This window comes from Arthrobacter pasteuri, assembly GCF_054510955.1.
In genome coordinates, this window is record NZ_JBTNDO010000001.1 from 1,251,915 (window position 1) to 1,306,896 (window position 54,982).

Below are 54,982 nucleotides of genomic sequence, written 5' to 3' on the forward strand. Positions count from 1 at the left end.
CCGGCGATCCCGGGGAGGGCCTGCAGCGCGGCGTCGACCTCGCCGAGCTCGATGCGCCGTCCGCCGAGTTTGACCTGGTCGTCCGCCCGGCCCACGAACACGAGCCCGGCCGCCTCGAGTCTCACGAGGTCGCCCGAGCGGTAGGCCCGGTCCCAGCCGAGTGTCGGCATGGGCGCGTACTTCTCGGCATCCTTCGCGGGGTCGAGGTACCGCGCGAGGCCCACTCCCCCGATGATGAGTTCCCCGACGGCTCCCTCGGGGACGGGGACGCCGGACTCGTCCACGACGGCGAGGTCCCAACCGTCGAGCGGCAGGCCGATCCGTACGGGTCCGTCCCCGCCGAGGCGGGCGGCGCAGGCGACGACGGTCGCCTCCGTGGGACCGTAGGTGTTCCACACCTCGCGGTCGTGCACGGCGAGGCGCTGTGCGAGTTCCGGCGGGCACGCTTCGCCGCCGAAGATGAGGAGCCGCACGTTCTCGAGCGCGTCCGCGGGCCACAGGGCGGCGAGCGTCGGCACCGTGGAGACGACGGTGATGCCGCGCGCGATCAGCCAGGGACCGAGGTCGACGCCGGTCCGCACGAGCGCGCGGGGCGCCGGAACGAGGCACGCCCCGTAGCGCCAGGCCAGCCACATCTCCTCGCACGAGGCATCGAACGCGACGGACAGGCCGGCCAGCACGCGGTCCGCGGGCCCGATCGGCTCCCGCTGCAGGAACAGGCGGGCCTCGGCGTCGACGAACGCCGCCGCCGAGCGGTGCGTCACGGCCACGCCCTTCGGTGTCCCGGTGGACCCGGAGGTGAAGATGATCCAGGCGTCGTCGTCGGGCGTGGGTTCTCCTCCGACCCCCCGGGAGGGCCCGGCGGGGGTCAGCGCGAGGCCTTCCCCGACGACGACGGCGGCCCGCGACTCGGCGAAGACGACGTGCGCGCGCTCGTCGGGGTCGTCGGCGTCGACAGGCACGTAGGCCGCACCCGCCGCGAGCACGCCGAGGATCGCGATGTAGAGCTCGTTGGTGCCCGAGGGCAGGCGGACGCCGACGGTATCGCCGCGTCCCACCCCTGCTCCCCGCAGTGTTCCTGCGAACGTCTCCGCAGCGGTGACCAGCTCCGCGTAGCTGAGCGCGGAGGTGCCGTCATCGAGCGCGGAGGCGCTGGGGTGCGCCCTGGCCGTGGCGTGCAGGATGTCGAGCAGCGTCCGGGGGTCGGGCGCGAGTCCGGAGGCGGCGAACTGCGCCGGCCGGGCTGCAGGACGGCTGGCCGGATCGACGGAGGGCGCAGTGTGGGGTGGGGGGATGGTCACGGCTGGAGTCTTCCGGTGCAAGGTGAACGGCAGGTGACCGGCATCGTCGGCTGTCCCGGTCCGCGCAGTCTACCGGCAGTTCCCCTGCGCTCCGCGTTCTAGACTTGCTGGGTGAGCACCCCCATTCCCACCCCCTACGAGGATCTGCTGCGCGACGTGATGGCGAACGGCGCGGCGAAGAGCGACAGGACGGGCACCGGGACCCGGAGCGTCTTCGGCCGGCAGTTGCGGTTCGACCTGCGCGAGTCCTTCCCGCTCATCACCACCAAGCGCGTGCACTTCAAGTCCGTGGCCCTCGAGCTGCTCTGGTTCCTCCGCGGTGACTCGAACGTCCGCTGGCTCCAGGAGCGCGGCGTGTCCATCTGGGACGAGTGGGCGGACGACGACGGCGAGCTCGGCCCGGTCTACGGCGTCCAGTGGCGTTCGTGGCCGACGCCCGACGGCGGGCACATCGACCAGATCGCCCAGGTCGTCGAGGCGCTCAAGACGAACCCCGACTCGCGCCGGCACCTCGTCTCGGCCTGGAACGTCTCGGAGATCGCCGACATGGCGCTGCCGCCCTGCCACGTGTTCTTCCAGTTCTACGTGACGCCCGGTGTCGACGGCGGTCCGGGCAGGCTGTCCTGCCAGCTGTACCAGCGGTCGGCGGACACCTTCCTCGGCGTCCCGTTCAACATCGCCTCCTATGCACTGCTGACCCTGATGGTCGCCCAGCAGACCGGCCTGGAACCGGGCGAGTTCATCTGGACCGGCGGCGACGTCCACGTGTACGACAACCACGTGGAGCAGGTCGCCGAGCAACTGTCCCGCGAGCCGTACCCGTACCCGCGGATCGAGCTGAAGCGGAAGCCCGCCAGCATCTTCGACTACACCCTGGAGGATTTCGACGTGGTCGACTACCAGCACCACCCTGCCATCAAGGCTCCGGTGGCGGTATGAGCGAGCTCCGCGCTCCCGCCCTGAGCGTGCCCGATGCCGTCCGATCACTGCCCGTGATCGGCATGATCTGGGCGCAGACCGAGAACGGTGTGATCGGCAGGGACGGCGGGATCCCCTGGCACCTGCCGGAGGACCTGGCACACTTTCGGGCCACGACGACGGGGCACCCCGTGATCATGGGCCGCCGCACCTGGGAGTCCTTCCCCGAGAAGTTCCGGCCCCTGCCGGACCGCACCAACATCGTCCTCTCCGGATCCGGCACCGTCGACCTGCCGGGCGCGATCGTCGTCGACTCCCTGGACGCCGCCTTCGAGGCCGCGCAGGCCAGTCCGGGGGCCGAGGAGATCTGGGTCATCGGCGGCGGCCGGGTCTACGCGGCCGCACTGCCCCGTGCCAACGCCGCACTCGTCACCGTCGTCGAGTCCTCGGAGGAGGGCGATACCGTTGCTCCCGCCCTCGGTCAGGACTGGACGCTCGCCGCGCTGACCCCCGAGTCCGGCTGGCTGGAAGCCTCCAGCGGAACCCGCTACCGCATCAGCCTCTGGACCCGGCAGGACTGAGCGGGGCCCGCTATGGCTCGCCCAGCCCTGCCCGGCCCGCGCGAGGCCCGAGTCACAAAGGGGACCGGACGGGATCCTCGCGCCTAAACTGGAGGGCATGACTTCAGTACCCGAGAGTTCCGCCCTGCCGTCCGTCGGATTCGTGGGATGGCGCGGCATGGTGGGCTCGGTCCTCATGCAGCGGCTCCAGGACGAGGGCGACTTCGCCCGCATCAACCCCGTGTTCTTCTCGACGTCGGCCGCCGGGGGCGCAGCACCCTCGTTCGCCGACGGCGCCGGTACGCTCCAGGACGCCTACGACGTCGAGACCCTCGCCAAGCTGCCGATCATCGTGACCGCCCAGGGCGGCGACTACACCTCCGAGGTCTACCCGAAGCTGCGCGATGCCGGCTGGTCGGGCCTCTGGCTCGACGCCGCATCGACCCTGCGGATGGAGCAGGACAGCATCATCGTGCTCGACCCGGTCAACCGGTCCGCCATCGACGCCGGCCTCGCGAGCGGTGTCCGCGACTTCATCGGCGGCAACTGCACGGTCTCCTGCATGCTCATGGGCCTGGGTGGGCTCTTCCGCAACGGACTCGTGGAGTGGGGCACCTCCATGACCTACCAGGCTGCCTCTGGTGGAGGCGCCCGGCACATGCGCGAGCTCCTCAACCAGTTCGGAGCGCTGCACGGCACCGTCGCCATGAACCTGGACGACCCCGCGTCGGCGATCCTCGACATCGACCGCGCCATCCTCGCGAAGCAGCGGCACCCCAGCCTCGAGGCCGGCCAGTTCGGGGTCCCCCTCGCCGGGTCGGTCATCCCCTGGATCGACAGCGACCTCGGCAACGGGCAGTCGAAGGAGGAGTGGAAGGCCGGCGCGGAGACCAACAAGATCCTCGGCACCGACACCCGCATCCCCTTCGACGGCCTGTGCGTCCGCGTGGGCGCCATGCGCTCGCACTCCCAGGCACTGACCCTCAAGCTGACCCAGGACCTGCCGGTCAGCGAGATCGAGTCCCTTCTCGCCGCGGACAACGAGTGGGTGCGCGTCATCCCCAACACGAAGGCGGACACGCTCGCCGGTCTGACGCCGGTCGCAGCCACAGGCTCGCTGGAGATCCCCGTGGGACGCGTCCGCAAGCTCGAGATGGGCCCGGACTACATCAGTGCCTTCACCGTGGGCGACCAGCTGCTGTGGGGCGCGGCCGAGCCGCTCCGCCGGATGCTGATGATCGCCACCGGCAACCTCTAGTCCTGCTGGCGGCCCGCCGGCGCGGACGCCTGATAGTTCAGGGCGGTGGCGACGTCGCGGAGCCGCACATTGCTGTCGTTGGACATCTGCTTGAGGCGCCCGAACGCCTCCTCGCTGCTGCACCGGTACCGGCCCATGAGGATGCCCTTCGCCTGGTCGATGACACCCCGGGACACGAGCGCCTCCTGCAGCTGCTCCACCTCCCGGCGGGCGGAGTGGTAGAGGCTGGAGTGCGCCATGGCGGTCGCTGCGTACTCTACGAAACGGCGTGACGTCTCGGTCGAGGTGCCGGTCCCGGTTCCCGGCGAGGTCCCCGTCGACGACTCCTGCAGGTAGCCGAGCACCTTGACGAGGTCCTCTCGATAGTCGGTGATATCATCCACCTGCTGCAGGATCGCGACCAGCGCACCGTCGTCGTCGAGCACCGGGATGTTGACGGGGCTCCAGTACCGCTCCAGGAAAGCACCCGGCCGGGCGGGGTCGGGGATGTCGTAGCGGTGGATGTGCATGCTGTCGCGCTGCCTGGTCGAGATCACGCGTTCGAGCGACTGGCGCATGGTGCGTGCGGGAGCGTCGTCGGACTGCAGCGGGTTCTCGGGGAAGACCTCGAACGCCTGACGCCCGATGAGGTCCTCCCGGGCCATGCCCGTCGCCTCCGCGAAGGCCGTGTTGACGTCCAGGATGACGAAGTCCGGGTCCATGAGGGAGTAGGCCAGGGTCGTCGCCTCGAAAGTACTCGCGCGAAGGGCTTCAGCCGCACCGACGGGGCGACACTGCGCGACGTGCTGCTGCTCGGGCATTCCGCTCCCCTGTTCCGCCATTCCGGTCCTCCTCGCCCGCAGCGATCCTCCACCGGGCCAGTGGCGTGCGATCGCACGGACATCCGATGCTATCCAGTATTCCGGACATTCCGCCGGTGCATCGCGCGGTTGCCGCGGAGCGGGAAAAGGTCGGTGCGCACCGGCAGGATGTGCGCATGGACCCCGTGAACGCAGACACCATCCTCAAGCGCTTCTTCGCGGGCAGCAGCCACGTGCGGCACCCGGAGAGCCTCCTGCGGTACGAACGGGTGCAGGGCCACCTCCGGGACTACCTGGAGCACGTCGCCGTCGCCGGCCTGGCGCCCGCGGACTGGGAGCTGCTCGAGCTGGAGCGCCAGTTCGGCACGGCGGAGCCGTACGTCCAGGTGATGGGTGCCCGTGAACTGCTGCATGCCCTGCCGGGCTTCCTCGCGGTCCCCCAGCTCCTCCCGGACTTCCACGACCGCCTCGCCCAGATCAGCGTGGCCTCCCGCCTGGCACAGTGGCTGTGCTCGCGGCGGCTCGTCCGGCAGGAGGACAGCTGGGACGACGTCGTCCTCACGCGTGCCGCCGCCGAGCAGGCCCGCCGCTCCCCTGTGCTCTAGGGGTACTGGGCCCGGCCGGCCCGATCCGGGCTGCTCAGAGCTTGCAGTTGATGAGCAGGGGCTCCGGTTCCAGCCGGATGCCGAACGCGCGTTCCACGCCGTCCCGCACGAGCCCGGCAACAGCCAGGAGGTCCGACGCCGAGGCACCTCCCCTGTTGGTGACGGCCAACGTGTGCTTGGTAGACAGCGATGCCCGCCCTCCTGCCGCTGCATGCCCATCGTCGTCGGCGAGGCCGAAGCCCTTCGAGAACCCGGCATGCTCGATCAGCCAGGCCGCACTGAGCTTCACCTGGCCGTCGGCACCGGACGGATAGCGGGGAGCCTCGTCCGGCAGGCGGTCCGCGACCTCCTGCGCGACGATCGGGTTGGTGAAGAACGATCCCGTGCTCCAGGTGTCCGGATCGGGGGCGTCGAGCACCATGCCCTTGCCCGCCCGAAGCTTCAGCACCTCGCGGCGCACGTCGTTCGCGTAGGCGCGGGCGCCCACCTCGATCCCCAGGGCCCGTGCGAGCTCCGCGTACCGGACCGGCTTGCTCTTGCGGCCCAGTCCCAGCTGAAACTCGACCGACAGCACCACGTAGCGCGGCGACCCGTCGACGGTACTGCGCTTGAGGAGTGAGTCCCGGTAGCCGAACTCCAGCTCGAAATTGGTGAAGCTCCTGATGCTGTCCGTCTCGCGGTCGTACGTCCGTACGGTGGCGATGGTCTGGGACACGTCCGTTCCGTAGGCCCCGACGTTCTGGACGGGCGTGGCCCCGGTGGAGCCGGGGATGCCCGAGAGGGCTTCGAGCCCGGAGAACGCATGCAGCACCGTGTACCGGACGAGCTCGTCCCAGTCCTGCCCTGCCTGCGCCTTGACCATGACGCCGCCGCACGTGGCGTCGTCGTCGTTCACCGTGAAGCCCGTGGAGGTGATGTGGACGACCGTCCCGTCGAAACCGTCGTCACCGATGAGGAGGTTCGAGCCCCCGCTGATGATCAGGAGCGGCTCCCCCGCGGCGTCGGCGGCACGGACCGCCTCGACGATCCCGGCTTCCGTGGACGCTGCCACGAGAGTACGCGCAGGCCCTCCCACGCGGGCCGTCGTGAGGTCGGCGAGGCGTGTGCCCGTCGCGGGGACGGTCACGGGAGTTTCACCACGGCCTGGGCCTTGACCAGGACTTTCTGTCCGGCGAACGTCACGGTGAGGTCGATGCGCGCGGTCGACCGTTCGGTGTCGATCGCACCGACGACGCCGGTCACCTCGACGACCGCGCCGGGCTCGCCGGGCAGCGCCGTCGTGTCCTCGACGATCACCGGCTTGGTGAAGCGCGTCTGGTAGTCGACGACGGCGGCCGGGTCACCGATCCAGTCGGTCACGAGTTGCACTGCCGCACCCATCGTGAACATCCCGTGCGCGATGACGCCGGGGAGCCCGACGCCCTCCGCGAAGGACTGGTTCCAGTGGATCGGGTTGAGGTCTCCTGAGGCACCGGCGTACCGCACGAGGTCCTGCCGGGTGATACCGATCGTGGTAGAGCCGATCTGCTGGCCGACCTCGAGGGAATCTGTTGACACTGCCATGGTTACTGGTCCTCTCCGCGCACGAGAAGGGATGACGTCGACGTGGCCGTCGGCTCGCCGTCGACGGTCGAGATCTCGGCGCGCGTGGTGATCATCGCTCCGCCGCCCATGGCGCGCACCTGGTCGACGTGCAGTTCGGCGACGAGTTCGTCTCCGGCGAGGATGGGGCGGTGGTGGACGAAGCGCTGGTCGGCGTGGACCACGCGGGTGAAATCGATGCCTGCGTCCGGGTCATTGATGAGCTGGGCGTCGGCGCGCTGGGCCACGATGACGGCGAACGTGGGCGGGGCGAGGAGGTCCCGGTACCCGAGCGCTGCCGCAGCATCGACGTCGTAGTGCGCCGGGTGCGTGGCCTTGACGGCCCTGGCGAAGTCGCGGATGGCCTCGCGTCCCACGGAGTAGGTGTCTCCCGCGGGATAGCTGCGTCCCTGCAGGTCTGGGTCGATGGTCATGGATCCTCCGGTGGAAGCGTCGGGCGTTGCTGGTAGTCCTGCTGCGGAATCTGGGGCCGGTCGGCGCTCCGGTCAGTGCGTGTCCGTCCTGCGGCGCCGGACGTCGCGTGAGCGGACGACCATGCCTGCGAGATGGCACACCATGCCGACCACGATGACCGGGACGCCCGTGAAGACGAGACCGGACCGGTCCGTCGCGGCACCGACCACGGCGATGAGGATGCCGATCGCCGTGGTCACCAGTGCCGAGACCACCAGCCTTCGGTACAGGTCCGAGCCGGTCTCCCAGGGCGTATTCAGCATGATCCGATTCTACGGCCGTCAGGGCCGATGCTCAGAAAAGGGCCTCCTGGACGGCGGGGACCGGCGTGCTGAAGTGGCCGAAGCGCAGCCGCCTGCCCTTGAGCTGGGCGAGGTCTGCCACGAACACCAGGTCCGCTCCGTCGATCGAGACGAGGGCAGACGGGCCGATCAGCTCCCGGATGGTGAACCCGTGCCGCCCGCTCCCGAGGGGCTGCGGGTACGGCTGCAGTCCGCTGAGGCCGAGGACGGCGGACCATGACGGCGGCGGATCGAACTCCTCGTACACCACCTCGAAGCCGTCGATCCCGATGCCGCCCTCGAGCAGCCCCCGGGCTGCCAGTGCGAAGCCGTCATTGATGGATTCGAGTCGCGCGAAGGGCAGCGGCGCGCAGAGGGATGCCGCCTTGGCCCCGGACCTCACGGCCTGCTGCAGCCCGACGGTCCGGGTCACCTCGTCCTCGAGGATCCTGACGATCCTCCCGTCGGCGGCATGGGCGACGAACTGCGCGACGACGGCGCCCTGTTCCACGAGACGCGCCCGCTTCCGCGGATCCGACGCGGTGCCGACCTTGCTCGAACCATCCGCGAACGTCGCGACGTACAGCCAGTGGGGCTGGTCGAGGTAGCGTTTGAGCCCGGCCGGAGCGATGCCGGAGCGATGGATGTCGTGCATGAAACGGACGTCGTCCTGGGCGAAGCACCGGCCGCACTGGTAGCCGCGCTCGGCCGGCGCCTGGTCCGCGCAGTGCACCCGGGTCCGGTCGTCGCGCCCGTGGACGCGCTGGAACCCCAGGCAGAACCTACCCTCCAGGACCTCGAAGGCCAGCTTCCTCCCCGGGAGGTCGAGATCCCACGTCCCGTCGTCGTGCGCCCCGCCCTCGGGGACCGGTGCCCCGGACGCGCCTGCCGGGGGCACGGGATACAGCGACAGGACGGGCTCCGAGGCATGCCAGGCCACACCGCTGCAGAGGTAGGCCGGGTTCGTTCCTCCAGCCTGGATAGGCGGAGTCGCGGTGAGGTCCTGCGAGAACCCGGCCACCTCAGGCGAGCACCTTGCTGAGGTCGTAGGCCGCGGGGATGTCGAGCTGCTCGAAGGTGCAGGAGCGCGCCTCGCGGTCGGGCCTCCAGCGTTCGAACTGCACCGTGTGGCGGAAGCGGTCTCCCTCCATCTGGTCGTACCGCACCTCGACGACCCGCCGGGGCTGCAGCCGGATGTAGGACACGTCCTTCGCGGAGGCGAAGCGGTTGCGGTCGGTCGCGCCGAGTTCGACCTCGCCGCCGGCGTCACGCATCACGTCGGGCTCCAGGTCGTCCACGAGCTCGAGGCGCCGCTTGTCGGAGAAGGCCGAGATGCCGCCCACGTTCCGCAGCTCGCCGTCGTCGTCGTACAGACCGAGCAGCAGCGAGCCGACACCCTTGCCGGACTTGTGCACCCGGTACCCGAGCACCACGACGTCCGCGCTGCGGTGGTGCTTGACCTTGAGCATGAGCCGCTTGTTCGGTCCGTACGCCGCCGCGAGGGGCTTCGCCACGACGCCGTCCAGCCCGGCCCCCTCGAACTCGACGAGCCAGCGCCGCGCGAGCTCGACGTCGTGCGTGACCTGCGACAGGTGGACCGGCGCGGAGAAGGACTCCCCGATCCCCTGGAGTGCCGTCCGCCGCTCGCGGAAGGGGACGTCCGTCAGGTCGTCGTCGTCGATGCCGAGGAGGTCGAAGGCGATGAACGACGACGGCGTCTGCGCCGCCAAAAGGCGCACCCTGCTCTCCGCCGGGTGGATGCGCTGGGACAGGGCCTCCCAGTCCAGCCTCTCCGCACCGTGCTCGCCCTGCCGCACCACGATCTCGCCGTCGACGACGCAGCGCCCGGGGAGGTTCTCGAGCAGCGCGTCGACGAGTTCGGGGAAGTACCGGGTGAGCATCTTCGAGCCGCGGCTGCCGATCTCGCAGGTGCCGTCCTCGATCCTCACGATCGCCCGGAAGCCGTCCCATTTCGGCTCGTAGAGCAGTCCGCCCGGAACACTGTCCGGCTCGGGGACGGCGTCCACGGCCTTCGCCAGCATCGGCTGGACGGGGAACGGCTGGCCCGTCATGCCATGACCCCGCCTCGGTGCGGGTCTTGGACTTTCGTGCCTGGGGCGTCGTCTCCGGACATGCTGCTCTCCCGTGGGTAGGGCATGGGCTGTCCGCTGTGACAGCGGGCATTATTAACAAACGGTTAACGAACGGCATCATACTGCGCTAGAAATGTCTGATGAAGCTGAAAGCCCCGGCACCGGCGCGGGTCCTCCCCGGGTTCTTCCGCGTCCCCTTCGCCGTGGCGGCCTCCGTCACCGTCTTCACGGTGGGAACGGCCGTGGCTTTCGACCTGCCGCTGCGTGACCCGGACGGTTTCCTGGGTCCCAGCTACATCCGCCTGCCCTTTCTCCTGGCCGCGATGATCCTGGTCGACGTCGCCTCGCGGACGCTGCTCAAGCGGCCCTCCTCGCGGAACTTCCTCGGCCTGGCTGCTGCCGAGTTCCGCCGTCGATGGTCCGGACCACGACTGGTGGCCAGCTCGGTGGGAATCCTCACCTTCTACCTCGCATACGTCTCGTACCGCAACATGAAGAGCTTCCTGCCCTTCATCCGTGACCGGGTGATGGATCCCCTTCTCCAGCAGAGCGATCGATGGTTCACCGGTGGCAGCCATCCCGGGGATGTACTCCAGGATGCTCTCGGAACAGGACTGAGCGCCCACGTCCTGTCCGCCGTGTATGTGTCCTACCTCTATCTCGTCCCGCTGTCCGTTGCCGCTGCCCTCGCCTGCTCCAAGCAACTGTCCCGCGGGGCCTGGTACGTCAGCGCGCTGTCCTTCAACTGGATCCTCGGCGCGGCAAGCTATTACGCGCTGCCCTCCCTGGGACCGATCTTCGTCGAGCGGATCCACTACACGGACCTGCCCCACACCGCCGTGACGGACCTTCATGAATCCCTGTACCGGAGTCGGCTGCGGGTTCTCTCCGATCCCCATGCCACGGACTCCATGCACGGCATCGCGGCCTTCGCTTCCCTTCACGTGTCGGTGGTCTTCACTGCCGCCCTGATCGCGCACCTGGTCCGTCTGCCGCTGGTCCTCCGGGTCGTCCTCTGGATCTACGTCCTGCTCACCGCCCTCGCCACCGTCTACTTCGGGTGGCACTACCTCGTCGACGTCGTGGCCGGTGCCGCCATCGGCGCACTCGCGACCTGGCTGGCAGGACTCGCCACATCCGGGTCGGCACACGCTGAACAGCAGGTGGAGCGGCAGTCACTGACGATCGGCCTGCGTGCCTGAAGCACCTGCTGGATCGTCTTTGCCTGGCGAGCCATTCCCGGATCTTCGGCGTGCATGTCCGGAGCACATCCTTGGCACACGCCCTCGTGGGCCCGATGATGGGTTCGCAGGTGGCGCCACATCCGGGGGCGCCGCAGACCGGGAAGGGGTACGCCGTGCGGGTCGAGTACACGCAGGAATTCTGGGACGACCGCTACCGGCAGCGCCCGAGGATCTGGAGCGGCAGGCCCAACCGACAGCTCGTGGCCGTGGCGGAGCATCTGCCGCCGGGTAAGGCACTCGACGTCGGTTGCGGGGAAGGAGCGGACGCCGCCTGGCTCGCCTCCCGCGGCTGGCATGTCCTGGGTATCGACGTGTCCGACGTCGCACTCTCCCGCGCCCGCGCCCACGCGGAAGACCTCGATACCTCCGTCGCGGAACGCCTCGAGTTCCGGCAGGTGGACCTGCTGGCCTCGCCGGAGCTCCCCGATGGCCTGGACCTCGTCTCCACCCAGTTCCTGCACCTTCCCGAACCGGAGCGCTCACGCATCTTCGGCGCGCTGGCGTCCCTCGTCGGCGTCGGGGGGACGCTGCTGATCGTCGGTCACGATCCCTCGGACCTCCGCACCGGGATTCCGCGGCCGCCCCAGCCCGAACTCTTCTACACGCCGCAGGAAATCGCAGCCCTGCTCGACGACGCCTGGGACATCCGGACCTGCGAGTCCCGCCCGCGTACCGAGCGCACGGGGGACGGCTCTGACGTCACCGTCCACGATGCGGTGCTCCAGGCGGTACGGATCCGCTGAGGCATCCGCAAGGGCCCGGAGGGAGCAGGCGGGGCATGTTCTCCCTCCGGACTCATCGGTAGCCTCGACAGATGCAGTGGATCAGCGACAGGTACGTCAATTTCGCCAGCATCATCGATGATGCGACGCTGGCGCAGAACCGGATGACGAGCTCGATGCCGTTCGTGTACCCGCACTTCGCCTCCATGCCGGACGCCCACCTCGGCCTGGGATGCGCCGTCGGCTCGGTCCTGCCGACCCTCGGGGCGATCATCCCCGCAGCGGTCGGCGTCGACATCGGCTGCGGGATGGTCGCGGTGCGCACCGACTACTCCGCCCGCGACATCGCACGCCTTGATCGCCGTGTCCTGCGCGAGGCGATCGAACGGGCCGTCCCCCTCTCGGCCGGCAACAACAACAAGCGGGTGAGCGCCTCGGCCGAGCCCCGCATCGACTCCCTCGAACGCGACGCGCGCTCGGCCGGCTTCGACCCGTCCAGCTACGTGAAGGCATGGCGCCTGCAGCTCGGCACGCTCGGTTCGGGCAACCACTTCATCGAGGTGTCCCTCGATGAAGTGGACGACGTGTGGCTCTTCCTGCACTCCGGGTCACGGGGCATCGGGAACCGCATCGCGCAGCGGCATATCACGGCAGCCCAGGACTACTGCGCTGCCCGGTCGATCTCCCTGCCGCACCGGGACCTCGCGCACCTCGAGGAGGGCACGCCGGAATTCGATCGCTACATCGGCGAACTGATGTGGGCGCAGAAATTCGCGCTGCTCAACCGCGAGGAGATGATGGACCGCGTGGTCCGCCAGTTCACCTCCTGGGTCGGCAAACCGGTGGAGGAGCGCGAACGCATCAACTGCCACCACAACTACACCCAACGGGAGACGCACTACGGCAAGGATGTGTGGCTGTCCCGCAAGGGAGCCATCGCCGCCGACGCCGGGCGTCCCGGGCTGATCCCCGGTTCGATGGGCACGCGGTCCTACGTGGTCACGGGCAGGGGCAACCGGGAGGCGATGGATTCGGCCCCGCACGGGGCTGGACGCGAGTACTCCCGCAACGCTGCCCGCCGGACGTTCACACAGGACCAGCTCCGTGCCGCCATGCGGGGCATCGAATTCCGGGACACCCCGGCGTTCCTCGACGAGATCCCCGCAGCCTATAAGGACATCGATGCCGTCATGCAGGATGCGAAGGACCTGGTGGAGATCCGCCACACGCTGCGCCAGATCATCAATGTGAAGGGCGACTGAGGCTGGCTGCATCCCGGCCCTACGCACCGGTAACGGGAGTGGCGGCGGTTAGGCTGGCGCCATGTCCATCCCGACCGTTCCGCCGACGTCGGACCCGATCCTCGTGGAGCTCGCGTCCGACGCTCCGCAGTGGTGGGAGATCGTCGGCGCCCTCGCTCCGGTCGCGGTGCTCATCGCGGCGGTCCTGGCGGCCGGAACGGCCTTCGCGACCCTCCAGCAGCGCGCGACGGCGGACCGGGCCGCCCTGGAGCAGAAGAGGCGCGCCGACGACCGCGCCGAATGGTGGCGCAGGACGCAGTGGGCGATCGACGCCGCGACCTCCCTCGACCCGATCCGCCAGGAAGCAGGAGTGGAGGCACTCCTCCAGCTCTCGTACAGCGACCTGGCCACCGAGGAGGACCGCCTGATCCTCGATGCGATCTGGGTGAACAACCCGGTGGCCAATCCGGAGGACCCCGATGCTGGACTGGCCGACGGCGGTGCCGGACAATGAGACGAGGATGAGGACAAGGAGAGCAGCGATGACCGATACAGCACGCGTGCGACAAGCCCCGTCCGGGCAGGCGGGCTACCGGCGGCCCGCCGATACCCCGAGGGTGACAGCGGCGAAGGCACGTCTTCGGGTCGCACTCGACCAGCAACTGGGCCGCAAGACCCCGCAATCCGTCAAGGATGCAGCAGAAGGCAAGCGGTAGCCCTCCTCCAGCCCTTGGGATCGAGGCATCAGATCGAAGCATCAGGATGAAGCCCGGCAGGCACGACTGCCGGGCTTCGTCGTTTCCGGCATCCGGAAAACGAAAAAGGCCCCGGAACCGTAGTTCCGGGGCCTTGTCCGTAGCGGTGGTGGGACTCGATCCCACGACCTCACGATTATGAGTCGTGCGCTCTAACCAGCTGAGCTACACCGCCCTAAATGAGGCTGCCCGCACCGATCGGATGATCGTCACGGGCCCCTCATTTACGAGCCCCCCACCGGAATCGATCCGGTGACCTCGTTCTTACCAAGAACGCGCTCTACCACTGAGCTAGGGGGGCAACAGCAAGAAACTTTACCAGTTCCGAGCCGCTGGTGCGAAATCGACAACCGCCCCATGAGGGACGGACCCCGGATTCCGCATCGGACCCGTGCAGTGCACGGGTCCGACGGGGTTTCGCCTAGCTAGTTCCTACCACTGCTCGGACTGCGCGGTGGAGCGTCCTGTTCCGGCTCCGGCGCCCTTCGCGTGGCGGGGCTTGCGGTTGGCGTCGCCCGAAAATCGGGTGTCGCCGTCACGCTTCGGGAAGTCCTTCTTGAAGGGCTTCTTGAACTCGCCCGCACCGCGGTTGCCCGCGGGCTTGCGTCCCTTGTCGAGCTCGAGGTGGATGAGCTCGCCGCCGATGCGCGTCCTGGAGAGCGCGCGCAGCTGGTCGGTCGTCAGGTCCGCGGGCAGCTCCACCAGGCTGTGGTCCGCACGGATGTCGATGCCGCCGATCTGCGAGGAGGACAGGCCACCCTCGTTGGCGATGGCGCCGACGATCGAGCCCGGCATCACGCGCTGGCGACGTCCCACCGCGATGCGGTAGGTGGCGTTGCCCTCGGTGAGCGTGCGCGTCGGGCCGCGGGAGCCGAAGGCATCCTTGCGTCCCTCGGCACGCTCGCGCTGTCCGGCGGGAGCGACGGGGATGTCCTGCACGAGGATCGGCTGGCCGCCCTGCGCCATGACGGCAAGGGCTGCAGCGATCTCGTTAGCGGGCACGTCGTGCTCACGCTCGTAGGTGGCGATCAGGTCGCGGAACAGCGCGACCTCCTTGCCGGCCAGCGTCTGCGTGATCTTGTCCGCGAACTTGCTGAGGCGCAGCTCGTTGATCTTCTCGGTGGAGGGCAGCTGCATCTGCTCGACGGGCTGGCGCGTGGCCTTCTCGATCGAACGGAGCAGGTACTTCTCACGCGGGGTGATGAAGAGGATCGCGTCACCGGAACGGCCTGCACGGCCGGTACGGCCGATGCGGTGCACGTAGGACTCGGTGTCGTTCGGGATGTCGTAGTTCACGACGAGCGAGATGCGCTCCACGTCGAGACCGCGGGCTGCAACGTCCGTGGCGACGAGGATGTCGATCTTGCCTTCGCGCAGCGCCTCGACCGTGCGCTCGCGCTGCTGCTGGGGAATGTCTCCGTTGATGGCTGCGGCTGTGAAGCCCCGTGAACGCAACTTGTCCGCCAGGTCTTCGGTGGCCGCCTTGGTACGGACGAAGGCGATGATGCCGTCGTAGTCCTCGACCTCAAGGATGCGGGTCATCGCGTCGAGCTTGTGCGGGCCCATGACCTGCAGGTAGCGCTGACGCGTGTTGGTGCCGGTCGTCGTCTTGCCCTTGACCGAGATCTCGGCCGGATCGTTCAGGTACTTCTTGGCGATACGGCGGATGGCCGGGGGCATGGTCGCGGAGAACAGTGCAACCTGCTTCTCCGCCGGCGTGGAGGCGAGGATCTTCTCGACATCCTCGGCGAAGCCCATGCGCAGCATCTCGTCAGCCTCGTCGAGCACGACGTACTCGAGGTTCGAGAGGTCCAGTGAACCCTTCTCGATGTGGTCGATGACGCGGCCGGGGGTACCGACGACGACCTGCGCTCCGCGGCGGAGCCCGTTGAGCTGGGGGCCGTAGGGCGATCCGCCGTAGACGGGGAGGACGGTGAAGCCCTCCATGTGCTTGGCGTAGGACGTGAACGCGTCGGCTACCTGCAGCGCGAGCTCGCGGGTCGGTGCTAGCACCAGGACCTGCGTGTTCTTGCTGGGTCCGCCGTTGACGTCGGCCAGTTCCGCCATCTTGGACAGCGCGGGCACGGCGAACGCAGCGGTCTTGCCGGTGCCGGTCTGCGCCAGCCCGACGACGTCGCGGCCTTCGAGCAGCGCGGGGATGGTCGCTGCCTGGATGGGTGAGGGCTTCTCGTAGCCGAGGTCGGTCAGCGCCGCGAGGATGCGGCCGTCGAGGTTCAGCTCGGTGAAGCGGATATCCACGCCGTCGTCGTCGGACTCTGCTGCGGGAACCGCTGCGGTGGTCTCGGTGACGAGGGTGGTATCGGTGATCTGCTCGGACAGGTTTTCAGGCACGGAAGAATTCCTTCAGGTAGGTGCCGGACGGCCTGACAGGAAGGAGCCTGCAGTGCCGAATGAACATGGAAATCCGGCACTGTTTCAATCCCGAGGCCGAACTTCCTCGTCACACCGTGGTCTCTGCTCTCTCAGCAGTGATGTGTGACTTTTCTTCTAGCCGGCGCTCCCTGATGAATCTGCTCGCGAGTCTGTGCTCCGAGCCCCAACACAACCTATCCGGCCCTAAGGGGCGGAAATAAAGGGAATACCGGTGTGGGGGATATATCCAGTCTACTGCACGACGGGGTCGATCGGTTCCATCCCGGGTCCTCCGGGAGGTGACCTTCGGCACGTCAGGCCGGCAAGGCGGCTCTCAGTGCCCTCAGCGCGGCCTTGCGGACCTGCGGGGTGAGCGTGAGGTGCCCTGCGGCCGCGGCGTCGAGCAGCCTCTGCGCCCGCGGCTCGTCGAGGCCCGCGTGGACCTGCGCCGCGGTGACGCCGTGGTCGGGGACGCTGGCCACCCGGATGGTGTCGCCGGCGACGATACTGCCCTTCGTCACGACGCTCAGGTAGGTGCCCACGCGGTTCGCCTCCGCGAAGCGCTTCACCCAGGACTTCTCGCCGAGGTACCGGGCGAAGTTCACGCAGGGCGTCCGGGGCATGGTCACTTCGAGCACCACCTGCTCCCCCACGCGCCAGCGCTCGCCGATGACGGCGGAGGAGGCGTCGATGCCCGCCACGCGGAGGTTCTCACCGAACAGGCCCGGCGTCACCTCGCGACCCAGCTGCTGCGACCAGAAGTCGGCGTCGTCCTGCGCGTAGGCGTAGAGGGCCTTCGTGGGTCCGCCATGGTGCTTGCGGCTCGCCTGGACGTCGCCGGTCAGGCCCAGCGGATGCACGTTCACCGGCCCGTCGACCGCCCGTTTGTCGATCGCGGTGACACCGGTCGAGTCCCGCGTGGGAAGGAGCTCGTGCACGCGACAGATGGCGAGGAGGGTGCCGGTGGTCATGGCGACCATCCTAGGGGCACCTCGCCGGCCTCCCCGTCACGGCTCGAACCGGTAGCCCATGCCACTCTCGGTCACGAAGTAGCGGGGAGCACCCGGATCGGGTTCGAGCTTCTTCCGCAGTTGCGCCAGGTACACCCGGAGGTACTGGACGTCCTTCGCATACGCCGGGCCCCAGACGTCGAGGAGGAGCTGCTGCTGCGAGACGAGCCGGCCCGGATGCGCGATCAGGCGGTCCACGATCTTCCACTCCGTGGGCGTGAGCCGGATGTCCCTGCCGTCCTTCAGCACACGGCGGGCTCCGGCGTCGAGCGTGAAGTCGGGTGTCTCGATGACCGGCGCGTCGGCGTCCGCCGCCGCACGCCGGCTGGCCGCGCGGAGACGTGCGAGCAGTTCGTCGAGGCCGAACGGCTTCGTCACGTAGTCGTCGGCGCCTGCGTCGAGGGCCTCGACCTTGTCCCGCGAGCCGTGCCGGGCAGACAGCACGATGATGTGCACCTGCGACCAGCCGCGGATCCGACGGATGACATCCACTCCGTCGATGTCCGGCAGCCCGAGGTCCAGCACGATGATGTCCGGGTGGTGTTCGGACGCGGCCGCGAGTGCCGTCTCGCCGTCGACCGCCGTCACGCACTGGTACCCGTGGGCGCGGAGGTTGATCTCCAGGGCGCGGAGGAGCTGCGGTTCGTCGTCGACGACGAGCACCCGCGTCACAGCTCCACGATCCCCGTCGAGATGGGCAGGCGGACGACGAGCGTCAGGCCGCCGCCGGGGGTCTGCTCGGCGTCGAGCACGCCGCCCATGACCTCCGTGAATCCCTTGGCCACCGCCAGCCCGAGCCCGACGCCGGCCCCCGACGGAGCGTCGTCGAGCCGCTGGAACGGGCGGAACATGGCGTCGACGTCGTCCCGGGACACACCGTGTCCGTGGTCGATGACGCGCAGCTCGCTGGCCGGGAAACCGTGGATCAGGGCCTTCCCGGTACCACCCACGGATGCGGTGACCTCGACCGGAGAATTGGGCGCGTACTTCACCGCGTTCTCCACGATGTTCGCGACCACGCGCTCCAGCAGCCCGGAGTCCCCCTCGATGGCGGGCAGGTTCGGCGGGATGTGCACGCGGACACGGTCCTCGGGCACGTTGGCGAGGGCAGGCCCGACGACGTCGATCCACCTCAGTGGCCGGACGTGCGCGTCCACCGCGTCTCCGGTGATACGCGACATGTCCAGCAGGTTGTTGACGAGCGCGTCCAGCCTGTCCGAGTAGTCCTCGATGGTCTCCAGCAGTTCGTCCTCGTCCTCCTGGGAGAACGTCACGTCGGATTGCCGGAGGCTGCTGACGGCGAGCTTGATCCCGGCGAGGGGCGTCCGCAGGTCGTGCGACACCGAGCGCAGGATCGCCGTGCGCATGACGTTGCCCTCGACGAGCCTCTGGTTGGTGCGTGTGCTCGCGAGGAGTTCCTGCCGCTGCAGCATCGAGCGGAGCTGACCGGCGAATGCCGTCAGCAGTCCGCGCTCGCGCGCCGAGAGGTGGTGCCCGTAGAGCGCGAGGATGAAATCGCCGTCGACCGCCTCGACCGTGGTCGCGGCGTCAATCGTCCAGCGGTCCGCGTCGCTTGTCTGCGGGGCGGCAGCCGTTCCGGCCCCTGTCCTGGCGCCCGCAGTGGTTGCCGCAGCGGTTGCCGCAGTGGTTGCCACCGCCCCTCCGGGGACGACTCCCGAGAGGGCAGGGCCGGGCACCGGTGGGCGCACGGCCAGGGCCTTGCGCTCCATCCTTCCAGCGCCCGGCGCCCCGTCCTGCGTGGCCTTGCCCTGCACATCGCCGCCCCGCGTGCCGCCCGCGTGGTCGTCGGACCCGTCGCCGGCCTTCTGCCCCGAGGAGCTGACGAGCCCGAACAGTGCCACGGCATCGACGTCGAACTGGGTCTGGACGTGGCGCAGGAAGCCCTGGAGCGTGTCCTCCTCGGCCAGTGCGCCACGCGCGAGTTCTCCGAGCAGGGCGGCCTCCTGCTGCGCCAGGGCCGCTTCCCGGGACCGGCGCGCCGACAGCCCGACGACGAGCGACACCGTTACCGCGACGGCGATGAAGATCAGCACTGTGATGACGTTCTCGGCATCCGAGATCTCGAGGGAACCGAAGGGCTCCGTCGAGGTGTAGTTCAGGATGATGCTGCTCCACAGGGCGCCGAGCAGCGCGGGCCAGAGGCCGCCGATCAGGGCGACGGCGATGACCCCGGCGAGCTGGAAGAGGACGTCGACCGCGAGGAGCGAAGTGCCGACCGTGAAGACGGCCGTCTCGAGCAGCGGTGGCAGGACCAGCGCGACGGCGCAGCCCGCGGCGAACCGCGGGCGGCTGACCGGAGCCGCGAGGGTGCGCCGCGCCGCGGTGACCATCAGCGGTTGCCGCGGAAGGCGCCGTCGTCGAGCCGGCCGTGCAGGGCGCCGGACGGGCGGCCCCTGCCCGTGCTGCCGCCTGCCGTGGCCTGCTCCCCGACCTGTGGACGCACTGCGCGGTGCGAGTGCATCGCTGGCTCCGGGCGTACCGCCCGCAGCGTCCGCGACAGGAGGACCCAGAACACGGTGACGGCGAGCGCGCAGAACACGCCGGCGCTGGAGGCCATGAGCCAGCCGTTCACCAGCTGGGAATCGAGGTCGTCCGCACCCAACGCCACACCGATCGTCTTGGGCGAGTAGATGAAGACCAGGAGGGTGAGCACGAAGAGTACGGCCGCCGTCGTGCGGTGTGCGCGCAGTTCCCTGGGGAGCCCGGCGGCCTGGCCTGCGAGGACCGCCAGGACCACGACGATCCAGACCCAGTGGTGCGACCACGAGATCGGTGAGATGAGCAGCATGAGCAGCGACGTCATGGCGATCGGCAGGAACCGGTCCGCGCGCCGTCGGGCCTCGCGGATGATGTAGGCGGTCGCGGCCACGAGCAGCAGTGAGATGAGCAGCCACGGAATGGTGGAGGGGAAGTCGGGGCCCAGGAAGTGGAGGATGGCACCGCGGATGGAAAGGTTGTCCACATAGCCCTCGCCGCCGATCCGGCCGGTGTCCCGCAGCATCTGCAGCCAGTATGTCGCAGACTCGGCCGGCAGCAGGAGGAAACCGAGCGCGATGGTCCCGAAGAAGCCGGCTGCCATGGTGAACAGCTGCTTCCACTCGCCGCGCACGAGGAAGTACAGGCCGAAGACCAGCGGCGTCAGCTTGATGCCGGCCGCGATGCCCGTGAGCAGTCCGGTGGGCATCCGGCGGTGCGGTCCCGAGAGGAGGTCGGCGGCGATCATCGCGAAGAGCAGGATGTTGACCTGCGAGAAGGCCATGGTCTCGCGCCACGGGCCGAGGAGGCAGACGAGCCCGGTTCCGGCGATCGCCAGCGGTAGTGCCGTGGGGTGCATCACCACGTCCCGTACGGTGCGGAAACCGCCGAGGTACCGCGTGACCAGCAGGGACGTCGCGGCTGCGATGAGGATCGACAGCCACACGAAGAGCATGGCGCCGGTCTCTGCGCTGACGAGCGTGAGCACCGTGAAGGCCAGCGCCGCGAACGGCGGATACGTGAAGAGGAGCGACCCCTCGCCCTCGCCGAAGGAGCGCGTGTACAGCGAGCCGTCACCGTCGACCACGGACTGCCCGCCCATGCGGTACACCCGGAAATCGAGGCCGATGACGTCGGCCCAGGCGAACGCCCAGGCCACCAGGGCCCAGGCCACTGCCACTGCGGCGACAAGGCCCAGCGCGCGGACTCCTGCCGCGGTACTGCGCTGGCTCATGCTTTCCTTCCGATGGACAGGGTGCGGTCACCGGTCCCGGCGACCCGGAGAACGGCTCATCCAGTGTAGGCACGGCTCCAGGGGAGGCACCCGCGTGCGGATATGGTGGAAATCACCCCGACCCCTGCGAAAGGCCGACCCATGTCCTCCCCCAGCGGCACCACCCCGCCCGCTCCCGCCACAGCCATCACCAACGCCCACGTCGTCCCGATCGACGGTGAGCCCTTCGACGGCACGGTCGTCGTCGAGGACGGGCGCATCACGGCGCTCGGTCCCGCCGTTCCCGTGCCCGAGGGCGCCACCGTCATCGACGCGGCAGGAAAGTGGCTGCTCCCCGGGTTCGTGGACGCCCATGTGCACCTGGGCACGCACGAAGAGGGCGAGGGTACAGCCGGGGACGACACCAATGAGATGACCGAGCCGAACACGGCCGGCGTCCGGGCGATCGACGCCATCAACCCCTACGACCCCGGGTTCGACGACGCGCTCGCGGGCGGGGTCACCACCGTGAACGTCAACCCCGGCTCCGGCAATCCGATCGGCGGGCTCGCCGTCGCCCTCCACACGCACGGGCGCTACCTCGAGGAGATGGTGCTGCGCTCCCCCAGCGGACTGAAGTCGGCACTGGGCGAGAACCCGAAGCGCGTCTACGGCGGCAAGGGCAAGATGCCGTCGACCCGCCTCGGCACCGCACTCGTCATCCGCGAGGCGTTCATGAAGGCCCAGAACTACATGGGCAAGGCCGACGAGAACGCGCGCGACCCGCACCTCGAGGCCCTGGCCATGGTGCTGCGGCGCGAGATCCCCTGGCGCCAGCACGCGCACCGCGCCGACGACATCGCGACAGCCCTCCGCATCGCCGACGAGTTCGGGTACGACCTCGTCCTCGACCACGGCACCGAGGCGCACCTGCTCGGCGACGTCCTCGCGGAACGCGGAACCCCCGTCCTGATCGGCCCCCTGTTCACCACGAAGTCCAAGGTGGAGCTGCGCGGCCGCTCCATCGCCAACCCCGGCAAGCTCGCGAGGGCCGGCGTCGAGATCTCGATCATCACCGACCACCCCGTCATCCCGATCAACTTCCTGGTGCACCAGGCTACCCTGGCGATCAAGGAGGGCCTCGACCGGGAGACCGCGCTGCGCTCCATCACCATCAACCCCGCGAAGGTCCTCGGCCTGGCGGACCGCCTCGGCTCGCTGGCCGTCGGGAAGGACGCGGACCTGGTGCTCTGGAGCGGCGATCCGCTCGATGTGATGCAGCGCGCCCTGCAGGTGTGGATCGGCGGCACCGAGGTCTACTCCTACGACACCGAGACGCGCAGCGGCACCGTCGCTCCCCGGGGCTAGGAAGCCTTCCCGATGAGTCCGCGCAAGGATCCCCTGCCGCCCCGGCCGTTCCCGCTGCGGGCCGCGATCGTCCTGTGGCTCGTGATCGCGGTGCTGCTGCTCATCGCGGCGGGAACGTTCATCACCTCGGCCGCGGTGCAGGACCTCGACCGCGCAGGGTTCATCGGGCTCGGCACGCTCCTCGGGGCACTCGCCATCCTGCAGTTGCTCCTCCTGCTCCCGCTGCGCCGGGGCAGAAGGAGCGCCCGGGAGCTGCTGAGCACCATCGGCATCATCGCGGGAGTGCCCGTCGTCGTCCGCGGAACGCCGGGCCTGTCCCTGATCGCCGTCGGGATGCTGGTCGCGGTGCTGCTCCTGTGGCTGCCGCAGAGCAGCGCCTTCTTCCAGCAGACCCAGCCGAAGGAGAGGAAGCGCTTCCGGCTGCCGGGGTCGCGCTAGCCGCTCTGCTGGGTCCGGGCACCCGGCGCGGCGGCACAGACCCGGGGCGGCGCACCACCGGGTCCAGGCACCCGGCGCGGCGGCGACCCAGCTCCGGACACACGGAAGGCCCCTCCCACCGGAGGGGCCTTCCGCAGAGGACAGCCGGCGCAGCGAGAGCTAGCGCAGGGAGGAGATGGCCTGCTCGAGGTCGCCGATCAGGTCCTCGATGTCCTCGATGCCGACGGACAGCCGGATCAGGTTCTCGGGAACCGCGAGCTCCGTGCCCTTGACCGACGCGTGCGTCATGTCGGAGGGGTAGTTCATCAGCGACTCGATGCCGCCGAGGGACTCCGCGAGGATGAAGACGTGCGTCGACTCCGCCACCTTCTTGGCCGCCTCCGCCCCGCCCTTGAAGGTCACGGAGATCATGCCGCCGAAGTCCTTCATCTGCGCTGCGGCGAGGTCGTGGCCCGGGTGCTCGGGCAGCCCGGGGTAGTACACGCGCTCCACCTCGTCCTGCTCCAGCAGCCAGCGCGCGATCGCCGTGGCGTTCGACGAGTGACGGTCCATGCGGACCCCGAGGGTCTTGAGTCCGCGCGTGGTGAGCCAGGCCTCCATGGGGGCGGACACGGCTCCGACGGCGAACTGCACGAAACCGATCTTCTCGGCGAGCTCGTCGTCGTTCACGACGACGGCCCCGCCGCTGGCGTCCGAGTGCCCGCCGATGTACTTGGTCGTCGAGTGCACGACGACGTCGGCACCGAACGTCAGCGGCTGCTGCAGGTACGGCGACGCGAACGTGTTGTCCACGACGAGCAGGGCGCCGGCGTCGTGCGCGAGCTGGGCGGTCGCGGCGATGTCGGTGATCTTCATCATGGGGTTCGACGGCGTCTCGACCCACACCATCTTCGTGTTGTTCGCCGCGATGGCCGCCTGGACCGCAGCGGTGTCCGCCATGTCCACGGCGGTGTTGGTGATGCCCCACTGGGACAGGACGCGGTCGATCAGTCGGTAGGTTCCACCGTAGGCGTCGTTCCCGAGGACGATGTGGTCGCCCGGGCGGAGCGCGGCCCGGATGAGCGCGTCTTCGGCGGCGAGGCCGGACGAGAAGCTGAAGGCGCGCTTGCCGCCCTCGAGCGCCGCGATCTGGGTCTGCAGCGCATCCCGGGTGGGGTTGGTGCCGCGCCCGTACTCGTACCCGTTGCGCAGCTTGCCGATGCCGTCCTGCGCGAAGGTGGTGGTCTGGTAGAGGGGCGGGATCACCGCTCCGGTCGTGGGGTCGGGGGTCTGACCTGCGTGGACGGCTCGGGTGTTGAAGCCCTGGTCGTTCGAGTGCGTCACGATGCTCCTGGAATTCGGATCGGGTTGTTACTTGCTCACATATGTCAGCAAGTCATGGCGCGTAAGAATTCCCACCGGGGACCCGACGAACGTCACCATCAGCGTGTCGCTGTCCTGGAGCCGCTCGCGCGCCGTGCCGATGGATTCGAGCGACCCGATCAGGGGCAGCTTCCCGTCCATGTGCTGCGAGATCTTGTCGGTGAGCTTCGCCTCGCCGTGGAAGATCTTCGCCGTCAGGGAACGCTCGTCGACCGAGCCCAGCACCTCGCCCATCTTCACGGGCGGCTCCTGGGACAGCACCGGGATGCTGGAGACGCCGTACTCGTCCATGATCGAGATGACGTCGCGGACCGTCTCGGAGGGGTGCGTGTGGACGAGGTCCGGCAGGGAGCCGCTCTTGGCCCGCAGCACGTCGCCGACGCTCGCGTCCTCGCCGCTGTCCATGAAGCCGTAGGACCTCATCCAGTCGTCGTTGAAGATCTTGCCGAGGTAGCCGCGGCCGCCGTCGGGCAGGAGGACCACGACGACGTCGTCGGCCGTCAGGTCCTTCGCGACGCGGAGGGCGGCGACGACGGCCATGCCGCAGGACCCGCCGACCAGCAGGCCCTCCTCGCGGGCGAGCCGGCGGGTCATCTCGAAGCTTTCGGCATCGGTGACGGCGTGGATCTCGTCGGGGATGGACGGGTCGTAGGAGTCCGGCCACATGTCCTCGCCGACGCCCTCCACGAAGTAGGGGCGCCCGGTGCCGCCCGAGTAGATCGAGCCCTCCGGGTCGGCGCCGACGATGCGCACGGGGCCGCCCTCCCGGTCCGCGGAGATCTCCTTCAGGTACCGCCCCGTGCCCGTGATGGTGCCGCCCGTGCCGACGCCCGTGACGAAGTGCGTGAGCTTGCCGTCGGTGTCGTTCCAGATCTCGGGGCCGGTGGTCTCGTAGTGGCTCAGTGGCCCGTTCTGGTTCGAGAACTGGTCCGGCTTGTAGGCGCCGGGGATCTCGCGGACCAGGCGGTCGGAGACGCCGTAGTAGGACTGCGGGCTGTCGGGGGCGACGGCGGTCGGCGTGACGACGACCTCCGCGCCGTAGGCCTTGAGGACGTTGCGCTTGTCCTCGCCCACCTTGTCGGGCACCACGAACACGCACTTGTAGCCGCGCTGCTGGGCGACGAGGGCGAGCCCGACACCGGTGTTGCCGGAGGTCGGTTCGACGATGGTGCCGCCGGGCTTGATCTTGCCCTCGGCCTCCGCGGCGTCGATGATCTTCGCCGCGATGCGGTCCTTCACCGACCCGCCGGGGTTGAGGTATTCGACCTTCGCGAGGACGGTGGCTGCGATGCCGTCGGTGACGGAGTTGAGCTTGACGAGCGGGGTGTTGCCGATCAGGTCAACAATGGAATTGGCGTACTTCATGCCTACAACGCTACCGGCTGGTGCCCCGACCTCCATGCCGCCGTTACGCCGCAGGACGTCCTCGCGCGGACGAGGGTCGCAGCGCAGCACTCCCGGGCGTCCGTGCCATACTGTCCGGCGGAACGGAGACCGCCCTTGAACCTTCGCAGTGCATCCCGCGCGATCCTGCCGGTCCTCGCGGCGCTCTGCGTCGGAACCGGCGGGCTGCCCGGTTCGGACCTTGCGGAACTGTGGGCGCGCATCTGGCCGATCCTGCTCTTCGTGGCGGCCATGACGGTGGCCACCGACCTCCTCTTCGCTGCCGGGGTCTTCGAGAAGATCATCGCGGCCTCGGCCCGCGCGGCCGGTGGCCGGACCCTGGTCCTGTGGCTCGTGACGGTCCTCCTCGCCGTGGCCTGCACGGTGTTCTTCTCGCTGGACACGACGGCCGTGCTGCTCACTCCGCTCGTGGTGCTCCTCGCCCGCAGGGCCGGACTGCCGCCATTGCCGTTCGCAGTGACGATCGTCTGGCTCGCCAATACCGCGTCGCTGTTCCTGCCGGTATCCAACCTGACCAACCTGCTGGTCCAGGAAGGGCTGCAGCTCAGTCCGGTGCAGTTCGCGGGCCTCGTGGTCGGCCCTGCGCTGGTCGGGGTCGTCGTACCTGCGCCGTCCTGCTGCTGATCTTCCGCCGGCAGCTCTCGGGACGGTTCTCCCTCGCCCCTGCCCGCCCCGCCGAGGATCGCGTGCTGCTGCGCTGCGGGTACGCGGTCCTCGCACTCCTCCTGCCGGCCCTGGTCAGCGGGCTACCGGTCGCACTGAGCGCGACCCTCGCCGCAGTGATCCTGGCCGTCCTCTTCGCGGTCCGTCGGCCCGGCACGTTGACGGTGAAGATGCTCCCCGTCGCTCCGCTCGTCCTCGCACTCAGCCTCTTCGTTCTCGTCACCGCCGCGCACGCACAGGGCCTCGACACCTTCATCGCCCCCGCGGCAGGTACCGGCGAGGACTTCCCGGACCTGCTGCGGCTGGCCGCCGTAGGAGCGGCCGGAGCGAACGCCGTCAACAACCTGCCCGCATATCTCGCCCTCGAGCCGTCCGCCGCCTCCCCGATACGCCTCGCCACCCTGCTCGTCGGGGTGAACCTCGGGCCCCTCGTCACTCCCTGGGGCTCCCTTGCGACACTCCTGTGGGCCGAGCGGCTGCGATCTCTGGGCCTGTCCATCCGCTGGGTGCCCTTCGGCCTCGCCGGGTTGCTGGTGACGGCGCTGACGCTGCCGTCCGCCGTCCTCGTGCTCTCCTGGGGCTGATGAGCCTAGGCTGGAACGGTAAGCCGCCTGCCGATGAGGAGAACCCCCATGACGAACACCTACCGCATCGCGGTCATAGCCGGCGACGGCATCGGCAAGGAAGTCATGCCGGAGGGCCTGCGGGCACTCCAGGCGGCCGCGGACGCCTACGGCTTCGCGGTGGACGCGGTGGAGTTCGACTACGCCAGCGCCGACTACTACCTGGAGCACGGCCAGATGCTGCCCGACGGCTGGTTCGAGGAACTGCGCAGCTTCGACGCGATCTTCTTCGGCGCCGTGGGCTGGCCCGACGTCGTGCCCGACCACGTGTCCCTGTGGGGCAGCCTGCTGCAGTTCCGGCGCCACTTCGACCAGTACGTCAACCTGCGCCCGGTGAGGCTGCTGCCCGGGATCACCAGTCCCCTCGCCGGCAGGAAGCCCGGCGACGTGGATTTCTACGTGGTCCGCGAGAACACCGAGGGCGAGTACTCGAGCGTCGGGGGCAGGATGTTCGAGGGCACAGACCGCGAGACGGTCATCCAGGACACCGTCATGACCCGCACGGGCGTGGACCGCATCCTGAAGTACGCCTTCGAGCTCGCGCAGAAGCGCGGGAAGAAGCACCTCACGTCCGCGACGAAGAGCAACGGCATCTCGATCACCATGCCGTACTGGGACGAGCGCGTGGAGGCGATGGCGGGCAGGTACGACGACGTGCGCGTGGACAAGTTCCACATCGACATCCTCTGTGCGAACTTCGTGCTCCACCCCGACTGGTTCGACGTCGTCGTGGCGAGCAACCTCTTCGGGGACATCCTCTCCGACCTGGGACCGGCCTGCACCGGCACCATCGGCGTGGCGCCCAGCGGGAACATCAATCCGGACCGCACCTTTCCCAGCCTCTTCGAGCCGGTCCACGGCTCCGCGCCGGACATCGCGGGCAAGGGCATCGCGAACCCGGTGGGACAGATCTGGAGCGCGTCGATGATGCTGGACCACCTCGGCGAGACGGAGGCTGCCGCCGGGATCCTGGGCGCCATCGAGTCCGTGCTGGCCGCCGGCGGCGGTGCGCTGACGCGGGACCTGGGCGGCACAGGCACGACGGCGTCGCTCGGCGGGACCATCGCCTCGGTCATCGCGGGGACGCCCTAGCGTCCCGGGCCCTCCGTGGACAGCTCCCACTGGCGGGCTCCCGCCTCGGCTGCGCCGAGGGATTCGACCACGCTCCGGGTGCGCTCCCGGACCGCCGCCTCCTGCTCCGGCGACGAGCAGGCGCCGGCCGGCTGATCGGGTGCCAGTGAACACCAGCGATAGGGCCCGGCGACGATCAGCGACGGCAGCCAGTCGAGCCCGGAGACCGACCAGGCGCCCGTGTCATCCCTGCTGAGGCGGGCCCGGACCATCAGTCCCTCGTTGTTGACGTCATAGGTGGGCGACAGTTCGGTCACCCCGTTCCCCAAGCCGTAGACGATCCACGTGCCGTTGTACTTCTCGATGGGCAGGACCGAGTGGGTGTGGTGTCCGTAGATGAAGTCCACCTCGCCGCTGTCGGCGAGCGCGTGCGCCACCTCGGTCTGCTGGGCATTCGGTACGGAGGCGTATTCGTCTCCGGCATGCAGTGCCGCGACCACGATGTCCGCTCCCTGCTCCCTGGCGGCCCTGGCCTTGGCGATCATCGTGGCCGTGTCGAGCATGTCCACCCGCCAGGGCTGGTCGGGCACCAGCCCGTTGAGACCGTAGGTCGCTTCGATGACGGCCACCTTCGCCTCCGGCTGGTCGAGGATCAGGGCCTTCTCCGCATCGGCGGCGCTTGCATAGGAACCCGTGTGCCGAAGGCCGGCCGCGTCCAGGGCCGCGAGCGAACGCTCCACGCCCTCCGGGCCCCAGTCCATCGAATGGTTGCTGGCAGTGGTGCAGGCGTCGTACCCGACCTCCTGCGCGGCGCGGACGATCTGCGGGGGGACGTTGAACTGCGGGTACCCCGAGAAGGGCCCTTCCGGGTCGGCCACCGGGGTCTCCAGATGGCAGATTCCCAGCGTCCCGGCCGCGAGGTAGGGGCGCTGCCCCGCAAGAAGCGGCTCGAAATCGAGCGGAAGCTTTCCCGTCACCGCCGCATCAGCTGCGGCCTGCTCCCACAGTTGCGGATGCACCAGGAGGTCGCCCGTGAGCACGATCCCGATGCAGTCCTCGCAGACCTGGGACTGCGTCGGGGACGACGACGGGGACGGCGTTGCCGGAGCGGCCGGCGTCGAACTCTCTGCCACGTCCCCGGGCCCGTCCGCCGTGCATCCACCGCACAGCAGGGCCAGCCCCAGGAGGACGCCGAGACCCCTGCCCGCGCTCGGCACGGGACGCGGACGCCTGGCCGCCGGGCGCGGGATCTTCCCCGCCCGGACCCTCCGCACCTTTGCCATCTGCTGTTCCTTCCAACTCTTCCACCGGACTGCCCGATGGTACCCCTGCGGAACCCCGAGCATGACACGCCGTCGGGCACGGGACCGCAGGGGCCTCGTGGGACGATTGACGCATGAGCATCGCCCCCGCCGCCGTTTCCCCGGGCGCGGAAGCTGCGGAATGGATTCCCGACGGCCCGTACAACCTGGCAGGGACGGTGGGCACACTGCAGTGCGGCCCGCACGACCCCTCGTTCATCATCCAGGGCCCTGATCGCTGGCTCGCCTTCCGGACGAGCGACGGGCCGGTCACGCTCGCGCTGCGGCAGCGCGGCTCGCTGAACGACAGCCGCATCCAGGCCACGGCGTGGGGGTCGGGTGCCGCCCGGGCTCTCGAGTCCCTTCCGCGCCTGCTCGGCGCGGAGGACGACTGGAGCGCCTTCGACAGCCCCTCGTTCCGGGCCGGCCTGCCCGAGCTCGCCCGCAAGGGCCGGTACCTCGACCCGGGGCTACGGCTGCCGGCGTCGCGCCGCATGCTCGATACGGTGGCCCGGGCGATCCTCGAACAGAAGGTTACGGGCATCGAGGCCAAGCGCGCCTGGCGCTACCTGCTCACGCGGTACGGGGACGCCGCTCCTGGTGCAGGAGAATTCGCCCCCGCGACGCTCCGCCTACCCCCGACCGCGGAACAGTGGCGTCGCGTCCCCTCCTGGGACTGGCACAAGGCCGGAGTGGACTCGAAGCGCTCGGCGACCATCCTCAAGGCCGCCCTCGTGGCGAGCGGGCTGGAGCGCCTCGCTTCACTGCCGGGTGGGGAGGCCGTGCGCGCCGGCCTGCGGTCCGTTCCCGGCATCGGCGTGTGGACGGTGGCGGAAGTGGTGCAGCGCACGCACGGCTGCCCCGACTCCATCTCGGTGGGCGACTACCACCTCGCGGCCTATGTGGGCGCGGCCCTCACCGGCCGGCGGACCGACGACGCCGGGATGATCGAGCTGCTCGAACCCTGGAGGGGGCAGCGCCAGCGCGTCGTCCGGTCGCTCTACTCGAGCGGCTTCCGCAAGCCGACCTTCGGGCCCCGCCTGTCCCCGGAGGACCATCGGCGGCGCTAGGACGCAGGAATGCGGCGGACGAACGAGCACCGCTAGGGTTGAGGGATGACCCAACCCGTAGACGTCACTGCAGTGTTCACCCCCCTCGACGGCGAGTTCTTCCGCGTGAAGCTCGCCCTCGACATCGCCATCGAACAGGTGGTGCAGGAGCCCGGCTGTATCCGGTACGAGATCACGGACGCGCAGGAGGACCGCATCGTCCTCACGGAGCAGTGGGAGTCCACCGAACTCCTGGACACGCACCTGCGCGGACCTGCCGTGCAGGACCTCAACGAATCGCTGAGCGCGCTGCTGGCCAAACCTGTCGATGTGGTTCGTTCGGACCAGGCGGCCTGATCCCTCCACGCAAGAGCCCCGCACTCATCGAGTGCGGGGCTCTTCTGGCCTCGGGAAGGCTACTGCGCGTCCTCGGCCGGGCTTCCGCCCTGGGCCTGCTGCTGCGCGATCTGCTCGTGCACCGCCTTCATGTCCAGTCCCTTGACGGCGTCGACGAGTTCGCCGAACTGCGTCGCGTTGAGGGCACCGGGCTGGGAGAAGACGAGGACCTTCTCGCGGAACGCCATGAGCGTCGGGATGGAGGTGATTCCTGCGGCCGCGGCGAGCGATTGCTCCGCCTCGGTGTCGACCTTCGCAAAGGTGACGTCCTCGTGCTGCTGCGAGACGGCGTCGTACACCGGCGCGAACTGCTTGCACGGCCCGCACCAGTCGGCCCAGAAATCGACGAACACGATGTCGTTGCCCTCGATGGTTTCCGGGAAGCTTGCCTCAGTGATATTGATTGTCGACATCCCTTAACGCTAGCGACCGCTGCCGGACCTGTCAGGCCTGTTCGCTACCGATGAAGTGACCACCCGTTCTCACGCTCCCACCGGAGGCTCGCATGACCGACACCTACGACCTCGCACGATTCGTCCACGCGCAGGAGGCCTCCGGCACCTATGAGCAGGCCCTTGCCGAGCTGCGGAAAGGCCGGAAGATGGGGCACTGGATGTGGTTCGTCTTCCCGCAGGTGGCAGGACTCGGCAGCAGCCCGACGTCTGTCCGGTACGCCATCGGCTCGATCGACGAGGCCCGCGCCTACCTGGCGCATACGCTGCTCGGACCCCGGCTGATGGAGAGCGTCCACACCCTCCTCAACCTGGAGGGAAGCGATCCGGTCGCGGTGCTCGGCGGGATCGACGCCCGCAAGCTGCAGTCCTCCATGACGCTCTTCCACCGGGCCGGCCCCCAGGAACCGTGGTTCAAGGCCGTGCTCGACCGGTACTACGCGGGCGAGGAGGACCGGGCGACGACGTCGATCCTCGACGGCTGACGCCGTCGCTCCCGCAAGCGGGCTGCCGGAAGAAGGACTGCTTCTCCTCGGCAAGGACCGGTGCGGGCTGTGAGTGGGTGGTCGCTCGGGTACTCCTGGGGGTGTGGTTCAGACGGTGTGGTTCAGGCGGTGTGGTTCAGTTTTTCGATGATCGGCAGAGCGGCCGCGAGCGTGGCGCGCTCGTCCTCGTCGAGCTGGTCCAGCAGTGCGGCCACGCGCTCGTTGCGGCGCCGGCTGGCTGCCTCCCAGGCCGCCCGGCCCGTGTCCGTGAGCTGGACGAGGACACCCCGCGAGTCGGTAGGATCCGGCTGCCGGAGGACGAGGCCGGCCTGTTCGAGCTTGATGATCTGCTCGGTCGCCGAGGGGACGCGGATACCGAGGTTGGCGGCGACACGGCTCACCCGGAGCGGTTCCTCCGCGGCCATGCTGAGGGTGCTCATCTGCATGGTGGTCAGCTCCCCGTCGCCGTCCATGGAGCGGCTGAGGTACACGGCGTGCCGCAGGGTGGTGCGGAAGGACTGCGCGAGGGCCAGCAACCGCACATCGGTGGAGAGGCTCATAGTTAGGCAGCCTAACATCATCGCGATGACCAGGCAAGCCGATAGCGGCGCAAGCTGGTGTGGGCAGGACGTAGAGTGCCAGAAAGCGCCGACGCGGCGCGGAGGACCGAATGGAGGCATCCGAGTGGCATCGAGCGTAGTTCTCCCCGTCGTCGATCCACTCGCCTTCCTTGCCGGCAGCTGGTCGACCCACCGCCACCTGCTGGACCGCCCGAGCGGCACGGAGGGGATCTTCACGGGCATCACGACCTTCACGCCTGACGGCGACGGGCTGCTGTGGGAGGAGGAGGGCACCGTGTCCTGGCCCTCCTTCCAGGGGCCCGCCTCCCGCTCCTACCGGGTCACGGCCCAGGGCGCGACGATGGCGATCCACTTCCCGGACGGGCGGTTGCTCTGCCGGCTCGACCTCGGCAGTGGCAGGGCACACGACGAGCACTGGTGTTCTCCGGACACCTACCTCGTCGACTTCCGGATCCCCTCGCTCGGCATCGTCGAATACTCCTGGGACGTCACCGGACCGGCGAAGGACCACCTGCTGACGACGACGCTCACCCGCCAGGACTGAAACGCCGCTCAGGCCCTCGCCCGACGGAAGCCTTCGGCACGCTCCCGCGGTCTGGACTTCAGCGCCGGCAGTTCGAACAGCAGGTTGACCGAGGCGTGCTCCCTCGTCGAGTACATCCAGGCGAGGCCGAGCGGCACTCCGACGCCTCCGAGGAGCAGCAGGGGGAACACGAACCACTCCCCCGCCAGGCCGACGCGATCGGCGAGCGCGAGCGTGATCATGATCGGTCCGAGGTGCGCGACGTAGAAGACGATCGAGTAGCGCCCGACGAACTCGAGGGCCTTCGTCGCCCGGGTGGATCCCAGCCGCGGGAAGAGCCAGCAGACGACGACCAGTCCACCCAGGACTCCCCAGGCGTACTCCGTGCGATACAGGACGTTCCGGTCGACCACGTTGAACACGCCCACGGCAACTGCCGAGGCCGCTCCCGCACCGAGCAACCAGCGATTCGCAGGAGCCCGCTCCAGCAACCGGGGATGCACGGCACACCAGGCCCCCAGGAAGAAGAACGCTGCGAGGAAGGCCATCGTCTCGAGCCGACTGCCGTCGGGTAGCACCAGCGAGCCCACCAGTCCGATACCTGACGCAACGAGCGGCGAGATGTGCCGGAGCGGGTAGGCGAACGCGTAGAAGGCGAGAATGAACCAGAGGTACCAGAGGTAGGTCGGTGCGAGGTAGAGGATCTGCGCCACGCTGCCGGGACCGAGGTCGCCGCTCGCCGCCAGGATGATCAGCGACCACAGGACATACGGCCATGCGACCAGGGAGACCTTGCCGGCGAGGTACTCACGCCAGGGTTTCGCGACCGATCGCGGCAGCAGGATCCCCGAGAGGAACATCAGGACGGGCATCCGGAAGGGCTCGAGGAAGAGGTTGAACCCGTCGATACCGGCAGTGGAGCCGCCGGCGACCCGGAGGGACTCCCCCGCATGCAGCACGACGACGAGGAGGATGGCGACGCCGCGCAGGCTGTCCAGCCAGCCGATCCGCGAACCGGGCGTAGTGCTGATGGCGGCCTCCCCGTCGACTCGAGAACTCCTGAGCATGAGTACTGAAGCTTCGTGGACGACGCCCGCGTGGATGGCCCGCGGTCATGATGTGGACGAAATCGACGACGGGGTAAGGATCGCAGATCACGAGGCGACTGCGGTGGCTATCAGGTGCGGAGCACGGCTCCTCAGGTCAGGACAGAAGGGCCCGCTCCAGTGGAGCGGGCCCTTCTGTCCGGTGGGCAATCCCGCGCCCGGACACCGTCGCGGACCGGGCGCGGGAGTCACTGTCGGCTAGAACCTGGCCTTGTTGATGAGTTCCTGGGCGCGCTCCGGGAAGAACACACCCGCGCGGGGCCCTCCGTTGCAGGTGCCGCCCGACTCGCCCGGAGCCTTGAGCCAGAGGAAGGCATCGACGTTCGGGACTCCGGAGCTGAGGGTCGGCAGCTTCCCGAGCCCTGCCCGGTCGGGTTGCACCATGTGGTTTGCTGTGGCCACACCGTTCCGGCTCGTGTCCACAATCATCTTCCACGGGAGCTTGGAAGCCGCGATGACCCTGTTCCCGTAGTCGATGATGGAGGCGTTCGAGCTGTAGGCGGACACGTTCACGCTGATGCCGTCGATGGTGACTCCTGCCGGGATGACCCGCTTGATGCGGTTCGCCACCTCGGACGCGTCGATCCAGTTCGAAGCGTCGACGTAGACCTTCGCCTTCGGGTTTGCCTTGAGCTTCTGCACCGCGTACCTGAGGGACTCGATGCGCTCCGTCTGTTGGGCGGCCGGCAGGTCTCCGAGGTGGCCGAGCGCATCGGGCACAACGGAGACGATGACGGGAGCGGTGCCGATCCCAACGGCGAGGCCGTCGATCCATGCCCGGTATGCCGCGAGGTTCGCAGCACCGCCGGAGGAGTAGCTGCCGACGCCCCGGATCGGGACGTTGTAGGCCAGCAGGCTCACCACCTTCCCATTCGCAGCCGTTACCCGCTGCCGGGCCGCGGCCTGGACTTCGGCCGGGGTGCCGCCTGCGAACCAATGGGCCGTCGGAGTGGATTTCAGGATGTCGAACCCGGCAAACTGGTCGACCTGTCCTGGACCGTCGTACAGGACCCCCGTGGTCGTGGAAACGGGGTTGTTGCAACCGGGGCTGTTGCAGCAGGAACAGTGAGGTTCTGTTCGACCGAGCTGAGGCGCAGGGCACCCCAGGCGTAGGAACCCGCGGGGGGGGTCCATCGAACACCATCAGTCGAAGTTCGTAGACGCCCGACGGGAGTGCTGGGAGGCTGAGGTTCTGGGTCGTCGTCCCGGTGAGGTCCCGGCCCTCCACGAACACGTCCGCTTTCCGGACGTTGTTCTGCCACGCTTCGACGTAGACGACCTTGTTTCCCTGGGTCCCCGACGGGGAGGTGATGGTCACGGCGAGAGGCGTCGGCTTCCCGGCAGCCGCAGATCCGTAGCGGATCGACCCGTCCCACGTGGCGGGGGCCGTGGTGGGTGATGGGCTGGGGCTGGGGCTGGGCGCGGGCGCGGGCGCATCCGTGTCGTTCGCCTCGATCCATGCTTCGACGGCCGTGAGCCGCTGAGCCAGGCAGGCCGTTTCTGCAGTTGTACAAGGGGCAGTGAAGTCGGTGGCCGCCGCAGCGCCGGAGGCGCTGAGCATCACCCCGACCACTGCCAGAGCAAGAACCTTCATGGATCTGAGACGCATCGTGCTTCCTTAGGTGAGCCGCGGGTCCGACGCTCGAGAAAGCTTCGAACCCAGCAGAATCCGGACCTGAGCCAGCCGGATGAATTCCGAGAAAACGACATATTCTGTGACCGCTGTTACGTATGATCCGGATGTGACAGCACATTCTTGGGCAAGACCTACGGGTGTCATCGGGATCCGCAGCCCGGCATCCCCGGGGCCGGTTGCGGGTCGTGAACCTTTTGTGGCGGCACGACGGAGCAGGTCATGCAGGTGTTCGTGAGGTGTTGGATGCCGGTATCGCTGTCTGCGGAGCGGTCACCAAGGGTCTTCGTGCGCCCGTCGGACCGGCCCGGAGGCGTGGGATTCGACAGCCGCACGGCGGCATCCCCCGCATTAGGCGTGGGAGTGCGACGGATTCCGCTGCGCTGCGGACAATCCCGGAACCCCTCTGTTCATGCCGGCTGCGGGACGTGCAAGGAGTCCGACCAACGATCTCTCCTTGCTGTGGCAGATAAGGGATTCGAACCAGAATCCACTCCCGATATGGGCAAAGTGTAGGGAAGGAGTGGGTGCGACCAACCAGGACGCGCAGGACCTACCATGCGACTGACGCTAGCGGCCACCAACGACGAAAGCGCCCACCCCACGAGGAGGAGGGCGCTTTCGTGCTGGGGTCTAGCTCTGCGGCGGGTAAGCGGAGACGACGAGATTGTAGGCCTGTGCGAGGTCCGTCAGGCTGTACCTGCCGGCGTCATTCCCCACCTCTTCGGCGATGGCTTTGAGTAGGGCGTTGTGTGCTTCGTAGCGTGCGTCTTCGGCCATGGTGTCCCTCGATGAGTAGCGGTTGGGTTCCCTGCACGGTAGCAGGGACGGAAGCCGGCATTGAGTCATGGCGAGAAGGCTCGGTGTGGCACGACGCGATCCCACCCGCTTGACGCACCATCGCATGCTCAACAGATTCCAGCACGCCGTTCGTGACGGAGTTCACCCCGATGCCGACGAATACGTTTGCCCTAGATCGCGCTGTCCCACAAGCGAGTGTGGGCAAATGGTGGGCATGAGCATGAACGTTTAAACACGAGAGGCCGGTACTTCCGCTATATCTAGCGGAAGTACCGGCCTCTCCTTGCTGTGGCAGATGAGGGATTCGAACCCCCGTAGGCGTTGCCAGCTGATTTACAGTCAGCCCCCTTTGGCCGCTCGGGTAATCTGCCGAACGTCTTCGTAGGAAGACTGCCCGCAGCAAGCGCGGGCAAGACAACTTTACAGACAAACCGCTCCAGTGACGAATCGGGCGGAGCATCACAGCCCCGCGGCCACCCTGCGCTCGATCTGGGCATAGAATCCGTCGGCCTGTTCGGGCGTGACCATCTGCAGCAGCACCGCCCCGTCGAGGTCCGCACGGACGCCGGCGAGCCGCTCCGCCGAGGAGGTCGCTCCGCCCGCAGTGACGGTCGATGCGACGTCCGGTGACAGCTGCGGGCGGGGTCCGAGGATCAGGTCGCGAGCCTCGTAGCCGGAGGAGTCCGAGAAATCTGAGGAGTCCGAGCCGACGACCACCGCCCGCGGGACTGCGAATGCGGGTGCTGCGGCAAGGCCGGTCACGGATGCCGCCGCTGCCGCGGCGAGGAAGGATCCTGCCACCGCCCTGCGGAGGCGGACCCGGTAGCGGCGGCGTGGCGTCGTGAACATCGTTTCGGCTCCTCTGGTGCGGTATTTGACTCCTACCGTGCCACCCGACGGTGTGTGCACCCCCGGTGAGGACTGGCACGGAGCTGTGAACCGTTCGGCGCCCGGCACAGGGGTTGCGGATACTCTTGATGCAAGAAACCCAACCACCCCGAGGAGGCACCGTGGCGAGCGAATCCACGTTCGACGTCGTAAGCAAAGTGGACAAGCAGGAGGTCGCCAACGCGCTCAACCAGGCGCAGAAGGAGATCGCCCAGCGGTACGACTTCAAGGGAGTCGGCGCCGAAGTGGACTTCAGCGGCGAGAAGATCCTCATGAAGGCCAACTCGGAGGAGCGCGTCCTGGCCGTGCTCGATGTCCTGCAGTCCAAGATGATCAAGCGCGGCATCTCCCTGAAGTCCCTCGACACCGGCGAGCCCTACCCGTCCGGCAAGGAGTTCCGTCTGGAGACCTCCATCAGGGAGGGCATCGCCCAGGACATCGCCAAGAAGATCAACAAGCTCATCCGCGACGAGGGCCCGAAGGGCGTCAAGTCACAAATCCAGGGTGACGAGCTGCGCGTCAGCTCCAAGTCCCGCGACGACCTGCAGGCCACCATGGCCCTGCTGAAGAACTTTGACGAAGCCGACCTGCAGTTCGTCAACATGCGCTAGGTTCCGCAACGGGCATTACTGACACCGGATGTTCGAGGGCGGTGCGCCTGGCCACCGCCCTCGCAGCGATGAACCACCCAGGGAGCGACGATCGCTCCAACGGCAGGCCGGCTCCCCCGCGGCAGGTAGTGACCGGCAGCGCACGAGTACCGCGGGGCCGGCCACCTAGCCGATGGGCCGAGAACCCAAGTATCAGCCGAATAGCCCGGGTATCAAATCCCGAGTAATTCGGGTATCAGCGGCTGGCGACACCCCAGCGATCGGGGTTTAAGCTGAAATTCATCGGGCAGTACCTCTGAATTCACCCTTTATTCACCGGGTATTCGAAGGTCCAGCTCGAAGGACGGGCTCTCGGGACGGCTTCGGTCGCTTCGAGGGCGGAGGAACCGCCGTCGACCAGGTCTGTTGGGGACCCCTCCTGGCTCTAACCAGCTGCCGCGGGCCGCCACGCCCATTCCATCCGTAAGACGGTGAATTCCTTGTCAGTTAGCGTTCCTGATTCCCGCACGCTCCGGAGCGGGACTATGCAGGCTCCGCGAGCGTCGGTCAGCGCCGTCATCCCCACACTCAACGAAGCGATGAATCTTCCGTGGGTGCTTTGTCGGATGCCAGCTTACGTGGACGAGGTCGTCATCGTCGACGGCCGATCGGTCGATTTCACCGTGGAGATCGCCCGGGCGCTTCGCGCCGACGTCGCCGTGGTGGCCGAACCCCGTGCAGGGAAAGGGACCGCCGCCCGTGCAGGCCTCCGTATCGCTGAGGTGCCGAGCCTGGAACTCAGCCGGATATCCGGGAATTCGAACCTCCAGACCTTCCGGGACGGGTGGCGCGTGCTCCGCACCCTCGGCCGCGAGTGCATCGCCTGGGATGCTCCGACAGCAGGAGCCCGCCCGGAAGCCCTCCGGCGCGTCAAGCACACCTACCCGAGTGTTCGTTCCCCCGCACACCCACCGATCCGCAAAGCGTTCTTGCAGTGCCACATGAGGTAGGAGAGCTCCATGGCCAGTGAAATACCCACCGTTTCCGTTGTCATCTGCACATACACGGAGAAGCGTCTGAGCCTTCTGGCCAAGGTCGTCGACTCCGTCCGGGTCCAGTCGCTCCCCCCGGAACAGATCATCGTCGTCGTCGACCACAACGAGGACCTGTACAAGCGCCTCATCATGGACTTCCAGGACGTGGTGCTGGTCGAGAGCGGGGGCCAGCCGGGACTCGCCGGTGCTCGCAACACCGGGGCGAGCATCGCGACCGCGGAGATCATCGCCTTCCTCGACGACGACGCCGAAGCAGCGCCGGACTGGCTGGAGCGCCTGTCCGCCTTCTACGACGATCCCGATGTACTCGCCGTCGGAGGGCGCGTCGACCCCGTGTGGGAGGCGGCCCGCCCCGCTCACTTCGGCGAGGAACTCGATTGGATCATCGGATGCAGCCACCGGGGTATGCCACGCGTGGCCACCGAGGTCCGGAACCTGATCGGTGCGAACATGTCCTTCCGCCGCGAGGTGCTGGAGCACGTCGGCGGCTTCAATCACGATCTCGGCCGACAGGCAGTCAAGCCGCTCGGCTGTGAGGAGACGGAGATTTGTATCCGTGCGAGCCTCGCACTGCCCGGAGCCCGGATCGTCTACGACCCTATGGCCGTGGTGAACCACCATGTGCCCGCAGCCAGGGGGACGCTGAACTACATGCTGGCGCGCGCCTGGTCGGAAGGGCTGTCGAAGGCGCAGGTGAGCCACCTCGTCGGGCACAAGCGGGCTCTTCGATCGGAGCGCTCGTACGTGCGCAGAATCCTTCCTCGGGCGGTACTGTCCGGGATCCGGGACTGGGGGTCAGGGAACGACCCGGCCGGACTCAGCCGGGCGGGCGCCGTCCTCGCGGTTCTGGCATGTACGACCGGCGGGTATCTCCGGGGACGACAGCTCGCCCACGCCGCGACTTTCCGGACTGAAGGCGCACCGCCCCAGAACGCGCCATGGAGAACGGTCACCTGAGCGAAGGCACGATCCCGGTCCTCCGGTAGCCCGGTGGTGCCGGACCGGGCGCCCTCGGCTGCCGGGAGGAGGACGGCGTCAGCGGAGCGGACGGCCCGCCATGCCCTCGAGGCGCGCGATGCGCTCGCCCATCGGCGGGTGGGTGGCGAACAGTCGGCCCATGCCGCCACCCTTGAACGGGTTGGCGATCATGAGGTGCGAGGTGTTCACGAGGCGCTGCTCCTGCGGCAGCGGAGCACGCTGGGTGCCGGTCTCGAGCTTCCGGAGCGCCGAGGCGAGCGCCAGGGGATCGTCCGTCAGGGCCGCGCCGTCCTCGTCGGCGTCGTACTCGCGGGTGCGGCCGATGGCTGTCTGGACGAGGCCCGCGGCCAACGGGGCGAGGATGGCGAGGAGCAGCGCGCCGATGGCACTGCCTCCCTGGTTCCGGTTGCCGCCCATCATGCCGGTGAAGGCGAACATCTGGGCAACCGAGGTGATCACGCCCGCGACGGCGGCAGCGATGGATCCGGTGAGGATGTCACGGTTGTAGACGTGCATGAGCTCGTGTCCGAGGACGCCGCGCAGTTCCCGCTCGTTGAGCAGCTGCAGGATGCCCTGGGTGCAGCACACCGCGGAGTTCTCCGGGTTACGACCGGTGGCGAAGGCGTTCGGGGCCAGAGTCGGCGAGACGTAGAGCCGGGGCATCGGCTTACCGGCACGCGCGCTGAGCTCCCGGACGATTCGGTACATGGCGGGCGCCTGCTGCTCGGTGACCTCGACGGCGCCCATGCTGCGGATGGCGATCTTGTCGCTGTTCCAGTAGCTGTACGCGATCGACCCGACGCCGAACAGGGCGAAGATCCAGATGAACGACGAGCTGCCCGTCGCGCCGGCGATCACTGCGCCGAAGACGAGGAAGATCCCCATGAGGGCGCCGAACAACAACGCCGTCTTCGCACCGTTGAAATGGTTGTGCACTGTCACTCCTTGGCATGTAGCGGCCCGGTGGCCCATCGGTACAACGGTGGGTCGGAGCGGGGTGTTCCAATCATCGTACGGTTCCGCACTGCACGGCGGCTGGGAAAAGGGCGGCGTGGAAGCGGCGGTCAGGGCTCCGGACGGCGGGAGTCGTACTGCGCGAACCGAGGCTGCCAGCGGGCGACAGCGAGCACCAGCACGACACACGCGATGCCTCCGACGACGGCGGTCCACCCCTCCCCCAGCCACGCGGCCTGCCCGCCGGCCACCATGTCCCCCAGGCGGGGACCACCCGCGACGACGACGATGAACACGCCCTGCAGGCGCCCGCGCATCGCGTCCGGCGTGGCTGACTGCAGGATGGTGTTGCGAAACACGCTACTGACGGAATCGGCGATGCCTGCCAGCACCAGGCAGGCCGCCGCGGGCAGCACCCACGCCGACAGTTCTCCCTCGCCGGGAACCGCCGGCGACGACGAACTCGCCATGACGACCACGAGCCCGAAGCCGGCCACCGACGCACCCCACCCGACGATCGACCAGATGACGGCCTGGCCGTGCTTGTGGATCCGGCCGAGCGGTCCGGAGAACAGGCCCGCCAGCACCGACCCGAAGGCGGCGGAGGCGAGCAGGATGCCCACGGTCAGTTCGCCCCCGCCGATGAGCACCGCGCCGACGGCGGGCAGCAGCGCGCGCGGCTGGGAGGTGATCATGGCGACGAGGTCGAGGATGAAGGTCATGCGGATGTTCGGCCGCGTGCCGAGGAAGCGGAAGCCTTCGAGTACCGTGGCGAGGCCCGCCCGCCGGGTGGGTCCCTCGGGTGGCAGGGGCGGGAGGCGGAAGACGGCCCACAGCGCGAACGTGAAGGTGACGACGTCGACCGTGTAGGTCCAGGCGTAGCCCACTTGTGCCACGAGGAGACCGGCGAGCAGCGGGCCGACGGTGAACGCGAGGCCGAAGGTGATCATGCTCAGCGCGTTCGCCGCGGGCAGCAGTGCCGGGCGGACGAGGCGCGGGATGATCGAGCTGCGTGTGGGCTGGTTGATGCCGGCGGCCCCCGACTGGATGGCGACCAGGATGTACAGCAGCCAGACGCTGTCGGCACCCAGCCAGGCCTGGGCCGCAATGGCCATGGTGGTGCCCCACAGCGCCAGGCTCGAGAAGAGTGCCACCGTGCGCCGATCCTGCGCATCGGCGACCGCACCGCCGTAGAGGCCCGCGACGACGAGCGGCACCAGGGCGAAGAGGCTGAGCAGCCCGACGCTGAGGGTCGACTGCGTGAGCGAGTAGATCTGCAGGCTCACGGCCACGAGGGTGAGCTGCGTGCCGATGGCGGAGAGCGCCGTGCCGATGTAGAGCCGGCGGAATGCCGGGGACTCCCTCAGCGGGGTGATGTCGGCGAGGAGTCTGGGCACGGGGAGAGTCTAGCCGGGCACTGGTTCGCACCAGCAACCAAACCGCGGCTCAGGCGGCGTCGCGCTCCCCCGCTTCGAGGGCGCGGTCGATCTCCTGCAGCACACGCGTGTCCGCGATGGGGCGGAAGTGGCCCATCGTGTCGAGCTGGATGTTGCGTGCACCCTCCACGAAACTGCCGCCCGGGATATGCGGATCGAACCGGCCGTAGATCGAGGTGATGTGCGCATTGATCTCGAGGTTGGCGAGCAGCGCCCGCAGGGTCCGGTCCCGGGGGGAGAAGGCGCGGATGCTCGGCAGGAGGAAGAAGTTGGCATAGATGGAGCCGGAGAACGGCGTATTGATCGCCACCAGGCGGGTGATGCGGGGAGCGATGCTTGACATGGTCATGAGGAACTTGCCGATCAGTCCGCCCTTGCTGTGCGCGACGACGACGACATCGGTGAGGTCGTGCTCCTCGAGATAGCCGGCGGCCAGCAGGGCCATGGCTTCCACGGTACCGCGGTTGTAGCCCAGCTTCTGCACCACGTGGACCGGATGGCCGGCCCGGTGCAGGTGGTCGGCGATCGGCCGCATGAACTGCCATGTCTCGTAGATGCCCGGGATGAGCAGCACGGGAACCTTGCCCTCGGGCGCTCCCGGCGCAGGCGTGAGATACCGTGCCGGGTCCTCCCGGAGGATGAAGCCGTGCACCTGCCAGAAACCCACATAGGCGTAGTCCAGCGTCCAGGCCCAGCCACGCTCGAGGAGATTCACGCTCTCCACCGTACCGACCGGACGGGCCGCGTGGTGTGCAAGTTAGCCGCGCCTTATTATGACTTACTCAGATTTACTGGTTGACTCGGGGCATGACGCAGACAGCCAGCACCCCCGAGGCCCGTGAGGCCCGGTGGTCGGAGGCACTGCACTCCTCCCACCGGAGGGTGACGCGCCAGCGCCTCGCCGTCCTTGCCGCCGTCGAGCAGTCACCACATGCCACCGCCGATGACGCCGCGGCCGCGGTCCGCGCCGCCCTGCCGCACATCACCGTGCAGTCGGTCTACGTGATCCTGGCCGACCTCACCGACCTCGGCCTCCTGCGCCGCATCGACACGCCGCACTCCCCCGCCCGGTACGAGACCCGTGTGGGCGACAACCACCACCACGCCGTCTGCACCGGCTGCGGCCGGATTGAGGACGTCGACTGCGCCGTGGGACACGCCCCCTGCCTGACTCCCGAGTGGTCGCCCGGAGCGCACCGCATGACCATCCAGATCGCCGAGGTCCTCTACCAGGGCCTCTGCGACGACTGCCGCTCGGCAGCCCCCAGCCCCCAACCACCCGTATCCCACGAATAGGAGCACTATGTCCGCGAACTTCAGCACCACGCAGTCCGGCGCCCCCGTCATCGATGACAGCAACTCGTCCGTCCTCGGCCGCGACGGCGCCATCCCGCTGACTGACCACTACCTCGTCGAGAAGCTCGCCCAGTTCAACCGCGAGCGCGTCCCCGAGCGCGTGGTGCACGCCAAGGGCGGCGGAGCCTTCGGTGTCTTCGAGACCACCGAGGACGTCAGCATGTACACCCGCGCGGCGCTCTTCCAGCAGGGCACGACGACGGAGACCCTCCTCCGCTTCTCCTCCGTGGCCGGCGAGCAGGGTTCGCCCGACACGTGGCGCGACCCCCGCGGCTTCGCGCTCAAGTTCTACACCTCCGAGGGCAACTACGACCTCGTGGGCAACAACACCCCGGTGTTCTTCATCCGCGACGGCATCAAGTTCCCCGACTTCATCCACTCGCAGAAGCGCCTCCCCGGCACCAACCTGCGCGACGCCGACATGCAGTGGGACTTCTGGACCCTGAGCCCCGAATCAGCACACCAGGTGACCTGGCTGATGGGCGACCGCGGCCTGCCGAACTCCTGGCGCACCATGAACGGCTACGGCTCGCACACCTACATGTGGATCAACGAGTCCAACGAGAAGTTCTGGGTCAAGTACCATTTCAAGTCCAACCAGGGCCACGAGGTCCTCACCGTCGACGAGGCCGAGTCGCTGGCCGGCTCGGACGCGGACCACCACCTGCGCGACCTGTCCGAGAACATCGCGAAGGGCAACCACCCGAGCTGGGACCTCAAGGTCCAGATCATGCCCTACGACGACGCGAAGACGTACCGCTTCAACCCGTTCGACCTCACCAAGGTGTGGCCGCAGGGCGACTACCCGCTCATCCCGGTCGGCAAGCTCACGCTGAACCGCAACCCGGAGAACTACTTCGCGCAGATCGAGCAGGCCACCTTCGCGCCGTCGAACTTCGTGCCCGGCATCGCCGCGAGCCCGGACCGCATGCTGCAGGCCCGTATCTTCTCCTACGCGGACGCCCACCGCTACCGCGTGGGTACCAACCACGCGCAGCTGCCGGTGAACATGCCGAAGAACGAGGTGCGCAACTACTCGAAGGACGGCTCCGGCCGCTACCACTTCAACTCCGCCTCCACCCCGGTGTACGCACCGAACTCGGTGGGCGGACCCGCCGCGGACCCCGCACAGTACGGTGCGCACGGCGGCTGGGAGAACGACGGTGACCTCGTCCGCGCGGCGCACTCGCTGCACGCGGAGGACGACGACTTCGACCAGGCCGGCACGCTGTACCGCGAGGTGTTCGACGACGCCCAGCGCGCCCGCTTCCTCGAGACGATCACCGGCGCGGTCGGCGGCGTGAAGAGCGACGAGATCCGTGCCCGGGCCGTGCAGTACTGGGCCAACGTGGATGCCGAGCTCGGCGCGAAGCTCGCCGCGAACCTCGGACATGGCATCACGCCGGCCACCGAGTCGGAAGCAGCCCTCTACTAGAAGATCCGCACCGGCTCCACTTCAGGAACCGCGGCAGGAACCACCGCAGGAACGGCACGAACACCCGCACGAACGAAGGGCGGACCTCCGGGTCCGCCCTTCCGCGTATGCACCGCAGGACCCGGCGGTTCGCCACGTGGTGCCGGGCTCTCCTAGGCTGGGGGGATGCCATTCCTGCCCTGCGCCGAACTCCACCTGCACATCGAAGGGACCCTGGAGCCGGACCTCATCTTCGAGCTCGCCGCCCGCAACGGGATCGAGCTCCCCTACGCCGATACCGCGGACCTCGCCGCCCGGTACGCGTTCACCGACCTGCAGTCATTCCTGGACCTGTACTACGCCAACATGGACGTGCTGCGCACGGAACAGGACTTCGCCGACATGACGCGTGCGTACCTGCGCCGCGCCGCCGCCGCCGGTGTGCGCCACGCCGAGATCATGATGGACCCGCAGGCCCACCTCGCCCGCGGCGTCACCCTCGAGACGTGCGTGAACGGAGTGGCCGGGGCCCTCGCCACGAGCGAGGCCGACTTCGGCGTCAGCACGGCGCTCATCGCCGCGTTCCTCCGCGACCGTCCGGCCGCGGAGGCGCTCGAGGTTCTGCAGGACCTTCTCGCGATGGATGCCCCCATCATCGGTATCGGTCTGGATTCCGCGGAGGTGGGATATCCGCCGTCACTCTTCGCCGAGGTGTACGACCGTGCCCGCGGCGCCGGACTGAAGTGCATCGCGCACGCAGGCGAGGAGGGCCCGCCCGCCTACGTCTGGGAGGCACTCGACGTCCTGCGGGTGGACCGGCTGGACCACGGCATCCGCTGCATGGAGGACGAGGCCCTCGTGGAGCGGCTCGTCCTCGACCGCGTACCGCTGACAGTCTGCCCGCTCTCGAATGTCCGGCTCCGCGCCGTCGACACCCTGCCGGACCATCCCCTGCCGGAGATGCTGGCCCGCGGCCTGAACGTGTCCGTGAACTCGGACGATCCTGCCTACTTCGGCGGCTACGTCGACGACAACTTCGCTGCGCTGGGGAGGGCCTTCGGGCTGGGAGTGGACCAACTCGCGACGCTCGCCGGGAACTCCTTCCGGTCCGCGTTCCTCGACGGGGAACGCCGTGCGGCACTGCTGGCCGAGGTGGAGGCCTGGCGGGCCGCGGAGCAGTCCGGCACCGCCTGACTCCGGACGGTGCCGCCATACGGCGGGAGGCCCCGGCTGTGCTTTCCTTCACATCCGAGGGAATCCATTGGTCCCGCGGAAAGGGCCGGTGATACCTTGCGGCCATGGACACCACGACGCACCGCCCCGAGCTCGACGACGCCGACCTGATCGTCCGGCACTCCGTGCTGGAGGACGTCCTCGGGATCGTCACGGGCACGTTCACGGTGTCCCTCGGCCTGTTCCTGCTCAAGACGAGCGGCGCGGTCACCGGCGGTACGGCCGGCCTCGCCCTGCTGCTGAGCTACGTGGGAGGAGTCCCCTTCAGCGTCCTGTTCTTCGCCGTGAACGTGCCCTTCTTCGCCCTGGCGGTGTGGAAGAAGGGCTGGGACTTCACCCTCCGCACCATGGCGGCGGTCGCCCTCGTGTCGGGCCTGTCCTACCTGCACCCGCTGGCGCTCGGCGGGCTGACACTCGACCCGCTCTACGCCGCCCTCGCCGGCAACCTGCTGGCCGGGGTCGGACTCCTCATCCTCTTCCGGCACAAGGCGAGCCTCGGCGGTTTCAACATCCTCGCGCTGATCCTCCAGGAACGGCTGCACTGGCGAGCAGGGTACGTGCAGATGGCGCTGGACACGGGCATCATCCTCGCCGCCTTCACCGTCGTCGAGCCGGCGACCGTCCTGCTGTCCGCGATCGGTGCCGTGCTGCTCAACCTCGTGCTGGCCCTCAACCACAGGCCGGGGCGCTACCTCGGCGCGTAGCGCTCCTGGCCACCCGCGCCCTACACGGGGACGGGCTCCCGTTCCTTCTCCTTCCGCAGGAGCTTGGCACCCTCGACGTCGACGTCGGGCAGGATCCGTCCGAGCCATGCGGGCAGCCACCACGCATGCCTGCCCAGGAGGTACATCGCTGCCGGGACCAGCGTCATACGGACCACGAACGCGTCCAGCAGCACCCCGAAGGCGAGCCCGAACCCGATGGGGCGGACCATGGCCAGGTGCGAGAACACGAAACCCGCGAAGACGGAGACCATGATGATGGCCGCGGCCGTGACCACACGCGCCCCGTGGCTGAAGCCGATGCGCACCGCGGCCTTGGGGTCGTCGCCGTGGACGAACGCCTCGCGCATACCGGACACCAGGAACATCTGGTAGTCCATGGCGAGCCCGAAGAGCACCCCGATCAGGATGATCGGGAGGAAGCTCAGGATCGGCCCCGGGTTCGTGACGCCGAAGAAGCCGCCCAGCCAGCCCCACTGGTAGATGGCGACCGTGGCACCGAAGCTCGCGAGCAGCGAGAGCAGGAAGCCCGCGGTCGCGATGATGGGCACGAGGATCGAGCGGAAGACCAGCAGCAGCAGGATCAGGGACAGCCCGACGACGATACCGAGGTAGACCGGCAGCGCCTCCATGAGTTTGGCCGAAACATCGATGTTGGCGGCGGTCTGGCCGGTGACGGCGATGGGAACGCCGGTCTGCTCCTCGAATTCGCCGGTCGAGTTCCGCAGGTCGCGGACGAGGTTCTCCGTGGGCTCGCTGGCCGGACCCTCCTCCGGGATGACCTGGAAGATCGCCGTGCGGCCGTCCTCGCTCACCGTCGCGGGTATGGAGGCGGCCACGCCGGGGACCTCGCGCAGCAGGTCGTTGACGTCCAGCTGCAGGTTCGTGAGCTCCGCCTCGTCGGCCGTCTCGGGCAGGGACCCGACGACGATCAGCGGCCCGTTGGTTCCTGCACCGAACTTCTCGCCGATGGTGCTGTAGGCCTGGAACGCCGTCGAGTCGGCGGGCTCCGTGCCGCCGTCGGGCAGCCCTACGCGCAGTTGCGCGGCAGGAACGGCGATGACGCCCAGCAGGACCACCCCGGCGAGGACCGTCAGGACGGGCTTCCGGGTCACGAGTCCGCCCCAGCCCGCGCCGTTCGCCGCGCGCTGGTCCGCGAGGGACGTCCCGCTGTCGCTGTCCAGGGGAACCGCAGCCGAGTGCTTGTGGCCGCGCGCCTTGTCCCAGCGGCGCTTCGAGATGATCCGCCGCCCCAGCAGGGCGAGAAGGGCCGGTGTGAGGGTCAGCGCCACGAGCACCGAGACGGCGACCGTACCGGCAGCCGACAGACCCATCACGGTCAGGAACGGCAGCCCGGGGACCGCCAGCGCCGCCAGCGCAACGATCACCGTGATGCCTGCGAAGAGGACCGCATTGCCTGCCGTTCCGGTCGCGCGGGCGATCGACTCCTGCATCTCCATGCCGTGCAGCAGCTGCGTCCGGTGACGGTTCACGATGAACAGTGAGTAGTCGATGCCGACGGCGAGGCCGAGCATCAGGGCGAGAACCGGCGAGATGCTGTTCAGCTCGACGACGCCCGAGAGTGCGAACGTGATGCCCACGCCCACACCGACGCCCACGATAGCCATGAGGAGCGGCAGGCCGGCAGCGATCAGCGTACCGAGCATGACGATCAGGACGGCGGCGGCGACGGCCAGGCCGAGGGCCTCCGTGGCCCCGACGATGCCGGAGACGTCCTCGACGATCTCCTTGCTGTAATCGACGGTCACGCCTGCGGACTCGGCCTCGGCGGCCTGCTCCTGCACGCTTTCCCGCAGTTCCGGCGAGACGCTGTTGATCTGCTGGTCGAACTGGACGCTGGCGACGGCCGTGGAGCTGTCCTCGGACAGGAGGCGCACGCCGGAGGTGGCGTCCACCTGCCGTTGTCCGAGGTCGAGCTGGGCCCTGCTCGACTCGAGCCGCTCGCGTCCGGCTTCGAGTTCCGTCCGGCTGGCGTCGAGTTGGGCCTGTCCCTGCTGGAGCTGCTCCTCGATGGCTGCGACGCGTGCCGGACGGAGCAGACGGCGGGCCTGCTCGAACTGGGCGCGCTGCTGGTCGAGCTGTGCCTGCCCCTGCTCGAGCTGCGCCTCGCCCGCGCTCAGTTGCTGCTCCCCCGCCTCGAGCTCGGCACGTCCTGACTCGAGGTCCTTGACTCCGGCCGCCTGCTGGTCCGCCACGTCGAACGGGTCGACGACGTCCCGGACGCCGTCGAGCCCGGAGATGGCGGCCAGTGCGGACTGGACGCCGTCGCGCTGCTCCGCCGAGAACGCGGCCCCGTCGTCGGTGGCGAAGACGACCGTGCCCGTGCCGCCCACGGCCTCGGGCAGTTCCTCCCGCAACCGGTCGGAGATGCGCTGCGACTCGGTGCCGGGGATCGTGAAGTTGTTCGTCAGGGTGCCGGAGAAGGCGACGGCGGCGCCCCCCACCGCGAGCATGATCGCGAGCCAGGCGGAAATGACCCACCATCGCCTGCGGAAGGCGAACGAGCCGAGCCGGTAGAGCAGAAAAGCCATGGAGGAGTCCTTGCGGGGAGTCGGGAAGCGGAAGGGTCAGGAACCGGCAGGGAGGCCGTCGAGGACGGCGACGGGATCGGCGAAGCCGTCCCGCAGCATGGTCAGGGAAGCGAGGATGCGTGCCTCGAGCTGCTTCCCGGAGTCGTCGCCCGACTCCGGCGTACTCGCCGCCCAGTCCCGCATCGCGGCTTTCGTGCAGGACAGCACGCATCCGACGAGGGCCGAGAGGTAGAGATCCGGCGCGGCGGCCCCGAGGCGGCGGCGCAGTGCCCCGACGATCCGGGTTTCGGCGCGCTCCCACGCATGGAGCTGGGCGCGCAGGAGATCGGGATTCGTGTCCGCCATGCGGAAGAGTTCGCCGTGCAGCGACAGGCCCTCCATCCTCGTCGTCTCGCTGAAGGAGCGCACGATGGAGTCGAACAGCGGCTCGTCGGAGGGCATCTGCCCGAAGACCTCGAGCGCCAGCTCGAGGAACGTGTCGGTGCGGACGGTCAGCGCATCCTCTGCGCTGTGGAAGTAGTTGAAGAACGTCCGGCGTGAGACACCGGCGCGTCCTGCGATCTGGTCGACGGTGAAGGCCCCCGGGCCGACGGACCGTGCGAGGTCGAAGGCCGCGTCGGCGATCGCGCGGCGCGTGTCGACCTTGTTCTGCTCGCGGCGCCCCAGCGGCTCCGCATTGTCGGTTGTACTCAGCACGGACCAAGCCTAGATGGGAAATTGCACACTGTGCAACAAAGGCGGTTGCAGGGTTTTCCCTCGTGACCCGTTCCTGCCGGGCGTACTCTGGCCCAGGCACCCACCCTCGACCACGGAGGCTCTCCATGAAGACCATCACCCTCGGCTCCGGCCTCGACGTCTCCCGGCTCGGCCTGGGCTGCATGGGGATGTCCGCGTTCTACACGGGCAGTGGCAAGGACGACGCCGGCGCGACGAAGACCATCCACCGCGCCCTCGATCTCGGCGTCACCTTCTTCGACACCGCGGAGATCTACGGTCCCTACACGAACGAGGAGCTGCTGGGCCGCGCCCTCCGGGGCAGGCGCGACGACGCCGTGATCGCGACGAAGTTCGGGACGATCCGCCACACGTCCGGGGATGCCCGGGGCCTGGACGGCAGCCCGGAGAATGTGCGGCTCTCGGTCGAAGGATCCCTCAAGCGCCTGGCGACCGATTCCATCGACCTCTACTACCAGCACCGCATGGACCCCTCCGTGCCGGTCGAGGACACCATGGGTGCGCTGGCCGAACTGGTCCAGGAGGGCAAGATCCAGCACATCGGCCTCTCCGAGGCAGCACCGGAGACCATCCGCAGGGCGCACGCGGTCCACCCGGTGACAGCGCTGCAGACGGAGTACTCACTGTGGAGCAGGGATCCCGAAGCCGAGATCCTCCCGCTGGTGCGCGAGCTCGGTATCGGCTTCGTGCCCTACTCCCCACTCGGCAGGGGGTTCCTGACCGGGACCATCCGCTCGGTCGACCAGCTCGACGAGACGGACTTCCGCCGCAACAATCCCCGTTTCGCGGGAGAGAACCTGCAGGCGAACATCCGGATCGTGGAACAGGTGGACGACGTCGCACGCCAACTCGACGCCACTCCCGGGCAGGTCGCCCTGGCATGGCTCCTGGCGCAGGGAGACGATATCGCCCCCATCCCCGGCACCAAGCAGGTGCGCTACCTCGAGGAGAACGTCGCGGCCGACGCCCTGGTCCTCACGGAGGCCCAGCTCGCACAGCTCGGTGCCGTCGCTGCTCCCGTCGGGGACCGCTACGAGGACATGTCCGCCGTCGACCGCTAGCCGGAGCGGAGCACAGGGGGTCCGCAAGGGCCAGCTTTGCGCCCGGGACCGCCGTTCCCGGTGATAGACCGTAAGAATTCCTGCTGATTCACCGGGGGTCCGCCACGACCCGCTGGACCGGTTGACCCCCGACGACGCCGGTGCGCGCGGTGGTGCGGTCCATCGTGTTCGAGGAGGGCGCCGTCGACTTCCTCGCAGCCGTGACCACGAGCCTCCCGACGGTCACCTCGGTTACCCTTCTCCGTCCTGCTCCTCGCCGTGCAGCAGACGGCGGGCTCCCTCACCCCGGTGGTCTTCGACCAGTTCATCGGCAGGACCTCGAACCAGCTGTATTTCGGCTTTTTCATCGGCTCCACCGCCTTCTCCTTCCTCGTCCGGAGGTCATCCTGCGTACCTATGAGCGATGGGGTGAGGACTTCGCGGACCACCTCGTGGGCATGTTCGCCCTCGCCATCGTGGACGAGCGCCGCGAGCGCGGGGTAATGGCCCGGGACCGGCTCGGCATCAAATCCCTCTACGTGGCGGACCTGCCGGGACGGCTGCGCTTCGCGTCGACCCTTCCTGCCCTCGTGGCGGGTGGAGGAATCGACACCTCGATCGACGAGGTAGGACTCCACCACTACCTGAGCTGCCACTCGATCGTCCCTGCACCGCGGACCATCCTGCGCGGAGTGCGGAAGGTACCCCCTGCGACGGTGCGGGTCATCGACGCCGCCTCGTGTCGGACGTACCCGTGGGCGTACTCCTCTCGGGTGGCGTCGACTCGAGCCTGATCGTCGCACTCCTCGCGGAACTCGGCCAGGAGGGACTGACACCTTCAGCATCGCCTTCGACGGTGTTGGCGGCGAGGAGGGTGGTGCAGTCCGGCCAGGGGGCGGATGGGGTCTTCGCGGGCTACGCCTACCATTAGTGGTATGCCGACACCGACGTCAGCAGGGCCCTGTTGGAGGCGCACCTGGGCGCACCCGGCGCGGAGACCGCCCTCGACGCCGTCCTGCGGCTCGACACGCACCTGCTGCTGGTCGATGACCCCGTGAAGCGCGTGGACAGCATGACCATGGCGTGGGGACTCGAGGCCCGCGTCCCCTTCCTCGACCAGGACCTCGTCAGCCTCGCGGCCCAGTGCCCGCCGAGTTGAAAGCAACACAGGGCGGCAAGGGCATCATCAAGGACATCACCCGCAAGGTCATCCCGGCAGAGGTGATCGACCGGCCCAAGGGCTACTTCCCGGTGCCACCGGTCAAGTACCTCGCCGAGCCGCTCCTCTCGACGCTCTGCGACGCCCTGCGGGCCCCCGAGGTGAAGGACCGCGGGCTCTTCCGCACCGACTACGTGGATCTCCTGCTGGATGAACCGAACGGGCACTACAGCCCCGGAGGAAACAACATGCTGTGGCAGCTGGACGTGCTGGAACTCTGGCTGCAACGCCACGGCATCAGGGGGTGACGCGTCGGCCGAAAGGTCCCGTCAGTCACCGGATGTTGTCAGCGCCGGCCGGTGCGGCGCACAGGAAGGCTGCCCGTGTTCGCCAGCTCCTCCGCCACTGCCAGGAGTTTGGCGTTCGTCTCGGTGGACACCCGCACGAGCATGATGAACGCCTGTCCTGCCGTGACGCCGTACCGCTCCATCAGGATGCCCTTCGCCTGGCCGATCAAGTCCCGTGAGGCAACGGCATCCTTGAACTGGTGGAGTTTCTGCGCGTCGGCGAAGGCGACGGCGGCGTGGGAGGCGACGAGCAGCCCCACGTACTCGGACTCGTCGCTGAAGGCATGCGCCGAGCGGCCGATGAGGTTCAGTGCGCCGAGGTTGTCCCCCTCGACGAAGAGCTGGAAGGAGAGCATGCTGCCCGCGCCCGCTGCGGCCGCCTCCGCGGAGAACGCAGGCCACCGGTCCTCGTTGTGCATGTCGGGCACGCGGACGGTCTGTTCCTCGTAGGCAGCGCTCATGCAGGGCCCTTCGCCGGTGCGCTCCTGCAGTTCGTCGATCGTCCGCGCGAGGGCCCCTGACGCAGCACGGGATTCGACCCGGCGGCGCCCGAGCATCACGGTGATCGAACCCTCGTCGGCGCCGGGAACCAGGGGGATCGCGGCCCGCACCAGGTGCTCCAGGACAGCGTCCTCGCTGTCCTCCCGCTGGAGGGACCGGGCGAGTTCGCTCAGCTTTCCGGCGACGTCGTCCTGCGGCATGCTCCAGGCGTCGTCGCGGACCGGAGGTGCGTCATCCGTGGCCATGGCAGCCCCCCCCTGCTCGATCGACACCGTCCTCGGGGCGGAAGCCCCCAGTGGCCGCAGACATCACGGTACCAGCGACGACCGCCGCCCGGGGCCGATGTTCACCCACCGCTGTACTATCTCCTCATGGGTTCGCACCACCACCACGCCCCCTCCGCGGCGGCCGGCCGCAGGCCGTTGGTCGGCGCGCTCGTGATCACGCTCTGCGTCTTCGTCCTGCAGGTCATCGGGGCGCTGTGGACCGGCAGCCTGGCGCTGCTCTTCGATTCGGTGCACGTCCTGACCGACGCGGCCGGCCTCGCGATGGCCCTCGGGGCCGTCTCGCTCTCGGTTCGTCCCGCCACGCCTCGGCGTTCGTGGGGTTTCCGTCGGGCGGAGGTCATCGCCGCACTGCTGCAGGCAGCGTTCCTGCTGGCGGTCGGGACCTACGTGGTCATTGAGGGAGTACGACGCCTGATCTCACCCGAGGACGTGGCCGCACCGGAGATGATCGTCTTCGGCGCCGTCGGCCTGGCCGGGAATCTCGCCGCCCTCGCCCTGCTTGCACGACACCGCGCCGCCAGTTTCAATCTGAGGGCCGCGTTCCTCGAAGTGCTCAACGACGCACTGGGGTCGGTGGCCGTCATTGCCGCCGCCGTCGTCATCGCCCTGACAGGTTGGATGCGTGCGGACGCCGTCGTCGCCCTCCTCATCGGTGCGCTCATCATCCCGCGCACCCTGACGCTGCTGCGCGAGACGATCGACGTCCTCCTCGAGTCCACGCCGGTCGGGATCGACCTCGAGGAGGTGCGCGCCCACATCGCCCGCCTTCCCCAGGTCCGGGACGTCCACGACCTGCACATCACCCAGATCGCCTCCGGCCTGCCCGTCCTCACGGCGCACATCGTCGTCGACGACGGCTGCTACCGGGACGGCTCGGCCCACGCCGTCCTCGACCAGCTTCAGGAATGCGTCGGCCAGCACTTCGACGTGAGCATCGACCATTCCACGTTCCAGATCGAGCCGCTGGGCCACGTGCCCCACGAGACGGAGCTGAGCCACTGATGCCGGAGACCCTGGCCTCGATGACCGTGACCTCGACCTCGGTGCTGGAGCGTGTGGGAACGGCCCTGTCGGACCCGACCCGCGTGCGGGTCCTGGTGGCCCTGCGGGACGCACCGGCGTATCCCAGTGAACTGGCCGAGGCCCTGGGCGTGAGCCGCCAGAGCCTGTCCAACCACCTCTCGTGCCTGCGCGGGTGCGGTCTCGTCGTGTCCGTCCCCGAGGGGAGACGCTCGCGCTACGAACTCGTGGATCCGAAGCTCGGCCACGCCCTCACCGACCTCCTCGGGATCGTGCTGGCGGTCGACCCGCAGCACCAGGACCACAGGTTTCAGGACCACAGGCATCAGGACCACAGGCATCAGGACCACAGGCATCAGGACCACGGGCACCGAACGACTCCTGCAGGCGCAGGGGGCCAGGGGGACGATCTGAACTGCTCCCCGGGCCCCCTCCCTAGCCCATCAGCCTCGAGCGGATGAGGAACCGCTTGCCCTCCGGAGCTTCGACGGAGAATCCGCTCCCCCTGCCCTGCACCACATCGACGGTGAGGTG

59 protein-coding genes, 3 tRNA genes and 2 pseudogenes (2 of these 64 only partly in view) are annotated in these 54,982 nt (G+C 68.7%); 31 read left to right on the forward strand and 33 right to left on the reverse strand.

What is annotated here, in order from left to right:
* Positions 1-1,295 carry the beginning of a Pls/PosA family non-ribosomal peptide synthetase gene (locus ACX80H_RS05835; RefSeq protein WP_459313370.1) on the reverse strand. The gene continues 2,644 nt to the left of window position 1, outside the view, so only the first 1,295 of its 3,939 coding nucleotides appear in the window; it begins with the start codon at positions 1,293-1,295; the stop codon falls past the left edge of the window.
* 165 nt (positions 1,296-1,460) lie between these two features.
* Between ACX80H_RS05835 and ACX80H_RS05840 the strand changes: the two genes are divergently transcribed.
* The 3 genes from ACX80H_RS05840 (at position 1,461) to asd (ending at position 4,037) form a co-directional block, all read left to right on the forward strand.
* Entirely contained in the window at positions 1,461-2,240 is a 780-nt protein-coding gene (locus ACX80H_RS05840; protein WP_459313371.1) for a thymidylate synthase, read from the forward strand.
* The gene (locus tag ACX80H_RS05845; protein ID WP_459311711.1) at positions 2,237-2,800 is read left to right on the forward strand and encodes a dihydrofolate reductase; all 564 of its coding nucleotides are present in this window, start codon (positions 2,237-2,239) and stop codon (positions 2,798-2,800) included. The genes ACX80H_RS05840 and ACX80H_RS05845 overlap by 4 nt, the downstream gene beginning before the upstream one ends.
* Before the next feature lie 97 nt (positions 2,801-2,897).
* On the forward strand, positions 2,898-4,037 hold the full coding sequence (asd, locus tag ACX80H_RS05850; RefSeq protein WP_459311712.1) for an aspartate-semialdehyde dehydrogenase: 1,140 nt from the start codon (positions 2,898-2,900) through the stop codon (positions 4,035-4,037).
* Here asd and ACX80H_RS05855 read toward each other — a convergent pair.
* Positions 4,034-4,837 carry an ANTAR domain-containing protein gene (locus tag ACX80H_RS05855; protein WP_459311713.1) on the reverse strand — a complete coding sequence of 268 codons (804 nt, stop codon included), beginning with the start codon at positions 4,835-4,837 and terminating at the stop codon, positions 4,034-4,036. The two genes, asd and ACX80H_RS05855, sit on opposite strands and share 4 nt — an antisense overlap.
* 176 nt (positions 4,838-5,013) lie before the next feature.
* On the opposite strand from ACX80H_RS05855, the gene ACX80H_RS05860 reads away from it, so the two are divergent.
* Positions 5,014-5,442, forward strand: a complete 429-nt coding sequence (locus tag ACX80H_RS05860) for a hypothetical protein (RefSeq protein WP_459311714.1) — start codon at positions 5,014-5,016, stop codon at positions 5,440-5,442.
* 34 nt (positions 5,443-5,476) lie between these two features.
* Here the strand turns inward: ACX80H_RS05860 and ACX80H_RS05865 are convergent, their stop codons facing one another.
* The 6 genes from ACX80H_RS05865 to ACX80H_RS05890 all read right to left on the reverse strand — a co-directional run bounded on the left by ACX80H_RS05865 (position 5,477) and on the right by ACX80H_RS05890 (position 9,850).
* Positions 5,477-6,568 carry a UDP-N-acetylmuramate dehydrogenase gene (locus tag ACX80H_RS05865; RefSeq protein ID WP_459311715.1) on the reverse strand — a complete coding sequence of 364 codons (1,092 nt, stop codon included), beginning with the start codon at positions 6,566-6,568 and terminating at the stop codon, positions 5,477-5,479.
* The gene (locus ACX80H_RS05870) at positions 6,565-7,005 is read right to left on the reverse strand and encodes a MaoC family dehydratase (protein ID WP_459311716.1); all 441 of its coding nucleotides are present in this window, start codon (positions 7,003-7,005) and stop codon (positions 6,565-6,567) included. Before ACX80H_RS05870 ends, ACX80H_RS05865 begins: the two co-directional genes overlap by 4 nt.
* A gap of 2 nt (positions 7,006-7,007) precedes the next feature.
* A complete protein-coding gene (locus tag ACX80H_RS05875; protein WP_459311717.1) occupies positions 7,008-7,457 on the reverse strand; it encodes an FAS1-like dehydratase domain-containing protein in 450 nt (149 codons plus the stop codon).
* 72 nt (positions 7,458-7,529) lie between these two features.
* Positions 7,530-7,760, reverse strand: a complete 231-nt coding sequence (locus tag ACX80H_RS05880) for a hypothetical protein (RefSeq protein ID WP_459311719.1) — start codon at positions 7,758-7,760, stop codon at positions 7,530-7,532.
* A gap of 31 nt (positions 7,761-7,791) precedes the next feature.
* Complete coding sequence (locus tag ACX80H_RS05885; protein ID WP_459311721.1) at positions 7,792-8,799, reverse strand: DUF2797 domain-containing protein; 1,008 nt, start codon at positions 8,797-8,799, stop codon at positions 7,792-7,794.
* A gap of 1 nt (position 8,800) precedes the next feature.
* Positions 8,801-9,850, reverse strand: a complete 1,050-nt coding sequence (locus ACX80H_RS05890) for an ATP-dependent DNA ligase (protein ID WP_459311722.1) — start codon at positions 9,848-9,850, stop codon at positions 8,801-8,803.
* Between the two features lie 161 nt (positions 9,851-10,011).
* On the opposite strand from ACX80H_RS05890, the gene ACX80H_RS05895 reads away from it, so the two are divergent.
* The 5 genes from ACX80H_RS05895 to ACX80H_RS05915 all read left to right on the forward strand — a co-directional run bounded on the left by ACX80H_RS05895 (position 10,012) and on the right by ACX80H_RS05915 (position 13,794).
* Complete coding sequence (locus tag ACX80H_RS05895; protein ID WP_459311723.1) at positions 10,012-11,073, forward strand: phosphatase PAP2 family protein; 1,062 nt, start codon at positions 10,012-10,014, stop codon at positions 11,071-11,073.
* Positions 11,074-11,183: 110 nt separating this feature from the next.
* On the forward strand, positions 11,184-11,858 hold the full coding sequence (locus ACX80H_RS05900) for a class I SAM-dependent methyltransferase (RefSeq protein WP_459311724.1): 675 nt from the start codon (positions 11,184-11,186) through the stop codon (positions 11,856-11,858).
* 71 nt (positions 11,859-11,929) lie between these two features.
* Entirely contained in the window at positions 11,930-13,099 is a 1,170-nt protein-coding gene (locus ACX80H_RS05905) for an RtcB family protein (RefSeq protein WP_459311726.1), read from the forward strand.
* Positions 13,100-13,160: 61 nt separating this feature from the next.
* Positions 13,161-13,592: a hypothetical protein gene (locus tag ACX80H_RS05910; RefSeq protein WP_459311727.1), complete on the forward strand. Its 432-nt coding sequence runs from the start codon at positions 13,161-13,163 to the stop codon at positions 13,590-13,592.
* Positions 13,593-13,620: 28 nt separating this feature from the next.
* Positions 13,621-13,794, forward strand: a complete 174-nt coding sequence (locus ACX80H_RS05915; RefSeq protein ID WP_459311728.1) for a hypothetical protein — start codon at positions 13,621-13,623, stop codon at positions 13,792-13,794.
* A gap of 140 nt (positions 13,795-13,934) precedes the next feature.
* On the opposite strand, the gene ACX80H_RS05920 is transcribed toward ACX80H_RS05915, so the two are convergent.
* From ACX80H_RS05920 to ACX80H_RS05950, 7 genes are all read right to left on the reverse strand, one after another.
* Positions 13,935-14,008, reverse strand: a tRNA-Met gene (locus ACX80H_RS05920).
* Positions 14,009-14,062: 54 nt separating this feature from the next.
* Positions 14,063-14,134 (reverse strand) — tRNA-Thr (locus ACX80H_RS05925).
* Positions 14,135-14,265: 131 nt separating this feature from the next.
* Positions 14,266-16,185: a DEAD/DEAH box helicase gene (locus tag ACX80H_RS05930; RefSeq protein ID WP_459311730.1), complete on the reverse strand. Its 1,920-nt coding sequence runs from the start codon at positions 16,183-16,185 to the stop codon at positions 14,266-14,268.
* Positions 16,186-16,520: 335 nt separating this feature from the next.
* A complete protein-coding gene (locus ACX80H_RS05935; RefSeq protein WP_459311731.1) occupies positions 16,521-17,177 on the reverse strand; it encodes an MOSC domain-containing protein in 657 nt (218 codons plus the stop codon).
* A gap of 36 nt (positions 17,178-17,213) precedes the next feature.
* A complete protein-coding gene (locus tag ACX80H_RS05940) occupies positions 17,214-17,888 on the reverse strand; it encodes a response regulator (RefSeq protein ID WP_459311732.1) in 675 nt (224 codons plus the stop codon).
* Positions 17,885-19,567, reverse strand: coding sequence for a sensor histidine kinase (locus tag ACX80H_RS05945; RefSeq protein ID WP_459311733.1), 1,683 nt, complete (start codon positions 19,565-19,567; stop codon positions 17,885-17,887). Before ACX80H_RS05945 ends, ACX80H_RS05940 begins: the two co-directional genes overlap by 4 nt.
* The gene (locus ACX80H_RS05950) at positions 19,567-20,946 is read right to left on the reverse strand and encodes a glycosyltransferase 87 family protein (protein ID WP_459311734.1); all 1,380 of its coding nucleotides are present in this window, start codon (positions 20,944-20,946) and stop codon (positions 19,567-19,569) included. Before ACX80H_RS05950 ends, ACX80H_RS05945 begins: the two co-directional genes overlap by 1 nt.
* Before the next feature lie 141 nt (positions 20,947-21,087).
* Between ACX80H_RS05950 and ACX80H_RS05955 the strand changes: the two genes are divergently transcribed.
* Together ACX80H_RS05955 and ACX80H_RS05960 are read left to right on the forward strand one after the other, a co-directional pair.
* Complete coding sequence (locus ACX80H_RS05955; protein ID WP_459311735.1) at positions 21,088-22,293, forward strand: amidohydrolase; 1,206 nt, start codon at positions 21,088-21,090, stop codon at positions 22,291-22,293.
* Between the two features lie 12 nt (positions 22,294-22,305).
* Positions 22,306-22,731 (forward strand): hypothetical protein, encoded by a 426-nt coding sequence (locus ACX80H_RS05960; protein ID WP_459311737.1) that lies wholly within the window; start codon positions 22,306-22,308, stop codon positions 22,729-22,731.
* 159 nt (positions 22,732-22,890) lie between these two features.
* Here the strand turns inward: ACX80H_RS05960 and ACX80H_RS05965 are convergent, their stop codons facing one another.
* Positions 22,891-24,054: a cystathionine gamma-synthase gene (locus ACX80H_RS05965; RefSeq protein ID WP_459311739.1), complete on the reverse strand. Its 1,164-nt coding sequence runs from the start codon at positions 24,052-24,054 to the stop codon at positions 22,891-22,893.
* Positions 24,055-24,081: 27 nt separating this feature from the next.
* Complete coding sequence (locus tag ACX80H_RS05970; RefSeq protein WP_459311741.1) at positions 24,082-25,458, reverse strand: cystathionine beta-synthase; 1,377 nt, start codon at positions 25,456-25,458, stop codon at positions 24,082-24,084.
* 135 nt (positions 25,459-25,593) lie between these two features.
* On the opposite strand from ACX80H_RS05970, the gene ACX80H_RS05975 reads away from it, so the two are divergent.
* The 3 genes from ACX80H_RS05975 to ACX80H_RS05985 are packed head-to-tail and all read left to right on the forward strand — an operon-like array spanning position 25,594 to position 27,875.
* On the forward strand, positions 25,594-26,121 hold the full coding sequence (locus ACX80H_RS05975; RefSeq protein ID WP_459311743.1) for an SLC13 family permease: 528 nt from the start codon (positions 25,594-25,596) through the stop codon (positions 26,119-26,121).
* A complete protein-coding gene (locus tag ACX80H_RS05980) occupies positions 26,121-26,744 on the forward strand; it encodes an ArsB/NhaD family transporter (RefSeq protein WP_459313372.1) in 624 nt (207 codons plus the stop codon). The genes ACX80H_RS05975 and ACX80H_RS05980 overlap by 1 nt, the downstream gene beginning before the upstream one ends.
* Positions 26,745-26,792: 48 nt before the next feature.
* Positions 26,793-27,875: a tartrate dehydrogenase gene (locus ACX80H_RS05985; RefSeq protein WP_459311745.1), complete on the forward strand. Its 1,083-nt coding sequence runs from the start codon at positions 26,793-26,795 to the stop codon at positions 27,873-27,875.
* On the opposite strand, the gene ACX80H_RS05990 is transcribed toward ACX80H_RS05985, so the two are convergent.
* A complete protein-coding gene (locus ACX80H_RS05990) occupies positions 27,872-29,137 on the reverse strand; it encodes a CapA family protein (RefSeq protein ID WP_459311747.1) in 1,266 nt (421 codons plus the stop codon). The two genes, ACX80H_RS05985 and ACX80H_RS05990, sit on opposite strands and share 4 nt — an antisense overlap.
* Before the next feature lie 113 nt (positions 29,138-29,250).
* Between ACX80H_RS05990 and ACX80H_RS05995 the strand changes: the two genes are divergently transcribed.
* Positions 29,251-30,225, forward strand: a complete 975-nt coding sequence (locus ACX80H_RS05995) for a DNA-3-methyladenine glycosylase family protein (RefSeq protein ID WP_459311749.1) — start codon at positions 29,251-29,253, stop codon at positions 30,223-30,225.
* Between the two features lie 45 nt (positions 30,226-30,270).
* Entirely contained in the window at positions 30,271-30,561 is a 291-nt protein-coding gene (locus tag ACX80H_RS06000) for a putative quinol monooxygenase (RefSeq protein WP_459311751.1), read from the forward strand.
* A 59-nt stretch (positions 30,562-30,620) separates the two neighbouring features.
* On the opposite strand, the gene trxA is transcribed toward ACX80H_RS06000, so the two are convergent.
* Positions 30,621-31,013, reverse strand: a complete 393-nt coding sequence (gene trxA / locus ACX80H_RS06005) for a thioredoxin (RefSeq protein WP_459311753.1) — start codon at positions 31,011-31,013, stop codon at positions 30,621-30,623.
* A gap of 92 nt (positions 31,014-31,105) precedes the next feature.
* Between trxA and ACX80H_RS06010 the strand changes: the two genes are divergently transcribed.
* Positions 31,106-31,537 (forward strand): DUF1810 domain-containing protein, encoded by a 432-nt coding sequence (locus ACX80H_RS06010; RefSeq protein ID WP_459311755.1) that lies wholly within the window; start codon positions 31,106-31,108, stop codon positions 31,535-31,537.
* Between the two features lie 122 nt (positions 31,538-31,659).
* Here the strand turns inward: ACX80H_RS06010 and ACX80H_RS06015 are convergent, their stop codons facing one another.
* Positions 31,660-32,097, reverse strand: a complete 438-nt coding sequence (locus tag ACX80H_RS06015; protein WP_459311757.1) for a MarR family winged helix-turn-helix transcriptional regulator — start codon at positions 32,095-32,097, stop codon at positions 31,660-31,662.
* Between the two features lie 124 nt (positions 32,098-32,221).
* Between ACX80H_RS06015 and ACX80H_RS06020 the strand changes: the two genes are divergently transcribed.
* Complete coding sequence (locus tag ACX80H_RS06020) at positions 32,222-32,662, forward strand: DUF6314 family protein (protein ID WP_459311759.1); 441 nt, start codon at positions 32,222-32,224, stop codon at positions 32,660-32,662.
* Positions 32,663-32,670: 8 nt separating this feature from the next.
* On the opposite strand, the gene ACX80H_RS06025 is transcribed toward ACX80H_RS06020, so the two are convergent.
* From ACX80H_RS06025 to ACX80H_RS06045, 5 genes are all read right to left on the reverse strand, one after another.
* A complete protein-coding gene (locus ACX80H_RS06025) occupies positions 32,671-33,708 on the reverse strand; it encodes an acyltransferase family protein (protein WP_459311761.1) in 1,038 nt (345 codons plus the stop codon).
* Between the two features lie 237 nt (positions 33,709-33,945).
* Complete coding sequence (locus ACX80H_RS06030; RefSeq protein WP_459311763.1) at positions 33,946-34,881, reverse strand: glycoside hydrolase family 6 protein; 936 nt, start codon at positions 34,879-34,881, stop codon at positions 33,946-33,948.
* A gap of 1,132 nt (positions 34,882-36,013) precedes the next feature.
* Positions 36,014-36,160, reverse strand: coding sequence for a hypothetical protein (locus tag ACX80H_RS06035; protein WP_459311765.1), 147 nt, complete (start codon positions 36,158-36,160; stop codon positions 36,014-36,016).
* Positions 36,161-36,470: 310 nt separating this feature from the next.
* Positions 36,471-36,552 (reverse strand) — tRNA-Tyr (locus tag ACX80H_RS06040).
* A gap of 88 nt (positions 36,553-36,640) precedes the next feature.
* On the reverse strand, positions 36,641-37,030 hold the full coding sequence (locus ACX80H_RS06045; protein WP_459311767.1) for a hypothetical protein: 390 nt from the start codon (positions 37,028-37,030) through the stop codon (positions 36,641-36,643).
* A 161-nt stretch (positions 37,031-37,191) separates the two neighbouring features.
* On the opposite strand from ACX80H_RS06045, the gene ACX80H_RS06050 reads away from it, so the two are divergent.
* From ACX80H_RS06050 to ACX80H_RS06060, 3 genes are all read left to right on the forward strand, one after another.
* The gene (locus ACX80H_RS06050; RefSeq protein ID WP_459311769.1) at positions 37,192-37,680 is read left to right on the forward strand and encodes a YajQ family cyclic di-GMP-binding protein; all 489 of its coding nucleotides are present in this window, start codon (positions 37,192-37,194) and stop codon (positions 37,678-37,680) included.
* Between the two features lie 605 nt (positions 37,681-38,285).
* Positions 38,286-38,669, forward strand: coding sequence for a glycosyltransferase (locus ACX80H_RS06055; protein ID WP_459311771.1), 384 nt, complete (start codon positions 38,286-38,288; stop codon positions 38,667-38,669).
* 9 nt (positions 38,670-38,678) lie between these two features.
* Positions 38,679-39,671, forward strand: a complete 993-nt coding sequence (locus ACX80H_RS06060) for a glycosyltransferase family 2 protein (RefSeq protein WP_459311772.1) — start codon at positions 38,679-38,681, stop codon at positions 39,669-39,671.
* Between the two features lie 78 nt (positions 39,672-39,749).
* Here ACX80H_RS06060 and htpX read toward each other — a convergent pair whose 3' ends face one another.
* The 3 genes from htpX to ACX80H_RS06075 form a co-directional block, all read right to left on the reverse strand.
* Positions 39,750-40,628, reverse strand: coding sequence for a zinc metalloprotease HtpX (gene htpX, locus ACX80H_RS06065; protein WP_459311773.1), 879 nt, complete (start codon positions 40,626-40,628; stop codon positions 39,750-39,752).
* A 128-nt stretch (positions 40,629-40,756) separates the two neighbouring features.
* Positions 40,757-42,043 (reverse strand): MFS transporter, encoded by a 1,287-nt coding sequence (locus ACX80H_RS06070; RefSeq protein WP_459311775.1) that lies wholly within the window; start codon positions 42,041-42,043, stop codon positions 40,757-40,759.
* A 49-nt stretch (positions 42,044-42,092) separates the two neighbouring features.
* Complete coding sequence (locus ACX80H_RS06075; protein WP_459311777.1) at positions 42,093-42,797, reverse strand: esterase/lipase family protein; 705 nt, start codon at positions 42,795-42,797, stop codon at positions 42,093-42,095.
* Positions 42,798-42,889: 92 nt separating this feature from the next.
* On the opposite strand from ACX80H_RS06075, the gene ACX80H_RS06080 reads away from it, so the two are divergent.
* The 4 genes from ACX80H_RS06080 (at position 42,890) to ACX80H_RS06095 (ending at position 46,789) form a co-directional block, all read left to right on the forward strand.
* The gene (locus tag ACX80H_RS06080; RefSeq protein WP_459311779.1) at positions 42,890-43,378 is read left to right on the forward strand and encodes a Fur family transcriptional regulator; all 489 of its coding nucleotides are present in this window, start codon (positions 42,890-42,892) and stop codon (positions 43,376-43,378) included.
* 7 nt (positions 43,379-43,385) lie between these two features.
* Complete coding sequence (locus tag ACX80H_RS06085; RefSeq protein WP_459311780.1) at positions 43,386-44,873, forward strand: catalase; 1,488 nt, start codon at positions 43,386-43,388, stop codon at positions 44,871-44,873.
* Between the two features lie 165 nt (positions 44,874-45,038).
* Positions 45,039-46,046 (forward strand): adenosine deaminase, encoded by a 1,008-nt coding sequence (locus tag ACX80H_RS06090; RefSeq protein WP_459311781.1) that lies wholly within the window; start codon positions 45,039-45,041, stop codon positions 46,044-46,046.
* Between the two features lie 104 nt (positions 46,047-46,150).
* Entirely contained in the window at positions 46,151-46,789 is a 639-nt protein-coding gene (locus ACX80H_RS06095) for a YitT family protein (protein ID WP_459311782.1), read from the forward strand.
* A gap of 20 nt (positions 46,790-46,809) precedes the next feature.
* On the opposite strand, the gene ACX80H_RS06100 is transcribed toward ACX80H_RS06095, so the two are convergent.
* Together ACX80H_RS06100 and ACX80H_RS06105 are read right to left on the reverse strand one after the other, a co-directional pair.
* A complete protein-coding gene (locus ACX80H_RS06100) occupies positions 46,810-49,359 on the reverse strand; it encodes an MMPL family transporter (protein WP_459311783.1) in 2,550 nt (849 codons plus the stop codon).
* Between the two features lie 36 nt (positions 49,360-49,395).
* On the reverse strand, positions 49,396-50,055 hold the full coding sequence (locus tag ACX80H_RS06105) for a TetR/AcrR family transcriptional regulator (RefSeq protein WP_459311784.1): 660 nt from the start codon (positions 50,053-50,055) through the stop codon (positions 49,396-49,398).
* Positions 50,056-50,180: 125 nt separating this feature from the next.
* Between ACX80H_RS06105 and ACX80H_RS06110 the strand changes: the two genes are divergently transcribed.
* Entirely contained in the window at positions 50,181-51,155 is a 975-nt protein-coding gene (locus ACX80H_RS06110; protein WP_459311786.1) for an aldo/keto reductase, read from the forward strand.
* Positions 51,156-51,243: 88 nt separating this feature from the next.
* On the opposite strand, the gene ACX80H_RS06115 is transcribed toward ACX80H_RS06110, so the two are convergent.
* Positions 51,244-51,381 carry a hypothetical protein gene (locus ACX80H_RS06115; RefSeq protein ID WP_459311787.1) on the reverse strand — a complete coding sequence of 46 codons (138 nt, stop codon included), beginning with the start codon at positions 51,379-51,381 and terminating at the stop codon, positions 51,244-51,246.
* A gap of 211 nt (positions 51,382-51,592) precedes the next feature.
* Here ACX80H_RS06115 and ACX80H_RS06120 point away from each other — a divergent pair, with 211 nt between their 5' ends.
* From ACX80H_RS06120 to ACX80H_RS06130, 3 genes and pseudogenes are all read left to right on the forward strand, one after another.
* Entirely contained in the window at positions 51,593-51,928 is a 336-nt protein-coding gene (locus ACX80H_RS06120) for a hypothetical protein (protein WP_459313373.1), read from the forward strand.
* Positions 51,889-52,065: an asparagine synthase-related protein gene (locus tag ACX80H_RS06125; protein ID WP_459311788.1), complete on the forward strand. Its 177-nt coding sequence runs from the start codon at positions 51,889-51,891 to the stop codon at positions 52,063-52,065. The genes ACX80H_RS06120 and ACX80H_RS06125 overlap by 40 nt, the downstream gene beginning before the upstream one ends.
* Positions 52,066-52,098: 33 nt before the next feature.
* A pseudogene (locus tag ACX80H_RS06130) lies at positions 52,099-52,601 on the forward strand (asparagine synthase-related protein).
* Between the two features lie 38 nt (positions 52,602-52,639).
* Here the strand turns inward: ACX80H_RS06130 and ACX80H_RS06135 are convergent.
* Complete coding sequence (locus ACX80H_RS06135) at positions 52,640-53,386, reverse strand: GAF and ANTAR domain-containing protein (protein WP_459311790.1); 747 nt, start codon at positions 53,384-53,386, stop codon at positions 52,640-52,642.
* 126 nt (positions 53,387-53,512) lie between these two features.
* Between ACX80H_RS06135 and ACX80H_RS06140 the strand changes: the two genes are divergently transcribed.
* Both ACX80H_RS06140 and ACX80H_RS06145 read left to right on the forward strand, forming a co-directional pair.
* A complete protein-coding gene (locus tag ACX80H_RS06140; RefSeq protein ID WP_459311791.1) occupies positions 53,513-54,430 on the forward strand; it encodes a cation diffusion facilitator family transporter in 918 nt (305 codons plus the stop codon).
* A gap of 20 nt (positions 54,431-54,450) precedes the next feature.
* Positions 54,451-54,738: pseudogene (locus tag ACX80H_RS06145) on the forward strand (ArsR/SmtB family transcription factor); the annotation flags it as partial.
* Between the two features lie 145 nt (positions 54,739-54,883).
* Here the strand turns inward: ACX80H_RS06145 and ACX80H_RS06150 are convergent.
* Positions 54,884-54,982, reverse strand: the final stretch of a protein-coding gene (locus ACX80H_RS06150; protein WP_459311793.1) for a DUF779 domain-containing protein. 345 nt of this gene lie beyond the right edge of the window; the window shows 99 of its 444 coding nt (coding positions 346-444); its start codon lies beyond the right edge, outside the window — the gene reads right to left on this strand; its stop codon occupies positions 54,884-54,886.

Coding starts and splice junctions, on each gene's coding strand:
- ACX80H_RS05840 (WP_459313371.1), top strand. CDS start 1,461: ATGGCGAACGGCGCGGCGAAGAGCGACAGGACGGGCACCGGGACCCGG.
- ACX80H_RS05845 (WP_459311711.1), top strand. CDS start 2,237: ATGAGCGAGCTCCGCGCTCCCGCCCTGAGCGTGCCCGATGCCGTCCGA.
- asd (WP_459311712.1), top strand. CDS start 2,898: ATGACTTCAGTACCCGAGAGTTCCGCCCTGCCGTCCGTCGGATTCGTG.
- ACX80H_RS05855 (WP_459311713.1), bottom strand. CDS start 4,837: ATGCCCGAGCAGCAGCACGTCGCGCAGTGTCGCCCCGTCGGTGCGGCT.
- ACX80H_RS05860 (WP_459311714.1), top strand. CDS start 5,014: ATGGACCCCGTGAACGCAGACACCATCCTCAAGCGCTTCTTCGCGGGC.
- ACX80H_RS05870 (WP_459311716.1), bottom strand. CDS start 7,005: ATGGCAGTGTCAACAGATTCCCTCGAGGTCGGCCAGCAGATCGGCTCT.
- ACX80H_RS05875 (WP_459311717.1), bottom strand. CDS start 7,457: ATGACCATCGACCCAGACCTGCAGGGACGCAGCTATCCCGCGGGAGAC.
- ACX80H_RS05880 (WP_459311719.1), bottom strand. CDS start 7,760: ATGCTGAATACGCCCTGGGAGACCGGCTCGGACCTGTACCGAAGGCTG.
- ACX80H_RS05890 (WP_459311722.1), bottom strand. CDS start 9,850: ATGACGGGCCAGCCGTTCCCCGTCCAGCCGATGCTGGCGAAGGCCGTG.
- ACX80H_RS05895 (WP_459311723.1), top strand. CDS start 10,012: ATGAAGCTGAAAGCCCCGGCACCGGCGCGGGTCCTCCCCGGGTTCTTC.
- ACX80H_RS05905 (WP_459311726.1), top strand. CDS start 11,930: ATGCAGTGGATCAGCGACAGGTACGTCAATTTCGCCAGCATCATCGAT.
- ACX80H_RS05910 (WP_459311727.1), top strand. CDS start 13,161: ATGTCCATCCCGACCGTTCCGCCGACGTCGGACCCGATCCTCGTGGAG.
- ACX80H_RS05915 (WP_459311728.1), top strand. CDS start 13,621: ATGACCGATACAGCACGCGTGCGACAAGCCCCGTCCGGGCAGGCGGGC.
- ACX80H_RS05935 (WP_459311731.1), bottom strand. CDS start 17,177: ATGACCACCGGCACCCTCCTCGCCATCTGTCGCGTGCACGAGCTCCTT.
- ACX80H_RS05945 (WP_459311733.1), bottom strand. CDS start 19,567: ATGGTCACCGCGGCGCGGCGCACCCTCGCGGCTCCGGTCAGCCGCCCG.
- ACX80H_RS05950 (WP_459311734.1), bottom strand. CDS start 20,946: ATGAGCCAGCGCAGTACCGCGGCAGGAGTCCGCGCGCTGGGCCTTGTC.
- ACX80H_RS05955 (WP_459311735.1), top strand. CDS start 21,088: ATGTCCTCCCCCAGCGGCACCACCCCGCCCGCTCCCGCCACAGCCATC.
- ACX80H_RS05960 (WP_459311737.1), top strand. CDS start 22,306: ATGAGTCCGCGCAAGGATCCCCTGCCGCCCCGGCCGTTCCCGCTGCGG.
- ACX80H_RS05970 (WP_459311741.1), bottom strand. CDS start 25,458: ATGAAGTACGCCAATTCCATTGTTGACCTGATCGGCAACACCCCGCTC.
- ACX80H_RS05985 (WP_459311745.1), top strand. CDS start 26,793: ATGACGAACACCTACCGCATCGCGGTCATAGCCGGCGACGGCATCGGC.
- ACX80H_RS05990 (WP_459311747.1), bottom strand. CDS start 29,137: ATGGCAAAGGTGCGGAGGGTCCGGGCGGGGAAGATCCCGCGCCCGGCG.
- ACX80H_RS05995 (WP_459311749.1), top strand. CDS start 29,251: ATGAGCATCGCCCCCGCCGCCGTTTCCCCGGGCGCGGAAGCTGCGGAA.
- ACX80H_RS06000 (WP_459311751.1), top strand. CDS start 30,271: ATGACCCAACCCGTAGACGTCACTGCAGTGTTCACCCCCCTCGACGGC.
- trxA (WP_459311753.1), bottom strand. CDS start 31,013: ATGTCGACAATCAATATCACTGAGGCAAGCTTCCCGGAAACCATCGAG.
- ACX80H_RS06010 (WP_459311755.1), top strand. CDS start 31,106: ATGACCGACACCTACGACCTCGCACGATTCGTCCACGCGCAGGAGGCC.
- ACX80H_RS06015 (WP_459311757.1), bottom strand. CDS start 32,097: ATGAGCCTCTCCACCGATGTGCGGTTGCTGGCCCTCGCGCAGTCCTTC.
- ACX80H_RS06025 (WP_459311761.1), bottom strand. CDS start 33,708: ATGCTCAGGAGTTCTCGAGTCGACGGGGAGGCCGCCATCAGCACTACG.
- ACX80H_RS06030 (WP_459311763.1), bottom strand. CDS start 34,881: ATGGACCCCCCCCGCGGGTTCCTACGCCTGGGGTGCCCTGCGCCTCAG.
- ACX80H_RS06035 (WP_459311765.1), bottom strand. CDS start 36,160: ATGGCCGAAGACGCACGCTACGAAGCACACAACGCCCTACTCAAAGCC.
- ACX80H_RS06045 (WP_459311767.1), bottom strand. CDS start 37,030: ATGTTCACGACGCCACGCCGCCGCTACCGGGTCCGCCTCCGCAGGGCG.
- ACX80H_RS06055 (WP_459311771.1), top strand. CDS start 38,286: ATGCCAGCTTACGTGGACGAGGTCGTCATCGTCGACGGCCGATCGGTC.
- ACX80H_RS06060 (WP_459311772.1), top strand. CDS start 38,679: ATGGCCAGTGAAATACCCACCGTTTCCGTTGTCATCTGCACATACACG.
- ACX80H_RS06080 (WP_459311779.1), top strand. CDS start 42,890: ATGACGCAGACAGCCAGCACCCCCGAGGCCCGTGAGGCCCGGTGGTCG.
- ACX80H_RS06085 (WP_459311780.1), top strand. CDS start 43,386: ATGTCCGCGAACTTCAGCACCACGCAGTCCGGCGCCCCCGTCATCGAT.
- ACX80H_RS06090 (WP_459311781.1), top strand. CDS start 45,039: ATGCCATTCCTGCCCTGCGCCGAACTCCACCTGCACATCGAAGGGACC.
- ACX80H_RS06095 (WP_459311782.1), top strand. CDS start 46,151: ATGGACACCACGACGCACCGCCCCGAGCTCGACGACGCCGACCTGATC.
- ACX80H_RS06100 (WP_459311783.1), bottom strand. CDS start 49,359: ATGGCTTTTCTGCTCTACCGGCTCGGCTCGTTCGCCTTCCGCAGGCGA.
- ACX80H_RS06110 (WP_459311786.1), top strand. CDS start 50,181: ATGAAGACCATCACCCTCGGCTCCGGCCTCGACGTCTCCCGGCTCGGC.
- ACX80H_RS06120 (WP_459313373.1), top strand. CDS start 51,593: ATGTTCGCCCTCGCCATCGTGGACGAGCGCCGCGAGCGCGGGGTAATG.
- ACX80H_RS06135 (WP_459311790.1), bottom strand. CDS start 53,386: ATGGCCACGGATGACGCACCTCCGGTCCGCGACGACGCCTGGAGCATG.
- ACX80H_RS06140 (WP_459311791.1), top strand. CDS start 53,513: ATGGGTTCGCACCACCACCACGCCCCCTCCGCGGCGGCCGGCCGCAGG.